This window comes from Pseudomonadota bacterium, assembly GCA_013285445.1.
Taxonomy (GTDB): domain Bacteria; phylum Pseudomonadota; class Gammaproteobacteria; order Xanthomonadales; family Wenzhouxiangellaceae; genus Wenzhouxiangella.
The window spans coordinates 974,160-1,031,493 of record CP053448.1 but is presented as its reverse complement, the minus strand read 5'-3'; the positions used below and the strand labels follow the sequence as shown (position 1 = coordinate 1,031,493).

Genomic DNA, 57,334 nt, shown 5'->3' with positions numbered 1-57,334 from the left:
GGTCGGGATCGCATCCCCGGCACCCGGCGTTTGGGTTGTCTTTACGCGCCGGCCGTGGCCGCATCCCCGACACTCTGCTATCCGACGGCACCTTCCAGGCTGATCTCGAGCAAGGCCTTGGCCTCGACCGCAAATTCCATCGGCAGCTCCTTGAAGACTTCCTTGCAGAAGCCGTCGACGATCAGAGCCACCGCATCTTCCTCACCGAGCCCGCGCGCGCGGCAGTAGAACAGCTGATCCTCACCGATGCGCGAAGTTGTTGCCTCGTGCTCGACCCGGGCGCTCGAATTCATCGATTCGATATACGGAAAGGTATGCGCACCACAAGTCTTGCCGATCAGCAAACTGTCGCACTGGGTATAGTTGCGCGCGTTCTCGGCGCGCCGGGCCATCCGCACCAGCCCGCGGTAGCTGTTGGAACTGTGGCCGGCAGAAATGCCCTTGGAGATGATCTTGCTGGTCGTATCGCGACCCAGATGAATCATCTTGGTGCCGGTATCGGCCTGCTGGAAATTGTGGGTCAGTGCGACTGAATAGAACTCACCGGCCGAACGATCGCCGCGCAGAATGCACGATGGATACTTCCAGGTGATTGCCGAACCGGTCTCGACCTGGGTCCAGGTGATCCGTGCATCGTCCTCTCGGCAGTCGCCGCGCTTGGTGACGAAGTTGTAGATACCGCCCTTGCCGTCCTCGTCACCCGGATACCAGTTCTGGACCGTCGAGTACTTGATGTGGGCCTTTTCCCTGGCGACCAGTTCCACCACAGCGGCATGCAGCTGGTTTTCATCGCGCATGGGCGCGGTGCATCCTTCCAGATAGCTGACGTGGCTGCCGGGTTCGGCAATGATGAGCGTGCGCTCGAACTGGCCGGTGTCGCGGGCGTTGATACGAAAGTAGGTCGACAGCTCCATCGGGCAGCGTGTGTCCTTGGGAATGTAGACAAACGACCCGTCCGTGAACACGGCCGAATTGAGCGCCGCGAAGTAGTTGTCTGTATGTGGCACGACCGATCCCAGATATTCGCGCACCAGGTCCGGGTGCTCCTGCACGGCTTCGGAGAAACTGCAGAAGATGACACCGGCTGCCTTGAGTTCTTTCTGGAACGTGGTTCCGACAGAAACCGAATCGAACACGGCATCGACGGCGACACCGGCCAGTCGGGCACGCTCGTGCAGCGGCACACCAAGCTTGTCGAACGTCTCGAGCAGTTTTGGATCAACCTCGTCGAGACTCTTGGGCCGGTCCTTCTGTTTCGGCGCTGAATAGTAGTGAATGGCCTGAAAGTCGATTGCCGGCAGTCTGAGCTTGGCCCAGTTCGGTCCGGTCATCTGCTGCCAGTGATGAAAAGCCCTCAGGCGCCACTGAAGCAGCCACTCCGGCTCGCCCTTCTTGGCCGAGATCATTGCGATCACGTCTTCATTGAGCCCGGCCGGCACGCGATCGGATTCGATATCAGTATAGAAGCCGGCCTTGTATCGCTGCTGGATGTAGCGCTCAACCTGTTGGGTGGTCTGATTCATGAAACCTCTCTTGCGGTCGCTGCCAGGCTCTCGGCGCGAATGGCAATACGCGGTGACTGCGGTTCGGCCAGGTCGGCCAGGCTCAGCCCGGCCAGGGCGCTTTCGACCGCCCGGCCAATGCGCTGCCAGTTGCCGCGCAGGCTGCAGTCCGACTCATGCGAGCACAGGCCAGGTTCAAGGCCGCACTCGGTCAGAGCGATCGGTCCTTCCATTGCCCTGACGATCCGGGCCACGGAGATCTCTTTCGGCCCTGCAGCCAGTCGGTACCCGCCATTGACGCCACGAACCGAGTTGACCAGGCCGGCGCGCGCCAGCGTTTTGAGCACCTTGGCAACTGTCGGCGTCTCCAGGCCGGTGCTTTCCGCCAGCCGGCTGGCCGGAAGACAGGCGTCCGGACGCCGCGCCAGCTCGGCCAGCAGCACCGTTGCATAATCGGTCAGCTTGGAAATCCGCAGCATGCGCTGCTCCGCAATCTTGCCTGCTGACATTATGCGGATCCGGTCGGGTTAAAACAAGACCATTTAGGTACCTTTTTGACCGGCACGGACTGCTACACTACGCGCATTTTCCAGACCGCAGGCCATGACACCGGACCCATACAGCTTCAACGTGTCGCTCGGTTCGGACACGGGTAGCAACGCCCCGCGCTATATCGCGCCGCCGTTCAACGCCCGTCGCATCAACGATCGCGAGACCTTGCTGCTGATGGCCGGCAGCGACCATCCGCAGCGCGTCACGCTGGAACATACTCGGCTGCTCGCGGCCTGCGACCGGCTGCGGGACGCCAGCGAACATGCCGCACACATCGTCCGGGCGCTCGGCCTGCCGGCCAGCCGCACCGGCGCCATTGAACAGGCCGTGCTGGAGCTGGCCGGGCGCGACCTGCTGATCGATCAGCAGCAGGTGCTTCAGCGCATCGGCAGCGGTCATTCGAGCGAGCATCCGGCGCCGCTCACCACGCTGTTCATTCGAACCTGCCGACGTCCCGAAATGCTCGAACGGCTGCTCACGCAGGCGGCCCGATCCGGTTTGCCCGAGACACTGAAACACCTGGTCGTCATCGACGGTGATTCACGACCCCAGGGACAGCGGGATACAGCCCGGCTGCTCGACACATTGCGCCCCGGGCTGTCACCAGCACTGATTCATCTGGCGAAAGACCGACAGCATCAGCTGATTGAACAGCTGGCCGATGATGCTGGCGTCGACGGGAGCGATCTGGGCTGGTTCCTGACCGGCGACCCGGCCGACCCGGCCCTGCCCTACGGCAGCGCGGTTAACCTGGCGCTGCTGCTCGGCGCCGGCCAGCGCATGGCCATGCTCGACGACGATGCAGTGCTCGAGGCCTACCGTTTTGATGCTGCCGATGACCGACCGGCCCTGGTCACCGAACCGGCCGGCCGGCTGCAGTTCATCGACCCGGAAGCCGACTTCAGCTCGCAGTTCCGGCCCAGCGAGCGCCATCCGATCGAAGAACATGCCCAGATACTGGGCGAATGCTGCGCGCTGCTGGTTGCAGCCGGCCGCGAACATCCCGAAGTGCTGCTCGACGGACTCGATCCACAGCTGTTGTCGGTGCTCTCGGCCGGAGCCACTGTCAAACTCACCACCAGCGGAACGCTGGGCGATCCGGGCACTTCCGGAATCGAGTGGGTCTTCGGCGAACCGCCCCGGCATCTATCGGCCCTGTGTCGGGACGAGAACGCAGGTCGCGCACTCCTGTTTGGACGGCAGCTGGCGCGCGCGCCAGAGCATCTCCAGGCAACGCCGAACTACGATCTGATGACCACGACGCTGACCGGGATCGACAACCGCGAGCTCCTGCTGCCCACCCAGGCGAAGGGGCGCAACGAGGACCTGCTCTTCGGGGCACTGGTCACCTACCTGCATCCACGCTCACTGCATGTGTCCCTTCCGCACATGCTCGTTCACCGGCGCACCAAGCCCAGGCGCTGGTGCGAGTCCGATCTCGACCGGTCCAAAGGCACCAACCGTGGCGCCTTTCTCAGCCAGCATATCCGGCGTCTCGGCTTCGCCGTCGATGCCGATGATATCGATAGCCGTGTCGGTCTGTTACGCCACGCTTTGGCCAACCTCGCCACGCTGTCGGACGCCGAGATCCGCGCCCAGCTGTGCCAGGACCTGCTGCATCTGCGCGGACAGACGGTCGAGCGCATCCGCATGACCCGGCGCAGCATGCAGCTGCCGGACTGGCTGGCCGGCTGTTTTGATCGTGTACTGGCAGCACAGGGGCAGCTGCCGGATGCGGCCGGTGATCCGCTGGCCCAAATGGCCGGCGAACTGCGCGCCTTCTGCCGCCGCTACGTCAGCGGTCTCGCGGCCTGGCAGCGCGCCTGGCACCACGCGCGCGACACGCGTCTGATCGAGCGCCTGACGCGATCGTGACCGACGAGAGACGACGTCTTGCCGAGCAATGGGCGGCCAGCCGGCTCGGCTGGCCGCGCTGGTCAAGCGAGGCGCTCGCATCCGATGCCAGCTTCCGGCGTTATTTCCGCCTCCGGCACGCCGGCCGCAGCTATCTGGTCATGGACGCGCCGCCTCAGCGCGAGGCCGTCGGTCCGTTTGTCGAGATTGCCGGCCGGCTTCGGGCCGCCGGCGTTCACGCCCCCGAAGTGCTCGCCAGCGATCCCGACACGGGCCTGGTCCTGCTCGAGGATCTCGGTCGCCGTCCCTACCATCACGCGCTCGATGAGGCCAGTGCCACACCCCTGATGCAGGCCGCCATCGACACGCTGGTGCTGATGCAGACGCACACCGACACCCGCGGCCTGCCGCACTACGACCCGGCGCTGCTGCTTGGCGAACTGGCCCTGTTTGTCGACTGGTTTCTGACCCGTCACTGGCAGGTGCAACCCACCGAACAGGAGCTCGACGGCTGGGATCACGTCTGCGCGAATCTGCTGCGCTGGGCGCTGGACCAGCCCAGGGTCTTCTGCCATCGCGATTTCATGCCGCGCAATCTGATCGTCTCCGAGCCCAACCCGGGCGTCATCGACTTTCAGGATGCAGTCATCGGACCGATCAGCTACGACCCGGTCTGCCTGTTCCGCGACGCGTTCCTGAGCTGGCCGCCGGCGCGCGTCGATTCTTGGCTGGAAAACTACCGCCGAGCTGCCCTTGCCGCCGGCCTGCCGCTGACCCCTTCTGCCGAACTGTGGCGCCGAACCTGCGACATGATGGGTGTGCAGCGCCACCTCAAGGTCATCGGCATTTTTGCCCGCATCCGCTACCGCGACGGCAAGCCCCACTACCTCGATGATCTCCCGCGCTTCATGACCTATCTGGATGCGGCGATTGCGCGCAATCCGGAACTGTCGGAGCTCGAACTTCTGCTGGCCGCCTGGAAACAGCGATGCGCGCCATGATCCTGGCCGCCGGTCGCGGCGCGCGGCTGCGGCCACTGACCGATACCCGGCCGAAGCCGCTTGTCGAGGTCGCCGGCCAAACGCTGATCGAGCGCCATGTGCAGGCGCTGGTCGCGGCCGGATTCGACCGGATTGTCATCAACCTGGGCTGGCTTGGCGAGCAGATCGTCGAGACACTTGGCAACGGTGCCGATTTCGGTGCACAGATTGCCTATTCCCGGGAGCCACCCGGCGCCCTGGAGACGGCTGGCGGAATCGTGCACGCGCTGCCGCTGCTCGGGAATGCGCCATTTGCCGTGATCAGCGCCGATATCCTGACCGACTTCGATTTCGCCCGCCTGCGCCGACCACTGCGCGCAGCCGCCCATCTGGTGCTGGTCGATAACCCCGGGCATCACCCGCGCGGTGATTTCGCGCTCGCCGGGCCGCGCGTCGTTGCCGAAAGCCATCGACCGCGCCTGACCTTCAGTGGCATTGCGGTTTTTGACCCGGCGCTGTTTGCCGGCCTGAAGCCGGGACCGCGCCCGCTGCGCCCGGTGCTGATGCGCGCCATCGCCCGCAACCAGGTCAGCGGCGAGCGATTCGGCGGGCGGTGGGCCGATATCGGCACGCCCGGGCGGTTGCACCGGGCTCAGCAGTCCTGGTCCGAATCGTCCTGAACCCGGCACATCAGGCGCCGCCAGTCGGGCAAACCCTGCTCGTTGACCAGTGCGGCCGCGACCTGCGCCAGCGGCGGCATGGCCTGGACCATCACGTGAAAGATCATGTGCTGATCGATTGCGCCGTGGATGACCTCGGCGCCGGCACCACGGGCGTAGACCGGCACGTCTTCCCCGCTGTGGGTCGCCGACCACAGACCGACGGCGGATTCCTGCCGGTAGTCGGGATCACGCGGATCGATCGTTCCGAAGTCCGGCCGTTCGCCGCCACGGTAGCCGGGGCCGTTGGCATAGCCCAGTACGGTTATCGGTCGGCCCTTGTCGTCGCGCATCAGACGCTCCTCGCGCGGCTGCGGCCCGGGCCGCTCGGCCAGACCCATGACCGGATTGCCACGCCGGCCGTAGCCGCCGAAAGTGAGCGCGTGCCCGTGGTCGGCGGTGACGATGATCAGCGTGTCGTCACCGGTCATCTCGTCGGCGACCCGCACCGCTTCGGCAAAGGCGATGGTATCGGTCAGGGCACGCCAGGCATTGTTGGCGTGATGAGCGTGGTCGATCCGGCCGCCTTCGACCACCAGCACGAAGCCGCGCTCACCGTGCCCGAGCAAGCGCAGCGCCTTGGCCGTCATCCCGGCCAGGGAGGGCTCGCCGGCAGGATCCTCGGGGCGATCGTGCTCATAGCGCATATGGCTGGACTCGAACAATCCCAGCAAGGGACCGCCCAGTTGATCGGGCAATGCGTCGAACTGCGCCCGGTTCCACACATACCGACCGCTGGCATGCCGCTCCTGCCATCGCTCGATCAGGTCGCGATCGTCACCCCGGTGCCCCCGCGCATTCGCATCTTCCGGGTCGCTTTTTCCGGTTGGCACAAAGGCCCGGCGTCCACCGCCGAGCACCACATCGATGACGCCAACCGGATACTCAACCAGCTGACGGGCGATATCCCGACAGCCACCATCACGCTGGGAAGGAGGGATGCCGCGGTCGGTCTCCCATTCACGGTCGACTGAATGAGCGTACAGCGCTGCCGTAGTCGCATGGGTGATCCGTGTCGTGGTCACGATGCCGGTGCGCAGGCCGGCATGCACGGCAAGATCGATCAGCGAGACGCGCTCGCTGCCGGCCATCGAGGCACAGTCACCGCGCCGGGCGCGCTGGTCGACCCGGATTGCGCCGGCAAAACTGCGCACGCCGGTTGCCATCGCTGTCATGGTGCCGGCCGAGTCCGGCGTCTGCCGGTCCGTGTTGAATGTGCTGGCCAGGGCGGTATACGGAAAGCGCTCGAAGTGCAGTCGGTTGCGCTCACCGGACTCGCCGCGCAGCTGTCCGGCCAGGATGCGGGCTGCAGCCACCGTCGCGAGGCTCATGCCATCACCGACAAACAGGACGAGGTTCTTTGCCGGCGCTGCGCCGGTGACCTGCCGCCGCTCGGCCACCTGCCGGGCCGCGTCGGCGTACCAGGCCTCGGGTGATTCGGCTGCCCGCACAGCGCCGGCCAGGCCAAGCACGGCCGCCACTGAGGCCAGCACACAGGTTCGACTCAATCGGCTCATGGCGCGCACTGTAACGGAAAACGATGAAGTCCGGATGTCGGATTGCGCCACGCCGGCGGGCCCTGCATAGGGTCAGATCAGCCGAATGGGACCGGATATCGAGGCAACAATTGATGTAGCAAGGGTCAGCGGCTACACTCTGCTACCTCTACGAGGGACTGCCATGACGCTGAAGATCGGAATTGTCAGGGAAACCACGACCGGCGAGCGCCGCGTGGCGCTGGATCCAGCGACGGCCGGCCGCCTGGCCGCCGGCGGTCACGAACTGCTGGTCGAAACTGGCGCAGGCACCGCTGCGGGTCACCCCGACGCGGCCTGGGCGGGCTGCCGAATCATTGACCAGGCCGAGCAGCTGGCCGGTGAATGTGACATCGTGCTGACCGTGCGGCGCCCGCCGGACAGCCTGCTGTCGAAAGCGGATTCCGGCACGCTGGTCATCGGTCAGCTCAACCCCTTCAGCCAATTCGATGCCCTGCGCCAGGTAGCCGAACGGGGGCTGTCCCTGATCTCCATGGAGCTGGTACCGCGCATCACGCGGGCACAGGCCATGGACGTATTGTCTTCCCAGGCCACCATCGCCGGCTACAAGGCGGTCATCGTCGCCGCCGACATCGCCCCGCGGCTGTTCCCGATGCTGACCACCGCCGCCGGCACCCTGAGACCGGCCAAAGCCGTGATCATCGGGGCCGGTGTCGCGGGCCTGCAGGCGATCGCCACGGCGCGCCGGCTGGGTGCCCAGGTCGAAGCCTACGACATCCGCGCCGCGGCCCGGGAACAGGTCGAGTCGCTCGGGGCCCGCATGATTGACACCGGCGTGGACGCAGAGACCGAAGGCGGTTATGCACGCGAGCTGACCGACGAAGAACGCCAGCAGCAGGCTGACGCGCTGGCTGAACATCTGGCGCGGGCCGATGTGGTGGTCTCCACGGCAGCCATTCCGGGGCGGCCGGCACCGACAATCATCACCGAAGCGATGGTCGATGCCATGCAGCCCGGCAGCGTGATCGTCGACCTGGCCGCCGAGACCGGCGGCAACTGCGAGCTGACCCGGCCTGGCGAGACCGTCGACCACGACGGCGTACTGATCAGCGGACCGCTCAATCTCCCCTCGCGTGCGCCGCTGCACGCCTCGGAAATGTATGCCCGAAACCTGTTCAACCTGCTTGGTCTGCTGATTGACGAGGGCGGCGGGCTGACGGTTGACACCGACGACGAAGTGATTGCCGGCTGTTTGCTGGCGCACGGCGGTGCGATCGTCCACGAGAAGTTCAAGTGAGGGTTCAGGGGTCAGGATTCCGGGTTTCGGGCTGCCGTCCGACGAAGTGTTCGTCCGGATGTCGGTTCGTGGGCTCCCAACACCGATTCAAATTGCGAGGAAACGCCTGATGGAAGGCTGGGTAGCGCTCTACATATTCATGCTGGCGGCATTTACCGGCGTCGAGGTCATCTCGCGCGTGCCGGCCATTCTTCACACACCCCTGATGTCGGGGTCGAATTTCATTCACGGCATCGTGCTGGTCGGCGCCATGGTCATACTGGGCATGGCCAGCACCACCGCCGAGATGGTGGTCGGTTTCATAGCCGTGTTCCTGGCAGCAGGCAACGTGGTCGGAGGCTATGTCGTGACCGAACGGATGCTCGAGATGTTCAAGGCCTCCGGGCCGCGCAACAAGGAGTGAAACGATGATACCGGGTCTCGACTTCATCGTTCCCGCCGCCTATTTCGTTGCCGCGGTGATGTTCATCTACGGCCTCAAGGCGATGAGTTCACCGGTGACCGCACGCCGCGGCATCCTGTGGTCCGGAGTGGCCATGCTGGTCGCCATCCTGGTCACCTTCCTCCACCCCAAGGTCGAGGGCAACTACGCGCTGATGATCATTGCCATCGGCATCGGTTCCGTTGCCGCGTGGTGGACCGCCCGACGCGTGGCCATGACCGACATGCCGCAGATGATCGCGCTCTACAACGGCATGGGCGGCGGTGCCGCCGCGGCGATCGCCGCGGTCGAGCTGCTCAAGGCCTTTGCCGGCCAGGTCGACATGGACCTGGCAACCATCGTGCTGGCCGTTGCCGGCGGCATTATCGGCTCGGTTGCCTTTTCGGGCTCGTTGATCGCCTTTGCCAAACTGCAGGGCTGGATGCGCAAGACCTGGCGCTTCGGGGGTCAGCAGCTGCTCAATCTGCTGGTGTTTGCTGCCACCCTGGTGCTCGGTGGTCTGCTCGTCATCCAGGGTCCCTCACCGCAGCTGCTGTTGCTGTTCTTCGCCGCCGCACTGCTGGCCGGCATCCTGATCACCGTGCCGATCGGCGGCGCCGACATGCCGGTCGTCATTTCACTCTACAACGCCCTGACCGGCCTGGCCGTCGGTTTTGAAGGCTACGTCCTCCAGAACCCGGCCATGATGATTGCCGGCACCGTGGTCGGCGCAGCCGGCGCCCTGCTGACCCAGCTGATGGCCAAGGCGATGAACCGGCCGCTGACGAACGTGCTGTTCGCCGGCTTCGGCAAGACCGACGAGGACGCGCAGGGCGGTCCGGCCTCGGGCGAGATGCGCTCGATCGATGCCACCGATGCGGCGATTCAGATGGCCTACGCCGAAAAGGTGATCATCGTGCCCGGCTACGGCATGGCGGTTGCCCAGGCGCAGCACAAGATCTGGGAACTGACCGAGCTCCTGACCAGCCGCGGCGTCAAGGTCAGTTTTGCCATTCACCCGGTGGCCGGGCGCATGCCGGGTCACATGAACGTGCTGCTGGCCGAAGCCGGTGTGCCCTACGACTTGATCTACGACCTCGAAGACATCAACGCCCAGTTCCCGACCACCGACGTGGCCCTGGTCATCGGCGCCAACGATGTCGTCAACCCGGCCGCCCGCAAGGACAGCGCCAGCCCGATCTACGGCATGCCGATTCTGGACGTCGACAGGGCGCGCAACTGTATCGTCATCAAGCGTGGCCAGGGCACCGGTTTTTCGGGCATCGAAAACCTGCTGTTTTTCGAGGACAACACCCGCATGCTCTACGGTGACGCGCAGAAAGTGGCGCAGCAACTCATCAGCGGCGTGAAAGCGCTGGGCTGATCCGAAACCGATTGCCCTTGACAAGTGTATTGGTGTTGTATAACACTAATGCCATAATCCCATCCGAGGAGATATCAGAAATGACCAGGAATTTCACCATCGTGCTGATGACTGCCCTGCTGATCGCCGGCTGCGGCCGGGACGAGGCCGAGCAGGCCCCGGCCGAAGCGCAGCAACCGCAAGACGCGGCTTCCGCATCCACTGCACTGTTTGACCGAATCGACGCCGACACCCCATTGCTGTTCGCCAACCTCCAGACGCTGCCGGAAGACCTCAGCGAAAGGCTCTGGAAGCCGATGGAGGCGTTCGCCGAAATCAACCGCACCAGCTACGAGACGATCGCCGAGGAAATCGACTCCGCGCTGGCCAGTGCCCTGATGGAGGAGATGTTTGCTATCGACAGTCGCGCAGCACTCGCGGAGCGCGGCCTGCACCCCAACGGTCACTGGGCGATGCACACAGTCTCGGTGTTTCCGTTCGTGCACTGGCAGCTCAGCGACAGCGATGCCTTTGCCGCCATGCTTGAGCGCATCGCCGAAAAAGCCTCGTCGGAAGCGGGCTGGCGCACGATCGACGACCAACGGCTGCTTTGGATTGATTTCGACGCATTCGGCGTCGCCCTGCACCACGATCAGGACTATGCCACCGCCGCGCTGGTGCCGGATAACCTCGCCCTGCTGCGGCGCGTTGCCAACCTCGATCAGCCAGCCAGCGCTTTCGATCCGGACGACCTGGCCGAGTTCGGGCGTGAACGCGGCCACACCGCATACGGCAGCGGCTTCGTCGAATTCAAGACCCTGTTCAATGTGTTGCTCGACAGCGACGACGAGATGCTGACGGCCGCCGAAGCCACCGCACCAATGGCCGAGATAGGCAATGATCCGGCCTGCCGTGCCGAGCTCGATGCACTGGCAGCGACATTCCCGCGCATCAGTTTCGGTTATACCGAAGTCAGCGCCGAGCGCATGGGCATGGACCTGATTTTCGAGACGGATGCCGCCTTTGGCCAGCGACTCTCGGCTATCGCCCAGGCCCCGGTCAGTCTGACCGGCAGAGAGAGCGGCGTGTTCGATTTCGGTCTGGCGTTCAACATGGTTGCCGCACGCGACTTTGCGCGCGAACTGGTTGCCGGCTGGGTGGAAAACCCGCCGCAGTGCAGTCTGTTCAATAACATTGCCGTCGGTGCCGAAGACTGGCAGACCGCGCTCAATCAGCCCATTCCGCCGGTGGTCACCAATCTGTACGGCCTGCGACTCGGCGTCGACAGCTTGCAGCTCGGCGAGAACGCCGTGCCGGTCGATGCCGGTGGGATCTTTACCCTGCACATGCGCAATCCGCAGATGCTGCTCGGCATGGCCCAGATGTTCTCCCCGGAACTGGCCTCGCTGCAGCTCGAACCCGGCGGCGAGCCGGTCGAGCTGCCCGCCAGTCTCCTGCAGGGCATGCCCTCGCTGTCGGCCTATGCCGCCCTGGGCAGCGATGCGCTCGGTATCGCGATCGGCGAGTCCCAGCGCAGCCAGCTGCCCAGCGCGCTCGAACCGACCGAAGGCGACAACGCGCTGATGCACTACGGACTGAACTTCGAGGGCTACTCCAAGGTCATGTCCACGCTGATGAATCGGATGGCCGAGCAGCTCCAGGAAGCCAACCCGGAATCCGACATGGTCCAGGCCGCGGACGCCATGAACATTCTGGGAGAAATCTACGAGTACTCCGGTGCCACGGTCTTTCTGACCGAACGCGGCATTGAAGTCCGCAGCATGACCCGTCTCGCGCCTCAATAGCCCGGGTGTGTTCGATCCTGGGCCTGTTTGATCTCCCCGCAGGCCGTCGCGGCCTGCGGGGCGTTGCACTTGAGGCGTCTCGCCGGCAGCGCCATCGCGGCCCGGACTGGAGTGGCATCTATGTTCACGACCGCGCCATCATCGCCCACGAGCGCCTGGCCATCGTCGATATTGAATCAGGCGCCCAACCCATCATCTCGGCTGACCGCCGACAGGTTCTGGGCGTCAACGGTGAAATCTACAATCACCGCGCCCTGCGCGCTGAATGCGGCGACTATCCCTTCCGCACCGGCTCGGACTGCGAGGTCATCGTGCCGTTGTACCGGCGCTTCGGCGCCGAATGCCTGAACCGGCTCAACGGCATCTTTGCCTTTGTACTGTACGACGAGGCCGATGATCGCTACCTGATCGCGCGCGACCCGATCGGTGTCATGCCGCTCTACTTCGGGCGCGATGACGACGGCATGCTTTGGGTCGCCTCCGAGATGAAGGCAATCGAACCCTGGTGCCGTCAGGTCGAGGTCTTTCCACCCGGTCATCTGCTCGACTCAAGCGAAGGGCATGTGCGCCGATGGTATCAGCCAGCCTGGCGCGATGCCTGCCAGGCCACCCGACCCGGCGATCCGACCGTCCTGCGCCAGCAGCTTGAAGCGGCTGTGCATCGGCAAATGATGGGTGATGTCCCTTACGGCGTGCTGCTGTCGGGCGGACTGGACTCCTCGCTGATTGCGGCCATGACCGCGCGCCACGCCGATCGTCGCGTCGAGTCCGACGATACCGAAGGGGCCTGGTGGCCCCGGCTTCATTCCTTTGCGATCGGCCTGGAGGCGTCGCCCGACCTTGCCGCCGCGCGGGTTGCAGCGGCCGCCATCGGCACCCAGCACCACGAGTTCCACTACACTGTTCAGGACGGCCTGGATGCGCTCGAAGACGTCATCTACCACATTGAAACCTGCGACGTCACGACGGTACGCGCTTCGACCCCCATGTTTCTGCTGGCACGCCGGATCAAGGCCATGGGCATCAAGATGGTGCTGTCCGGAGAGGGCGCCGACGAGATCTTCGGCGGCTATCTGTACTTTCACAAGGCGCCCTCACCGCAGGCTTTTCACGAGGAGACCGTGCGCAAGGTCGACAAGCTGCATCTGTATGACTGCCTGCGCGCCAACAAGTCGATGGCAGCCTGGGGCGTGGAGGCGCGGGTGCCATTTCTCGATCTGGCGTTCGTCGACTATGCCATGCATATCGACCCGGCTGACCGCATGCCCGGGGGGGAGCGGCCGGAAAAGGCGATCCTTCGTCAGGCCGGCGCCGGACTGCTGCCCGACGAAATCCTGTGGCGGCAGAAGGAGCAGTTTTCCGACGGAGTCGGTTATGGCTGGATCGATGCGCTCAAGGCGCACGCCGATGATCGGGTCAGCGATCGCGAGCTGGCCGAAGCACCCAGCCGCTTTCCCGTCAATCCGCCTGCGTCCAAGGAAGCCTTTCTCTATCGCCGTCTGTTCGAGCGTCAATTCCCCTCACCGGCTGCCGCCGCCACCGTGCCCGCCGGCCCCTCGGTGGCCTGCTCAACGCCGGAAGCGATGGCCTGGGACGAGCGTTTCAGCGAGATGGCCGATCCCTCCGGCCGCGCGGTTCGCGACGTGCACAGCTCCGGCTACTGACCCGACGGGCGAGCCGGCGCGATCAGCAATCGGCAATCAGTTCGCGCACCAGGGGAACGGACACGGCGCGCCGTTGGGCCAGCACGGCGCGAGCAGCGCTCGATCAGCTCACTCAGGCGGGCCGCGTTGCGGGGTGCACGGCTGAGCAGATAGTCGATCACGCCACGGCCCAACGGCACCTCGTGCTCTTCGGCCAGCTGGCGGATCAACTGGGCCAGCCCTGCCTCATCCAGCGGCGTCAGCGCCAGGCGCACGGCCTGGTCGAGCCGCGAGCGCAGGTCGGGCAGCTCGAAGCGGTCCCGACCCCGGCCGCTCATGATCAACCCGCAGCGCTCGTCGCGCCAGCGATTGAGGGCGCTGAACAGGCTGTGCTCGGCCTCGCCAACGCCGGCAACGACATCGACATCGTCAATCATGATCCAGTCCCCGCACGTGTGCGCGAGCAGTTCGACCTGATCGGGCTGGGACAGCGCAATGAAACGCGCCGACTCGCCGCGCCGACACCGCTCGGCAAAGGCCGATGCGACCAAATGCGAGCGCCCCGACCCGGCAGGGCCGCGCAGAAAATACCAGCCGGCAGACTCCAGGCCGTCGCGAAGGGTGCCAACCACGGCCCGGTTGGACCCGGCGATGAAGTTGTCAAAACTGGGGCGGCGCGGCGGCTTGAGCGCAAGAGGAAGCTGAAATCGGTTCATCGCCGACGGTTCATCGCTCAGGGTTCCCCGGCATCGTCACCTGCGCGGCGGGCGCGCGTGACGCGAACCGCACGGCCAGACCAGATCCAGACATACTGAACCAGCGTCAGGCCGACCAGCAGGCCAACCAGCCAGACCAGGCCCAGCTGTCCTTCCGGCGGTAGCGGAAACCCGGCCAGGCGCAGCAGCACAAACCACATCAGGAAGACCTGGCAGAAGGTATTGAAGCGCGACAGCTGCGTGGGTTCCGCCTCGAAGTGCTCGAATCGGGTGTAGTAAATATAGCCGCCAACGACGATGACCAGATCGCGGAACACGACCGCAACAATCAACCACCAGGGCAGTTCGCCGAGCCAGCCCAGGGTCAGATAGCCGACGACCATCAGAAACTTGTCGGCCAGGGGATCGAGAACGCCGCCCCAGCGGGTCTGCCAGCCGTAGCGACGCGCCAGCCAGCCGTCGAGCAGATCTGAAACCCCGGCAAAGACCGCCAGCCCCAGCGCCCAGTCGTAATAACCGCTCAACAACAACCAGGCCATAGGGGGCACCACGACCATGCGCCCCACAGTGAGCAGATTGGGTAAAAACCGGAGGCTCAACGCCGCAGCCGATAAACGGGCCAGTCGCCGCCGTTGCCCGTCTCAGGCACCAGCAACCCGCCCATTTCCAGAAAGACCGCCAGATTCCCGCCTGTGGTCAGCAATTGGAAATCGATGGCGCGCTGATCGGCCGCGAGCACGCGGACCTGCTCAACCACACTGAGGTTTTCGAGATAATCGAGCACCAGCGCATAGTGCACCTCGTCGACAATGCCGCTGACCCGGATGCGCTGCAGCCCGGCAGAGACCTCGGCATCATGGACTGCATAGCGCGCCGCCAGGCTGGATGCCACCCGCTCAAGCCCTGTTTCAACCAGCAATTCCAGGTCTGCAGCCGTCCGGTTCAGGCTTTGATCCTGCTCGCCGATGCGCCAGAACCAGCGTCCACGCCAGCGTGACTCATCCTGGTCCGACGGCATGCTGCGCAAATCCAGCATTGCGGTCACACCGGCCCCGTAGCGCAGCGCGCCGGCCTCGGCCGAGCCGAGGAAGCCGCCACGAACGTCCGCCAGCGTCACCTCGGCCAGATCCAGCGCGTCACCCAGTGGCAGAACGATGTCAAGCCCGAGGCGTCGGCCGTTCTCGGCAATCAGGTATTCCAGGTACGGGTCAGACAGAAAGCGGGTGCCGGCTTCGTCCTCCACGGCCACCCAGAGCAGAATGGCAGGACGCTCCTGGCCCCAACGGGGCAGGCCATGCTGCGTCAGGATTTCGCGGACTGCAGCGGGATCGAACTCGGCCCGAAGGCGCACCGTGGTCGCCAATTCACCGTCCGGAGATGGTCGTTCACGCTCGAAGCGCTGGCGTGCCAGCACCAGGGAACGAACTTCGTCGGGGCCAAGGCCCAATTGTTGTATCAGGGATTCGTCGAATCTCCCGGTCAGTCGGGCCAGAACCTCGTCCAGGGCGTCGGCGAGGTCGTTCACGGTTGCCTGCCGGTCTTCGGGCAGCACCGCCTCACCCACATACAACGTATCAGCCGGCAGGGCAATCACCGGCACGGCAAGGGCAATCAGGCCTGCGAGGATGCGAGCAATCACCGAGTCAAGATAGCACAAGCGGATGCTTCAGCTACGCTGGGCACGAAACGATTCGCGGGCCTCGTCGAATTGGCGATGCGCCTTGTCCAGGTAGGCCAGCACCTCGTCGATATAGCCGTCGGCCGATGCCGTCCAGACGCGATTGATGTACCGCTCACCGGCGGCAAAGGCGCTCATGATATCGGCATAGGCCTGCAGCCCGAAGGCATGCTGCATCGCCTCACGCGACTCGGCAAAGGCCGTCAGCTGATCCCTGAAACGGCGATCAATTTCGAAGCGGAATTGGTGCGGCGGGATCTCTGCCCGCCTGGAGACGAGCTCGTCGAGCTGCGCGCAGATATGGTCCAGTGCTGTCGACAGCGTCGACAGGCTGCCATGCACGTGACCATCGTCGCTGGCCGCGGCACGATCGCTGCGCCGCAGCAGAACCAGACCGATCACGCCCACCGCCAATACCCCGGCATACGCCGGCCACAGCACACCTTCCACGGTCAATACCGACATCATCGCGCCACCGACAAAACCGATTGCAATCAGGATCAGGCTCAGTACTTTCATGCGCCCATCCCCTGGTAGATCTTGGCCAGAGCGAAGCCGACACCGACCAGCGCCTCCCCGACGATCAATCCGGCAGCCACCGGAATGCCGACATCATCGGCAAAGCGATGACCAAGCCGCCAGTCGCTGATCACGCGAACCAGCGTGCCGATGGCATAGGTCAACACGATGGCAAAGGGCAGGTAGAAACCCAGGCCGACGGTAATGCCCAGCCCCGGGCTGGCCAAGCTGAGCAGGGCGCCCAGGCCAGCCCCGGCGAGATACTTGTCGATCGGCACATCACCGCCGAGGATGCCCGAAACCATGCTGGCCAGCGCCTGTCCCTGGGGCGCCGGCAGCTTGTCGCTGCCCAGTCCGTAGGCCTCGTGCAGAATGAAAATCAGTGACACGATCAGAATCGGGCCCAGCCAGGCGCCGAGAAACTGTCCCATCTGCTGGACCCGCGGCGTGGCCCCGACCAGATAGCCGGTCTTCAGGTCCAGCATCAGGTCGGTTGCCTGCGACATCGCCACCGCCATGGCGCCGCCGACCATGACCGCCGCGATGATCGCGGACGAATCATCCATGCCGCGGGCGATGAAGATCATCAGGGTTACACCGATCAGCGTCATGCCCGACAGCGGCGACCAGTTGGTGCGTCCGATCGCCTCCGACAGGATCACGCCGGCAATCCAGATCCACAGCGTACCGACAATGCCCATGGTGATGCCGCGCACCCACCCGGTCTCCTCGGTCGACAGCACCGCCATCGCGATCAGCAGCAGGGCCGCGCCGCCAATCGCAAAGTACAGGAGCTTGATGGGCATTTCGTCGCCGGCCAGTGCGGCCTTGCTGCGCGCGGCGTTCTGCATGCTGCGCACCGCCGAGACGATCAGCGGCAGCGCCATGATGACGCCGGCGATCGCGCCGCCAATCAGCATGCCGATGCCGACCGGTCGATACAGCAGGCCCTGAAGCAGGGCGGGATCACTGAGCGCTTCTCCGGTCTCGGGGCTGACCGGCATCAGCCCGCTGAAGTCGAGAAACGGTGCCAGAATCCAGTAGCACAGAAAACCGCCGATGATGAAGGCCACACCACCCTTGCCGGCAATATAGGCCACTCCAATGGTCAGCAGCGACAGATACCAAACACCGTTCATGTACTCCGGCATGCCGATGCGACTACCGAGGTCGAAATAGCTCTCGCCACTGAGCTGCACGATGATGTGGATGAGGGCTGCAAACAGCGCCGCACCGATCAGATACATCGCCTTGTTCATGCCCGCGCCCGGCGACTTGAGGATGGTGGCCACGGCCACGCCACCAGGATAGGTCAGGCGCTCGTAGTCGATCATCTGCTTTCTGAGCGGGATGATGAAGGCGATACCGAGAAACGCGCCGGCAATGCACCCGAAGGTCAGCAGAATCGGATCAAAGTTCGTTTCACCAAGAATGAAGAAAGCCGGCACCGAGAACATCAGGCCCGATGCCGCCCCGTTGACCGCGCTGGCGACGGTCTGGACAATGTTGTTTTCGATGATGGAGTTGCGCCCCAACATGCCGCGGAGAATGGCAAACCCCAGAATCGCGGCCAGTTCGGAACCCTCGATCGAAAACCCCAGAATCAGCGCAGCATAACCAATGCTCACAGCGATGATTGCCCCCAGGAAATAACCCACCAGGACCGACGTGACGGTCAGTTCCGGATACGGCCCGTGACGAACCACGGGCGTGGCGCTGGCGTTCAATGGCGGTCCTCCGCTGAATTGGCTTGATGCAGCACGTGCTGCTGCTGCGCCGGGCAAGCCTAGCCGATTTCCCCGGTGCGCTCAACCATGATCCGTCATAATAGCCGGCATCAAGGCTTTCCCTGAGGATCTGATGAGCAAGCATTCGGACAAGCCGCTGAGCTATCGGGATGCGGGCGTGGATATCGACGCCGGCAATGCGCTGGTCGAGCGCATCAAACCCCTGGTTGCCGCTGCCGGAAGGCGGGAGGTGATTGGCGGCCTGGGCGGCTTCGGCGGTCTGTTCCACCTTGGCGGGCGCTATCGCGATCCGGTGCTCGTGTCCGGTACCGACGGCGTCGGCACCAAACTGCTGCTGGCCCGCCAGCTCGATCGCCATGACACCATCGGCATCGACCTGGTGGCCATGTGTGTCAACGATATCCTGGTCTGCGGCGCCGAACCCCTGTTTTTCCTAGACTACTTCGCCTGTGGCCGGCTCGATGTCGATGTCGCCGAACGCGTGGTCGCCGGTATCGCCGAGGGCTGTCAGCAGGCCGGCTGTGCCCTGATCGGGGGCGAGACCGCCGAAATGCCGGGGATGTATGGCGAGGGCGAGTACGATCTGGCCGGGTTTGCCGTCGGCGGGATCGAACGTGAGGCGATCATCGACGGCAGCCGCATCGAACCGGGTTGCCTGATACTTGGACTGGCGGCCAGCGGCCCGCACAGCAACGGCTATTCGCTGATCCGCAAGGTGATCGAGCGCAGCGACGCGGCGCTCGACCAGCAGCTGGGCCCTGGCACCCTGGGTGACGCGCTGATGGCGCCGACGCGCATCTATGCCCCGTCGCTGCGACCGCTCCTCGGGCAGACCGACATACGCGGCATGGCCCACATTACCGGCGGCGGCCTGAGCGAGAACATCGTGCGCGTGCTTCCGCCAGGCCTGGGCCTGGAGCTTGATACGGGCAACTGGACGGCCCCGGCCGTGTTCGACTGGCTGCAGCACAATGGCAGTATCAGCAATGCCGAGATGCGCCGCACCTTCAACCTCGGCATTGGCTTCGTGCTGATCGTGCCGCCGGATGCTGTCGAAGCGGTGACGTCCACCCTGACCGAGCCGGCGCCGGTCATCGGACGAATCGTCCCCTGCAGCGACCAAGAGCGGGTGAAGTTTCTCTGATGTCCGACGCCGTGGAGCAGGCCGAAGAGGAGCCGGCGCGCCTGGTCGTCCTGATCTCCGGTCGCGGCAGTAACTGCCGATCGATTCTCCGGGCGATCGAACACGGTCGACTCCGGGCCCGTATCGCCGCGGTGGTGTCCGACCGGCCGCAGGCAGCCGGACTCGGGCAGGCGGCCGGCGCCGGGCTGGATACTGTCGTCTGCGACCGTCGGCGCTACCCGGATCGCGACGGATTCGAGCAGGCGCTGCTCGCTGCGATTGACGGCTTTGCGCCGGACTGGCTGGTGCTGGCCGGGTTCATGCGCGTGCTCGGTGCCGTGTTCGTCGACCGTTATGCCGGACGTCTGGTCAACATCCATCCGTCGCTACTGCCGGCCTACCGCGGCCTCGACACCCACCGGCGCGTCATCGAGGCCGGCGAGCGCGAACATGGTGCGAGCGTGCATTTCGTCATCCCCCGGCTGGACGCAGGGCCGGTCATCAGCCAGGCGCGGATTGCGGTCGGTCCTGACGACAGTCCGGATCAGCTGGCCGAGCGGCTTCTCTCTCAGGAGCATCGCCTGTATCCTGCGACGCTGGCACTTTTGCTCAATCACCGGGTCGAACTGGCCGATGGGCAGATTCACATTGACAATCACCGCTTGCATGCACCGCTGCTTCTGGGTCGCGATCTGGATGATGACGGGCATCTGCTCGATGACGGTCTACGCCACTGAGGACGCATCGCCGCCCATCCCGGCGCACACGGCAACCTACGACGTGTTGCGCAAAGGCAGCAAGATCGGGGAAGTCAATGTTCGCCTCGAGCGTCTCGACAACGGCGTGTGGTATTACCGGACGTCCACCGAGGCGACATCGTTCTGGGCGCGCTTGCTCAACCTGTCCGCCGAGGAATCGGCTCACTTTGTCTGGCGCAACGGCCGCATCGTCATGCTCACCTACCATCAGGTCCGTCGCTCCCCCGGGCGGACACGCTTTTTGCAGCAGCGGGCCGACTGGGAGGCCGGAATCACTCACGTGTCAACGCCCGATGGGGATCGCGAAATCCCGCTCGAGGACAACCTGGTCGACCCGCTCAGCCTCAGGCTGCAGCTGGCGGCTTTTCTTGCCCAACCGGACAAGCGCAACGCCACCCACACCTTCCGCCTGCTCGATCGCGACGGCATCGAGACCAAGCGTTACACCTATGACAGGCGCGATACCGTCTCCGTACCGGTCGGCTGCTTCAACGCGCTGAGGGTGCGGCGCATCGAGGACCCCGACTCGATCCGCACCAACCTGAGCTGGCATCATCCCGGTTTTGCCTGGATGCCGCTGCGCATATTGCAGCTGCGCAAAGACAAACCGCTCTACGACCTCCAGCTGCAGGCGAGTTCCCTACCGCTGACTCCAGACGACTGCTGAAACGCCACCCCGAACGAACGCCAGGCTTCAGCTTCCCCCGCCCGGGCACGGACGTATACTATTCGAGTCGATCGGCACAGCACCTGACCGGAGAACGCGTCATGACAAACAGAATCGCTGTCCTGGCCCTGATTGTTGTGGCGGTGTCCGGCTGTGCCGTCAATCCGGTCACCGGCGAGCGTGAGCTGAGCCTGTACAACGAAGCCTGGGAGCGCAGCGTCGGCGAGCAGCAGTATGCGCCGCTGCGGCAGGCCCAGGGCGGCGATTTCGTCGTCGACACCGGCGTGGTCGACTATGTCCAGCGTGTCGGTGCCCGGGTTGCCGAACACGCCGACCGTCAGCTGCCGTACGAGTTCCAGGTTCTCAACAACTCGGTCCCAAATGCCTGGGCCCTGCCCGGCGGCAAGATCTCGATCAATCGCGGCTTGCTGACCGAGCTCGGTTCTGAGGCTGAGCTGGCCGCCGTGCTGGGACACGAGGTGGTCCACGCGGCTGCGCGCCACAGCGCCCAAGCGGCTTCGCGCGCAGCCCTGGCCCAGGGCGCGGTCGTGCTCGGCGGAGTCGCGGTCGGTGCAGCGACCGAGCGCGATGACTACGCCCAGGTTGCCGTGCTGTCGGGTATGCTCGGCGCGCAGCTGATCCAGCAGCGTTATTCGCGAGACGCCGAACGCGAAGCCGACTACTACGGCATGATCTACATGCAGCGGGCCGGTTACGACCCGGCCGCGGCAGTCGAGCTGCAGGAGACATTTGTACGCCTGTCAGAGAATCGGCAGCCCGGTTTTCTGGACGGATTATTCGCATCGCATCCGCCCTCACCCGAGCGCGTCGACCGCAACCGCAGCACGCTGGCCGAGCTGGGTGCCGGTGGCCAACTCGGGCGTGCGGGATACCGCCAGGCGATGGCCCGACTCGCAGCACTTGCTCCCGCTTACAAGGCGCACGATGAAGGCCGGCTGGCGCTTGCCGAAGGTCGTGCCGACGAAGCGCTGGCGCGGGCCCGGTCTGCGCTGGAAATCGAGGACGGTGAAGCCCTGTTTCACGCTCTGCGCGGTGATGCCCTGGCGGCCCAGAACCGGAATGCGCAGGCCAGAGCGGCGTTTGATGCGGCGCTGGCATGCGACGACAGCTGGTTCTACTATCACTTGCGTCGCGGGATGCTGCATGAGCAGGCGGGCCAGCTGGCCGCAGCGCGCGATGACCTGAGCGCCAGCCTGCAGCGCCTGCCAACCGCCGATGGTCATTATCACCTGGGTAACGTCGAACGCCGCAGCGGCAACCGGCAGCAGGCCATCGAGCACTATCGCACGGCCGCCGGCTCCGACACCGAGGCCGGCCGCAAGGCCCGCGCGCAGCTGGTCGAAATGGGTGTTGTCGATCCGGCTCAATAACTCGTCCCGGCCCCGCACTCGCCCGTGAGCCGATTATCGGCCCACCATCACCGCCACGCCCAGGAAGGTCAGCACGATACCGGCCATTCGCCGCGGGCTCATTTCCTCGTCCAGAAACAGCCAGGCAAACAGCACGATGAAGGCCGCAGCGGTTTCGTTGAGAACCGCGGCAACCGAGGCCTGGGTCAACTTGTAGCCGGCCAGCCAGAGCATCATCGAAACATAGCTGCCCAGCAGGCTTCCGATCACGATGGTGAGCCACGGCTGCGACGAGCGATAGTGCATCAGGCTCCTTTTCCCGCCTCTGGTCAGGCGCAGAAACAGCAGCATACCGACTGATCCGGCCGCCAGCCGAACGCCCATGGTCCAGGTGAACGATTGGGTCTCGAGAACTGGCTTGACCATGACGATGCCAATGGCCATCAACAAGACGGCCCCCGCTCCGAAGGACACGCCGAGCTGAATGGCCTGCAGCGAGACGTCACGCCGGTTCTGGCGCCAGGTCACCAGCAGGATTCCACCGAGAACCAGCACGAAGCCGAAGTACTGCCACCACACAAGCCGTTCGCCGAGAAACCCGATCGACAGCAGAATGACGAACGGCGAATAGAGGCTGGCGACAACTCCGGTGCGTGATGCCCCCATCAGGTTCAACGCGCGCAGATACCAGGTATCGGCCACGGCAATGCCAACCACGCCCGACAGGATCACGACCAACCATTGCAATGGCGAGTAGCCCGGCCCGCCCCCGCCCTCGACCAGCAGGATCGTGGGCACCATCAGCGCGGTGGCCAGGAGATTCTTGAACAGGTTCAGCTCGAAGGCCGGCAGGGTTTCGCCGGAACGCCGGAACAGGACAACCGCCAGCGCCCAGCAGGCCGCGCAGGCCACCGAAAAGAACTCACCCACGCGAAACCACAAGCCGCCAGGGCGCCAGCAGCGCCAGGGCAATGAGCAGCTTGACGCCATAGTCACCGATCGCCAGGGTCACCCACGGCATGCCGGTTGCGTAGAAGGCCAGGGCGAAAAACACAAGCGTATCGATCAGCGAGCCGACGACGCTGGAAAACAGCGGCGGCTGCCACCAGGCGCGCCGGCGCAGCCGATCGAACAGAGCCACATCCATCAGCTGAGAAACCAGGAAGGCGGTTCCTGAGGCGAGCGCAATGCGCGCGCTCGCCAGCCAGACCGAAAACACCACGGCCAGCGCGAATCCGGCGTAAACCACGATGCGCGCGCGTTTCGGCCCGAATCGTCGATTGGTCAGATCGGTGATGAAGTAGGACAGCGGGTAGGTCAGCGCGCCCCAGGTCAGCCAGTCATTGACCGGAAACTGAACCAGGTAGTTGGCGCTGGCCACGATCACGACCATCGCGACAATCAATGCGGGCATGATCGCCAGCCTGCCTTGCACTCGAAGTGGGGCCCGTATTCTACCGCTGTGCCGATGTACCGATGTGCCTCCAGGGACTGGTGACCGGCACCACCGTTCCCGGCCGCACCAACGTTCGGCCGCGCTGCCTTGAGCGCCGGGTGATGGGTTATGCTTGGGCGGTATTCAAGCTTTCGGCACGTTGAAAATGGTCGAAGAATACCTGATCTCGGCAGCGGTGCTGGGGCTGATCGCACTTGGCGCTGTTCTGGCCTGGCGCGTGTGGCCCGGCCCGCTGGCTCGGGTAATGATCCGTTTCGAGCGTACTCGCTGTGGCCGGAAAAGCGAACGCTGCCCGATCGCAGACATCGACTGGCACGTGCTCACCGGAGGCCATGGCGAGCCGCTGATCCTGCTGCACGGCTTCAACGCCGATGCCGACCACTTCAACCGCGCTGCCCGTCATCTGACTTCCCATTTTCGCGTCATCGCGCCTGACCTGCCCGGGTTTGGCGAAACACGGGTCGGAGCAATGCCCGACTACCGCATTGAATACATGGCGGCAAAGGTGCTGGCGCTGCTCGATGCCATGCGAATCGAGCGCTTCTATGTTGGCGGCAATTCCATGGGCGGCTACCTGGCAGTGGCCGTGGCACATCAGGCGCCGGCGCGCGTACGCGGTTTGTGGCTGCTGGCTCCGGGCGGATTGCACAGCGCGCCCTATTCACCGCTGTACGAGGCGGTCTATGCCGGCCACCACAATCCGCTCGTGGTTCGCGACTTGCGGGATTTCGAGCGGCTACTCGATTACTGTTTTGTCCGTCCGCCCTACCTGCCAACCCCTCTCAAGCGCTACCTGGCCCGCCGCGCGGCGAACAGCGTCAGCCGCGCCGAGCGGGTGTTTGCCGACCTGCGCTTTCGGTCCACACCGCTCGAAGCGCTGGCCTCCGGTCTGACGGTGCCGGCACTGATCGTCTGGGGCCAGGCCGACCAGGTGCTGCACCCGCAGGGACTGAATGTACTGGCCGATCGCATGTCGCATGCGCAGACCCTGCTGCTGCCCGCGACCGGCCATCTGCCAATGCTGGAAAAACCCCGCGAAACCGCCGAGGCGTGGCTGAGCTTCGCCGAAAGCAGTGCCCGCCAACAGGTATCGCTGCAAGATGCCAGTGTGTAGTACATTGATCGGGCAAGATAGGGGGTGCCAGACCCACACGAAGGTTCGAGGGTGACATGATGAGGCGACAGGCAATTCCTGCAGAGCAGCTGCGCTGGCAGCTCAACCATCGGTTGCTGCCCGGAGAATCAACGCGCGAGATTCCTGTACTCGACGGGACGCTGGGCCAGGAAACAGCGGCCGAAGCCCTGCGCTACGGTATCGCGGCACCCGGACACAATCAGCACATCTTCGTGCGCGGTCCGCACGACAGCGGCCGCCATCGTTTGCTCAGCAGCGTGTTCAACTCGGCCCGTCCCAAACCACGCCAAACCCGGGATTACTGCTTCGTTCACAATTTCGCCAACCCCGATCGGCCACGGCTGATCATCCTCCCCCCGGGCGAGGGGCGGCCCTTTCAGAAGCAGATGCACCGGATTGCGTTGTTCATCCGCGAACGCCTGCCCGAAATTCTGGAAAACGATCCGATTCGCGGGCGCCGGGAGGCACGCCGGGAAGCGGCTGAACGCGATGTTCGGCTGCTGCTCAGACCACTTGAGAAACGCCTTGATGGAGACGGTCTGGCCCTGGTACGCAGCCAGGCCGGTCCGAACGCCCGACTGCAGATTGCCGTGAAGATCATGGGCAAGCCGGTCTCGTTGGAAGAGTTCCGCAACATGGTCGCCCGCAAGCAGGCGACCGATGATGATCGCAAGCAGATCGAAGATCGCATCAAGACCTACGAGGACGACCTGCACAAGGTCTCCCGGCAAATCCGGCAGAAGTGGCAGCAGGCGCACAAGCATATCGAGCAGATCGACATCACCGAGACCGCCCGCATTCTCGGGGAGATGACCGCCGAGATCTCGCAGCGCTTCAAGGCGCCGGGTATTGACGCTTTTCTGCGGGAAGTCATCGATGACGTGCTCGAAAAGCGTATCGGGCACGAAACAAGTCAACTGGCCGATCCGACCGTGTTGTATGCGGTCAACGTGCTTAACACCGCGCCGCGCACCGACCGGGCCCCGCTGGTCTCGGCCGGAGTCGTCGCCGCCGGCACACTGTTCGGCACTGTCGATCCAACCTGGCGCAGCGGCGGCCGCGCCGTCGCATCGTTTCACGGCATCCGGTCCGGCGCCATCATCCAGGCCGACGGCGGCTTTCTCGTGCTCGATGCCGAGGAGCTCTTCGCCAATCCGGAGGTGTTTCGTCACCTGCTGCAGATTCTGCGCACCGGTGAGGTCGAGATCATGACCCAGGATGCCGATGCCGGCCTGGCCACGCAATCCCTGCGGCCGGAGCCGGTGCCGATCGACGTCAGCATCATTCTCGTGGGTGACAATGACGCGTATCGACGGCTTGAGTCACTCAGCCCCGAGTTCAATCGCCGCTTCCGCATCCTGGCCGATCTTGCCGACACCATTGCACATGACGAGTCCGGCATCGAGCGCACCTGCCGGCTGATGTCAGCCCTGGTCCAGGAGGAGTCCATCCTTCCGCTCGGCCGACCGGCACTGACTGCCGTACTCGAATACAGCGCGCGACTGGCTGATCGGCCCGGACGCCTGACTACACGCGCGGGCCGGCTGAGCGAACTGGTCAGGGAAGCCTCCTTCCTGGCCGCGTCGGAAGATGACTCAGAGATCGGGCGCGAGCATGTCGAGCAGGCCGCCAGCCGCATACGGCAGCGCGCCGGGGTCGCCTGCCTGGAGCAGATCCAGCTCGATGTCGACACCGGACGGGTCCGCCTGCGCGGCCGTTCAAGTGCCCGCATCAACGTGGTGCCCTGTCAGCGCAACGCCGCAGAAACCCAGGCCCTGCCGGTTTGCGTCAGCGCGATCATCAAGCGCCATTCAGCACCAGAGGTCTCGCTGCTGCTGGATACGAAGCCTCAGCCGGATCTTGCCGCCCCGTGGCTGCTTGTCGCACTGGCCGAGTTGCTCCACTTCGACCGCCTGAGACCCATCCAGGCCACGCTTCAGGCGACCGGCCTGACCGAGACCAGTGATCTGCCGTCCACCCTGCTGGGGCAAGCCTGCTGTCTGATCGCGACCCTCGCCGAAATCCCGCTACGCCAGGATCTGGCCGTAATCGGCAGTCTCGATGCACACGGGCAGCCCGAGCCGGTCGCTTTCGTGAACGAGCGCATCGAGGGGTTTTTCGAAGCGTGCCAACTGACCGCACTCAATGGACAGCAGGGCACGATCATCCCGGCCGCCAATGCCGACGTTCTCAATCTGGACCGGCGCATCATCAAAGCCTGCACCAACGACCAGTTCCACATCTATCGAGCCAATAGCGTTAGCGACGTCCTCGAACTGCTGACCGACAAACCCGCCGGCAAGTGGAAAAACGGGGCCTTTCCAGACGATTCGGTGTTGGGACTGGCGCGGGCGAATATCGACTGATTTATTCGCCCCGAAGCGCGCGGTTACGCTCGCGTGGAGAATCGTTCAAGCCAGTCGCGACCGGCACGGATGCCCATTTTGGCCATTGAGCGCTGGAGACGTCTGATCATGGGAGCCGGATCGGCCGGGCCCGGCTGAATACGGGCACGATCGAAATCGATTACATACCAGCAGCCGATCCTGTCGCGCAGCAGGTTGTGTGCGTTGAGGTCGGCGTGCACCACGCCGGCACTGAACAGACGCGCCAGCGTGTCGGCCAGTGACCGCCAGTCCGCGGCAGTCAGCCCGGCACCCGCTTCGGCCAGACTGCGGGCGTCTGGAATCAGTGCCGTCAACAGCCCGGCACGGTAGGTCACTCCGGCGCGTTCGCAGCTGGCCATTAGCGGCCGCGGCACCGGCAGGCCCAGTTCCCTGAGCCGCCGCATGACGCGCCACTCTCGCAGGCTCCGGCTGCGTTCGTAGCCAAGGAAGACGTACCGATCCCGGCTGATGCGCGCGGCCTGCCCGCCCCGGCAATAGCGGCGCAACACCGCCGGACCGGCCTCGGTCGCAACCGCCAGCGCCTGGCCTCTGCCGCCCAAGGTTCCCAGCACCGCATTGCGCTGCCGCCAGAACCGGGGTTGCAGCCAGTCCGGACTGACCACGTCGACCGCCTGCGGGTCGTATAGAATGACGGTGTCGGCCGATCTGAAGCTGGCCTCGTGCTTCTCCCTTGGGTGTCTGTCATCCATCGCTACGTGCTGCCGTGATCCAATCCGCACCGCCTGAGTCACTGTGTCTGCTGCGCCTGTCGGCGCTGGGCGATGTATGCAACATGGTGCCCGTGGTGCGGGCCTTTCAGCACGCCTGGCCGAACCTCTCAGTGACCTGGATTATCGGTAAACCGGAGCATCGGCTGGTTGCCGACTTGCCGGGCGTTGAGTTCATTGTATTCGACAAGACCGCCGGTCGTGCCGGCATCGCCATGCTGAGGCGCCGCCTGGCCGGACGCCGCTTCGACGTGCTGGTGCACGCACAGGTGTCGCTGCGCGCCAACCTGCTGTCAATGATCGTGCGCGCCCGCCGCCGTGTCGGGTTTGACCGGCTCCGGTCCAGGGAAGGGCATGGGCTGGTCGTCGGGGAGCGTATCGCAGCGGTGCCGTTTCAGCATCAGGCCCTGGCCTTTCTCGAGTTTGCGCGCCATTTCGGGTTGCCAGCCGAGGGCATCGACCGGCGACCGCCGATCCCTGATGATGCTGTCGAATTCGCTCAGCGCCACCAGCCCGACCCGCATCGAGCCGTCCTGATCAGCCCGGCCTCGAGCCATCGGCTGCGCAACTGGCATGCGCGCGGATACGCCGAGGTGGCTGACTGGATTATTGCAACGACCGGTCGGCCCGTTATTCTGGTTGGCGGGCCAAGCGATGCCGAGCGACGTCTGGGTTGCGACATCGAGCGACAGATGCGCCACCGGCCGCTCAATCTCATCGGTCAGGACACGCTCAAGCAGGCCCTGGCGATGCTCGACCGGGCGGCCTGCCTGATCACGCCTGATGCCGGACCGGCGCACTTCGCGGCCGCGCTGGGACGACCAGTCATCGGTCTGTATGCGGCCACCTGGAGCCGACGCTCCGGTCCATTCGGCAGCCTTGAGCATTGCGTCGATCGCTTTCCCGAAGCGGCACGAGAGTTTGCCGGGAAACCGCCGGAAGCGCTGCCTTGGGGCAAGCGGCTCGAATACCCGGGCGTCATGGACCTGATCGATGCCGGCTCGGTCATTGAACGGGTCGAACACCTGCTGTCAGGCGGCCAGACTGCCGCCGGTGCGGCCAGTCAGCGGTAGTCCTGGTAGGACTTCTCCTCGACAATGGCCGAACCCAGCGTCAGATTGATCTGCTTCTTGATGGCGGCGCGGTCGTCGTTGCGGAAATAGACCGACCGGGCGAGCTCGACGAAGCGATCGCCGAAACGCTGCCGGCGCTCCTCGTCACGGATGTCGTCCTCGATGGCCCACAAGGCCTCGTTGATACGGCGCAGCTGATCGCGCAGATCCGCGATCTGTTCGTTCTCCAGGCCGGATTCGTTCCAGACCCGGCTGAGCTGCTCGTGCTCACACCGAACGTTGGCGCGCTTGCCGGGATCGTCAATCCGCTCAAGCTTGATCTCGAGGATGGTGAGCTTGTCGAGCAGCTCGCCGGGCGAAACGGGAATCAGCAGTTCCATGCGTCGTCCTTGGCCGTCATGGCGCAGCATTCAGTGAGACAAAAAGAAAACCGCAAGGAGCCAAGGTAAATGAACCCGCGCTCATTCCAGTGCTCTGCGTTCCCGGCGCTCTTTGCGCTTGGTTGCTTCTGGAAAACGTCAGCTGCCCGGTGGTCCGGGCAGCTGCCGGGTTTCGATCAGGACTCGCCCTGGTCTTCCTTGAGCGCTTTCATGCTCAGGCGGATGCGACCCTGCTTGTCGACCTCCAGCACCTTGACCCTGACCCGGTCACCTTCCTTGAGCTCGTCGGTAACGTTTTCGACTCGCTTGTCGGAGATCTGCGAGATATGCACCAGACCGTCCTTGCCGGGCAGAATGGTCACGAAAGCACCGAAATTCATGATCTTGGTAACCGTACCCTCGTAGATCGCGCCGACTTCAACATCAGCGGTAATCTGCTCGATACGCTTGCGCGCATCATCGGCGGCGGCCTGGTTGACCGAGGCAATCGTAACCGTGCCGTCGTCCTGGATGTCGATCGTCGTGCCGGTCTCCTCGGTGATCTGGCGGATGGTGGTACCACCCTTGCCAATCACGTCGCGGATCTTGTCCGGATGGACCTTCATGGTAAACAGCCGCGGGGCATACTCGCTCATTTCCTCGCGCGGATGGTCGATGACCTGGTTCATCTGCTCGAGAATGTGGGCGCGGCCGGCATTGGCCTGCTTGAGCGCAACTTCCATGATCTCCCGGGTAATACCGGTGATCTTGATGTCCATCTGCAGCGCGGTCACGCCGTTGGCCGAACCGGCCACCTTGAAGTCCATGTCGCCCAGGTGATCCTCGTCGCCCAGGATATCGGTGAGTACGGCAAAACGGTCGCCGTCCTTGATCAGGCCCATGGCGATGCCTGCCACCGGCGCCTTGACCGGCACACCCGCGTCCATCATGGCCAGCGAGGAGCCGCAGACGGTGGCCATCGAACTCGAACCGTTGGACTCGGTGATTTCCGAGACGATGCGCAGCACGTAGGGAAATTCCTCACCCTTGGGCACCACGGCGGCAAGCGCGCGCTTGGCCAGCTTGCCGTGGCCGATCTCGCGACGCTTCGGCCCGAGCATGAAGCTGGTCTCTCCAACGCAGAACGGCGGGAAATTGTAGTGGAGCATGAACTGCTCCTTGTACTCACCCTCGATCGCGTCGATGATCTGCGCATCGCGGCCGGTACCGAGCGTGACCACGCACATCGCCTGGGTCTCGCCGCGGGTAAAAATAGCCGAACCGTGAGTGCGCGGAAAGACACCGACCGACATATCCAGCGGGCGAACCGTGGTCAGGTCGCGGCCGTCGATGCGTGGCTTGCCGTCGAGGATCTGGTCGCGCACGTACTTCTTCTCGAGCGCGGCAAATTCGTCCTTGACCTCATCCTCACCCGGAGCGTTCTCGTCACTTTCCGGGCACAGCTTCTCGATCACGCTCGCGCGCAGTTCACTGATGGCCTCGCGACGAATCATCTTGTCGGTATTTTCGTAAGCCTTGGCCAGACCCTCGGAAGCCAGTTCCGCAACCTTCTCATCCAGGCCGGCCGGACGCTCGGCCGCCTGCCAGTCCCACTTGGGCTTGCCGGCCACTTCAACCAGTTCGTTGATGGCGTTGATCGCCACCTGCATCTGCTCGTGACCGAAGGTGACCGCACCAAGCATCTGCTCTTCGGACAGCTGATCGGCTTCGGATTCGACCATGAGCACGGCCTCGGACGTGCCGGCAACGACCAGGTCCAGGCGCGACTCGTCGAGCTGCGTGGCGGTGGGATTGATCACGTACTCACCATCGACGAAACCGACGCGGGCGCCGCCAATCGGGCCCTGGAAGGGCACGCCGGCGAGCGACAGCGCGGCCGAGGCGCCGATCATGGCCGGAATGTCGGCGTCGACTTCAGGGTTCGACGACATCACCGTGGCGATGACCTGGGTTTCGTTCATGAAGCCCTTCGGAAACAGCGGTCGAATCGGCCGGTCGATCAGGCGCGAGGTCAGGGTTTCCTTCTCGGTCGGACGCCCCTCGCGTTTGAAAAAACCGCCGGGAATGCGGCCGGCGGAATAGAATTTTTCCTGGTAATTGACGGTCAGGGGGAAAAACGCCTGACCCGGCTTGGCCTCCTTGCGGGCCACGGCAGTGACCAGGACCACGGTGTCGGCCATCGTGACCAGCACCGCACCGTCGGCCTGGCGCGCCACATGCCCGGTTTCGAGCGTGACGTCATGCTCGCCGAATTTGAATGTCTTGCTGAATTTCCTCACTTCACTCACTCCACTTTGCACTTGCAATAAAAAACACCCCGGAACAGCCAGTGAGCCGCCGGGGTTTCAGTATCAATCGGATAATCGGCTTCTTAACGGCGCAGGCCAAGCCGCTCGATCAGGTCGCGATAACGCTGGATGTCCTTCTTCCTGACGTAATCGAGCAGTGAACGACGCTGATTGACCAGCTTGAGCAGTCCCCGGCGGGAGTGATGGTCCTTCTTGTGTTTCTCGAAGTGCCCGGTCAGATGCTGAATGCGTGCGGTCAGCAACGCCACCTGCACCTCCGGTGAACCCGTATCACCCTCGTCGAGCTGGTACTCCTTGACGACCTGGCTCTTTTCTTGTGCGCTCAGAGACATCGGTTAATTTACTCCTCGAACGTTGCAACGGGCGACCGGGCTTTTCCAGAAAACCCACTGAGGGATACCCCAGACCGGGCTTTGTGCAAAAGCCCCAGCCGCCAGACTTTACCAAGCAGAGCATTATAACCGCTTGAATCGAAGTGGGGCAACAGGTTTGGACCTCGGAATCCGGACTCCGGCGTCGGACGTTGCACCCCGACCCGTCGAGGGTGCGACCGCGACCTGCGAATCCGGCGCCACCAAAATGTAGGTCGGGGCCGCGTCCCCGACGGACGGGGTTCGAGGTCGGAAGGTGTGGCGGGATGACCGCCCATCCGCCGGAACCGGCGCCGGTGGCCGGCCCAAGGCCGACCCATGCGGGTATCAACCAGCCAAGCAGCGAACCAGCCAACGGACCAACAGGCTACAATGGAGCGCTTTGACCGCCTGGAGTGCCCATGCCCCGCCTGGACAGCCACGTCAACCGCAAGGACGCGGACTTCCTCACCCGCGCCGAGCATCACCGCCAGCTCGCCGCCGATCTGCGCGAAAAGCTGGCGCAGACGGCGCTGGGCGGGCCGGAGCGCTCGCGCGAGAAACACGAGGCCCGCGGCAAGCTGCTCGCCCGCGAGCGCATCCGCACGCTGCTCGACCCCGGCAGCCCGTTCCTCGAGATCGGCGCGCTGGCGGCCAACGGCATGTACAAGGATGAGGCGCCCTCGGCAGGCGTCGTGGCCGGGATCGGGCGGATCAACAGCGTCGAATGCATGGTCGTGGCCAACGACGCCACGGTCAAGGGCGGCTCCTACCTGCCAATGACGGTCAAGAAGCACTTGCGCGCGCAGGACATTGCGCTGGAAAACCACCTGCCCTGCATCTACCTGGTCGATTCCGGCGGCGCCTTCCTGCCGCTGCAAGACGAGGTCTTTCCCGACCGCGACCATTTCGGACGCATCTTCTACAACCAGGCCCGGCTGTCGGCGAAGAACATCCCGCAGATCGCGGTGGTGATGGGCTCGTGCACGGCCGGCGGTGCCTACGTGCCGGCGATGTGCGACGAGGCCATCATCGTCAGGGAACAGGGCACGATCTTTCTCGGCGGCCCGCCGCTGGTCAAGGCCGCAACCGGCGAGGAAGTGGATGCCGAGACGCTCGGCGGCGCCGACGTGCACACCCGCCTGTCGGGCGTCGCCGACCACTTCGCCGAAAACGACCTGCATGCCCTGGCCATCGCCCGCGACCTGGTGGCCGACCTCAACCGGCCCGCGCCGGCGTTCGGCACGGCCCGAGAGCCGATCGAGCCGGCCTGGCCGGTCGAGGACATCTACGGCATCCTGCCAGACGATACGCGCTACCCCTATGAGGTGCGCGAGATCATTGCCCGCGTCGTCGACGGTTCCGAGTTTTCCGAATTCAAGGCCCGCTACGGCAACACCCTGGTCTGCGGCTTCGCCCACATTCATGGCTACAAGGTCGGTATTGTGGCCAACAATGGCATTCTCTTTTCCGAGTCAGCCCAGAAGGGCGCGCACTTCATCCAGCTGTGTAATCAGCGCAACATTCCGCTGGTGTTCCTGCAGAACATCACCGGCTTCATGGTCGGCAAGAAATATGAACAATCCGGTATCGCCAAGGACGGTGCCAAGATGGTGACCGCCGTGGCCTGCTCGCATGTGCCCAAGTTCACGGTCATCATCGGCGGGTCGTTCGGCGCGGGCAACTACGCCATGTGCGGCCGTGCCTACCAGCCCCGATTCCTGTGGATCTGGCCGAATGCAAGGGTATCGGTCATGGGCGGCGAACAGGCCGCCGGCGTGCTCGCCACGGTGCGGCGTGACGCCCTGGAAGCCCGCGGCGAAGCATGGCCGGAAGACGAGGAGGAAAAGTTCAAAATGCCGATCCGAGACCAGTATGAAACCCAGGGGCACCCTTACTACGCCACGGCGCGACTCTGGGATGACGGCATCATCGATCCGGTCGACACCCGCCGCGTCCTGGGTCTGGCGATCGCGGCTTCAGCCAACGCGCCGATCGAACGCGAACGCTTCGGCGTATTCCGCATGTAATGAGACAGGAGACGGTTTACGGAAAACCTGGCCGAAGCCTCCCCGTAAACCGTAAACCGTAAACCGCATTCCTACTGCTATGACTGAACTACTGAATCTCGATATCGACGATCGCGGCGTCGCCACGGTAACGCTCAGCCGGCCCGAGGTGCACAACGCCTTCAACGCCGAGCTGGTGGCCGAGCTCTCGGCAGCCTTCGACAGAACCGTCAACGAGAATGCGCGGGTGATGGTCCTCACCGGCGAGGGCACGAGCTTTTCGGCCGGCGCCGATCTGAACTGGATGCGGGCCATGGTCAGGGCCTCCGAGTCAGAAAACCGCGATGACGCCAGGCGCCTGGCGGCCATGCTCAGAAAACTCGACCAATTGCCTTGCCCCACCATTGCGCGCGTCAACGGCCATGCCTTCGGCGGCGCCGTCGGGCTGATTGCCTGCTGCGACCTGGCCGTTGCAGTCGATACAGCGAAGTTCGGGCTCACGGAGGTGAGACTGGGCCTGGCACCAGCCACCATTGCACCGTTCGTGATTGCATGCATCGGCATCAATCAGGCGCGCCACTACATGCTCACCGGCGATCGCATCGACGCCGAGCGCGCCATGCATATCGGTCTGGTCGGCGACATCGTTGCCGAAAGCCAGCTCGACGACCACATCAGCGGCCGGATCAGGCAGCTGCTGGCCGGCGGGCCACATGCCCAGGCCCACTGCAAGGAATTGATCCACACCATCGCCAGCGGCCGCCATGACCCGGTTGAAACCGATCACCGCGCCGCCGAGCTGATCGCTGCTCTGCGCGTCTCGCGCGAAGGCCAGGAAGGCCTCAACGCCTTCCTCGAAAAGCGCAAGCCCTCGTGGGTTGCGGGCGATTCCTGAAAACCATGAACCACGGAAAACACGGAATGACACGGATTGAAAGAGAAAGGAAACTGATCCCCTTGCGAACTTGCAGGGGCGCGATTTGCAGCGCGGATGCACCAGCAGCCCGATCTCTCTTCCGTGTTTTTCCGTGCTATTGCGTGGTTCCAATATTCAAATGACCATGTTCAAGACCGTTCTGATTGCCAACAGAGGCGAGATCGCCTGCCGCATCATCGCCACCTGCCGCCGCCTGGGCGTGGAAACGGTGGCCGTCTATTCCGATGCTGACGCCAGTGCCCGCCACGTGCGCCTGGCCGACCGCGCCGTCCACGTCGGGGCGGCGCCGGCGCGCGAGTCCTACCTCGACATCGACCGCATCATCGAGGCGGCCCGCGCCACGGGCGCCGAGGCGATCCACCCCGGCTACGGCTTTCTGGCCGAAAACGCCGGCTTCGCCCGGGCCGTGCGCAATGCCGGCCTGATCCTGATCGGACCCGCGCCGGAAACGATGGAACTGATGGGCTCGAAGGCAGCGGCCAAGGCGCGAATGGAAACCGCCAATGTGCCGCTGATCCCCGGCTACCACGGCGACGACCAGGCCGACGACGCGTTGATGAAGGAGGCCGGGCGCGTCGGCTTCCCGCTGATGCTGAAAGCGGCGGCCGGCGGCGGCGGCAAGGGCATGCGCGTGGTCCGTTCGAAAGAGGACTTCCTGGAGGCACTGAAGTCCGCGCGGCGCGAGGCATCCGGCGCCTTTGGCGACGAACGCATGATCCTGGAGCGCTACCTTGAGCGTCCACGGCATATTGAGGCCCAGATCTTTGCCGACGGCCACGGGACCACGGTCCACCTGTTCGAGCGCGACTGCTCCAGCCAGCGCAGGCACCAGAAAATAATCGAAGAGGCGCCTGCGCCCAACCTGGACCAGCGCATCCGGCAAGACCTGCTGGCCGCCGCCGTCAGGGCGGCCAAAGCGGTCGACTACGTCGGCGCCGGTACCGTTGAGTTCATGGTCGAAGACGAGGCGTTTTACTTCCTGGAAATGAACACTCGATTGCAGGTCGAGCACCCGGTCACCGAATTGACTACCGGCCTGGATCTGGTCGAGTGGCAGTTGCGCATCGCCGCTGGTGAAGCGCTCCCGTTGAGGCAGGACGAAATCCGCGCCAGCGGCCATGCCATGGAAGCGCGCATCTACGCCGAGGATCCCGATCAGGGCTTCGTGCCGTCGACCGGGCGTATTGACGCGCTGGTGCTGCCTGAAAGCGACCGGGTGCGCATCGATTCGGGCGTAATTTCCGGTGACCAGGTCAGCATGCATTACGACCCGATGATCGCCAAGCTGGTCGTTCATGACAGCACGCGCGAGGCCTGCCTGGCCCGACTCAACCAGGCCCTGGCGACCTGTTTCGTCGCTGGTCCCGCCACCAATCTCGGCTTCCTGCAGGCCCTGGCCGGCTCCGGGGTCTTTACCGAGGCTGCGATCGACACGGGCATGCTCGATCGCGACCTGGCGGCGATCCTGGATGCCGGCAAACCCCCGCTGGAGGTGCTTGCCGCAGCAGCCGGTCGCTGGCTGCTCATGCAGGAGGCGGCTGCAGGCGGTCTGACGCCCTGGGACATCCGCGACAGCTGGCGGCTCGGCGAGCCGGTCAGACGATCCCTGGACATCGAGTGTGCCGGAAGCCGCGTGATCCTCGAGGCCAGCGGCTGTCTGGGCGACTACGACCTGCAGATCAACGATGAAACTCACCCGATGCGCATGCAGAGGCTCAGCGAGAGCGAGTTCAGCCTGACCCTTGGTGGCCGGGGCCGCCGTCTGCAGATCCATGCCGCCGGCGAGCATCGCCTGGAAGTCTGCCTCGATCGCCGCCGCTGGCCCGTTGTCCGCCACGCCCGGTTCGAGGCCGTGGTCGAAGGCGGTGCCGGCGACGGGCGACTGCTTGCCCCTATGCCGGGCAAGATCCTCGAGATTCGCGCCACGACCGGCCAGTCGGTTGCCGAGGGCGAGACCCTGCTGATCATGGAAGCGATGAAGATGGAGCTGGCCATCAAGGCCCCTGTTGATGGCACGATCACCGAACTCGCCGTAGGCCTGGACGAAATCGTCGAGGCCGATGCCATGCTGCTGGTCGTCGAGCCCAGCTGAAGCGCTTGTCGCTGCCCGGTTACCCGGGACTCATCATTCCGGCCTCATGCAGAGTCCCGGAGGTATTTGCCGGCCAGGCCCGGTTGTGAAGGTATGTGAGTCTAGGCCGAGCCATCGCGGCGCCGCGGGCGGTCACGTCAGGTGCTCCTTGCGGGCTTGCCCGCGGGCGCCGAAGATCTGCAGGCTATGACGACTCCAGGAAGGCCAGGCGGGTGAAATTGACCGGGTCGGATTCGCTGACCAGGATATTGTCCTCGATGCGGATGCCGCCGAACGGCGCCAGCGCCGCCACCGCCGACCAGTCGACGCGGTCGGCATACCGACTTGCACGCAGCCGTTCCAGCAGGCTGGGTATAAAGTACAAACCCGGTTCGATGGTCAGCACATTGCCCGGCACCAGCACTCGCGTCAGCCGCAGCATCGGCCAGACATCCGGCGGCGGCAGCGGCTGTCCGCCTTCATCGACCTGGCCGGCCACATCGTGGACCTGTACGCCGAGAAAGTGTCCCAGCCCGTGTGGCAGGAAAGATGCGCTGACCCCGGTCTCGACCTGATCGGCAGCGGCCATGTTCACGATGCCGGCATCCTGGAGTATCGAGGCGACTCCGAGATGGGCTTGACGATGCAGGTCGACAAAGGACACACCAGGTCGTGCCGCGGCGCACAGGCGCTGCTGCAGATCGTCCATGGCATCGATCAGCGCCCGGAAGTCGCCGCTGTCGAACGCCGATCGGGTACGCGTGATGTCGGCGGCGTAGCCATGACAGTCGGCACCGGCATCAATCAGGAAGCTGTGTCGCTCGGTCGGCGTACCTGCGTCCCGATACTGGTAGTGCAGTACGGCTGCATGTTCATTGAGCGCGACAATGCTGTTGTAGGGCAGCATGTCCTGGTCCTGACCCACAGCGGCCAGATAAGCCAGGTGGATACCCAGCTCGGACTGAGCGCGATCGAACGCGGCTGCCGCAGCACGGTGTCCGGCAACGGCCCGGCGATTGGCTTGCGCGATACATTCACGTTCCCAGGCCGTCTTGCGGGTGCGTGCCTGGTCAAGGCGCCACAGCAATTCGGGCGGATTGAGATCAGCGCCACCCAGCACATTGTCTAGCGCATTCCCGTCACCGATCGCGGCCAGCGTCCGCCGGCCGGCGAAACACGCATGCCAGTCCTCCGGCGCATTGACGATCTCGATATCCAGCGCCTCACTCCACCAGTCAGGCGGGACCGTCGGAGGCAAATGCCAGAAATCGTCCGGCTGACAGTACCACAGCCTCGGCTTGCAGCCTGGACGCAGCTCAAGCAGGCTGTCTGCAGCCAGCGGCTGCGGCACCCAGGCCACGAATGGCGGATGCGCCCGAAATGGCGGCGGCTGATCGTCGAACAGCCGGTTTTGAGGGCGACCGGAGTGAATCAGCAGACCGTCGTATCCGAGCTCGGCCAGCATGGCGTCGAGCTCACGACTGCGTTGCTCGATATGACGGCCATAGAGCAAGGCGTCCGGACTGGGCATGGCAACGTACCTCTTGGGTTAGACTTCGTCTCTTGTCATTCTAGCGCGTCAACGCCATTTCTCCGATCAATGAGCATTCAGATTTTCAACACGCTCACGCGGCGCAAGGAAAAGTTTGTCCCGCTCGATCCAGGCCGGGTCACGCTTTATGCCTGCGGGCCCACGGTCTACAGCTACGCCCATATCGGCAACGCCCGGCCGGCGGTGATTTTCGACCTGCTGCACCGGGTGCTCGAGCGGCGCTTCGAACGAGTTGTCTACGCTCGCAACATTACCGATGTCGACGACAAGATCAACGCCGCGGCCGCGGCCGAGGATGTGCCCATCGAGGTCATTACCCGGCGTTATGCGGCCATCTATCACAAGGACATGGCCGCGCTCGGCGTGCGCCGACCCAGCGTCGAGCCGCGCGCAACCGAGCACATCGACGCCATCGTCACCATGATCGAACGGCTGATCGAACGGGGCTGCGCCTACGCTGCCGAAGGGCATGTGCTGTTTAATATCGAACAGTTCCCCGACTACGGCCGCCTGTCGAAACGCGACCGGCGCGAACTGATCGCCGGCGCACGGGTCGAGGTGGCACCTTACAAGAGGCACCCGGGTGATTTCGTGCTCTGGAAACCTTCCGACGATACCCTGCCGGGCTGGGACAGCCCGTGGGGGCGGGGTCGGCCGGGCTGGCATATCGAATGCTCGGCGATGAGCGCGGCGCATCTCGGGGAGACCATCGATATTCATGCTGGCGGGCAGGATCTGGTCTTTCCCCATCATGAAAACGAGATCGCTCAAAGCCGCTGTGCTCACGGCACCGAAACATTTGCGCGCTACTGGATGCACAATGGTTTTGTGACCGTCGACAAGCGCAAAATGTCGAAATCACTCGGCAATACGCTCATTGTCCACGAGCTGCTGAAGCAGTGGCCCGGCGAGGTGCTGCGCTATGTCCTGCTTTCGGCACACTATCGCCAGCCTCTGGACTGGTCCGGGCAGGCGCTTGAGCAGGCCCGCGCCACGCTGGATCGGCTCTACGGCGTACTGCGCGATCATCCGCCGTCACCGGCTGCTGCCGAGCCCGAGCCCGGGCTGGTTGAAGCGCTCGAGGACGATCTCAATACCCCAACGGCACTGGCCGTCATCAACACCCTGGCGCGCCGTCTGGCAAGCGAGGAGGCCGGAGAAGCGCGCGCACGGCTTTCGCAGCGCCTGCAGGCATCAGCCGGTCTGCTCGGTCTGCTCCAGTCCAAGCCCGCGGACTGGTTCCAGCAGCAGCGTGCTGTCGCGCAGGTCGATTCCGTCGAGATCGAGCGCCGGATTGCCGAACGCGCAGCCGCCCGCAAGGCGCGCGACTTCGAACGCGCCGACCGCATTCGTGATCAGCTTGCGGCGCAGGGCATTGAACTTGAAGATGGCCCGGAAGGCACGCAATGGAAGGTCCTGAACCGATGAGCATTGAAGCGGCCCAGTCCGAAATCATCGAGGAGTTCAGTCTGTTCGACGACTGGATGGACCGCTATCAGTATCTGATCGACCTGGGCCGCAAGCTGCCGCCACTCGCCCCTGGGGAAATGACCGACGACAAGCTGCTCGACGGCTGCCAGTCGCGCGTCTGGCTGCTCTCCGAGGGCGACGCGAACCGGCTGGTTTTTCGCGCCAATTCCGATGCCGCCATTGTCTCCGGGCTGATTGCCCTGGTGCTGCGGGTCTACTCGGCACGCAGCGCACGCGACATCGTCGAGGCCGAGCCGCGATTCATCAATGAGATCGGGCTGAGCGAGCACCTCTCTCCGACTCGCGCCAACGGACTCAACGCAATGCTGGGCGAGATCCGGCGTCGGGCGCAGGTGATGATCGAACAAAGCGCCTGAGCGCCCGATCCGAGTGGCCCTGGCAGAGCTGCCCGGGCCACCCGGGGTGCGGGCGATCAGCGGTCGCTGCGCTCCAGCACGACCAGTTCGACGCGGCGATTGCGCTCGCGGTTGCGCTCGGAGGTGTTGGGCACCTTCGGCCGATCTTCCCCATACCCGCGCACCACCAGCCGGTCAGCGCCAACGCCGTGTTGGACCAGGTAGTCGCGCACGGCCTGAGCCCGCCGCTCGGACAGGCCCTGGTTGTAGGCTTCCGGGCCGAGATCACAGGTGTGGCCGGCCACCTCGACACGCGTGAGCGCCTCGTGCAGATTCATCAGCGCCACTGCCTCGTTGAGCTCGGCGACTGCTGAGGGTTGCAGCCGCGCCGAGTCCAGCTCGAAGGTCACCATGGCGCTGAATTCGAACAGCACTTCCGGTTCAGGTTCGGGTTCGGGTTCGGGTGCAGGCGCTGGCTCAGGTGCAGGCGCTGGCGGTGTCGGCTCGGGCCGGGGCGGTGGCGCCGGTGGCGCCGGATCCGGACCAAGGCGCACGTTCAGACCCAGATGCAGCATCAGATCGGTCAGACCGCCGGAGGTACCGAAGGTATCGCGGTCATTGTCGTAGCGATATTCGGCTTCCAGCCGCATGAACGCCCGATGCCCAAACGGATGGTACAGGCCGACGCCAAACGTACCAAAGATATCGCGCCCATCATCGAGGTAGCTGTCGTGCTCCTGAAGACCGGTGCCGAACATCACGTAGGGGCTCGTCCCTTTCGGGTCGGCGAAGTGATAGCGCCCGATCAGCCCGTAGGAAAACAGGTCGAAGTCGCGGCTGGTGCCTGCCGGGGCCGACAGGAATGACGGCTCATAGCGGTCCAGTCTCAGATCCAGGCTCAGGCGAGGCAGGAAGAAGCGGCCGATATTGATTCCGTAAACGATATCCGAACTCTCGGTCAGACGATCGCGATCCAGATCAACGTAGCCAAGCGAACCGCCAAGGTACCAGCGATCGTCATGAACACCGGAACCGGTTTGGGCCAGCGCAGAGCCGGCGATGGCCAGGCTCAGCAAAACGGTCAAAACGCGAAACAATCTCATGGCAGCGCTCCCGATGCGTGAGAAGGAAAGGAGTTACAACGGCTAAAGCTTACCAGATTCGTGTCGCCACAAGAGTGACGGAATCACGAAACGGCCCAGACTGCAGGGGCGGTCTCAGCGGCTGTCACGCATCTGCTTCTGCTTCAGTTCCCAGCGCTCCTGGGCATCCAGACACAGCGTGGCGATCGGGCGCGCCTCCAGGCGGGCCAGACCGATTTCCTCGCCGGTCTCCTCGCAGTATCCGTAGCTGCCGTCCTCGACCCGCGCCAGCGCCTGATCGATCTTGCCGAGCAGCTTGCGATAGCGATCGCGGGTTCTAAGCTCGAGGCTGTTTTCGGTTTCGCGGCTGGCACGTTCGGCCTCATCGCCGACATCACGGACCTCGCCACGCAGGTTATTGATCGTCTCCTGGGACTCCTCGATCAGGTCATTGCGCCATGTGAGCAGCTTGCGACGGAAATACTCCAGATGCTCGGGGCACATGTACGTCTCGTCTTCGGACGGCTTGTAGTCCTCGGGAATTTCGACAATCTTGCTCTTGCTGGGCATCGAGCGAACGCCTCAATATAGTGGTTGTTGCAAAACCCGCAATTATATATCCTACCCGGGACCATCAGGCAAGCCCATGCAGACTTTACTCATTGCGCTGATTCGCGCCTACCGTTACCTGCTCTCGCCCTGGATCGGCGGCCAGTGCCGCTTCGAGCCCACCTGCTCGGTCTATGCCATCCAGGCGCTTGAGCTTTACGGGCCCTGGCGCGGCAGCTGGCTGGCGCTTAGACGGCTGCTGCGCTGCCATCCGCTGTGCCCCGGCGGCCCGGATCCGGTTCCCGGTCACGAAGATCACAGGCCTTCGACAACAGGCCGGCACGGTCAATATTAACCCGGCAGGCATGTAGATCACATTCAGGGCTTCAAGCAGGGTCCGAATCAAGGCGTCGCTCGCCGGCAATGGTGGTTCCATTGGCAAGAGTGAGAACGCAGAGTCGGGCCCTGCTTGAAGCCCCTCACCGATTAAATTTAAATGACAGGCCGCAGCGTGACTTGCGGCAGACTGCGTTATCGAAACTTGCTGTAGGAATGCTACAGCGGCGTTTCGCTGCCTTGCTGCCGAAAGCCAAACTGCGGCTGAATGCGATCTACATACCTGCCGGGTTAATACTAACCGGGCAGGCGCCGGACGTCAGCGCCCAGCTGCCGGAGCTTTTCCTCGATGTTTTCGTAACCCCGGTCGATATGGTAGACGCGATCGATCACGGTCTTTCCGCGCGCCACCAGCCCGGCCAGCACCAGGCTCGCCGATGCGCGCAGGTCCGTGGCCATCAGCGGCGCACCGGTCAGTGCTTCAACACCGCGGATCACCACCGTATTGCCCTCGAGCCGGATGTCGGCGCCGAGGCGCTGCAGCTCCAGGACATGCATGAACCGGTTCTCGAAGACGGTTTCGCGCACCACACCGGTGCCTTCGGCGATCGTATTGAGCGCCGTGAACTGGGCCTGCATGTCGGTCGGAAAACCCGGATAGGGGGCCGTTGTGACGTTGACCGCCCGCGGCCGTCGCCCTCTCATGTCGAGCTCGATCCAGGCCTCGCCGGTGGTGATGTGACCACCGGCCAGCTCGAGCTTGTCAAGCACGGCATCCAAGGTGTCGGGGCGGGCGTTGAGGGTGCGCACCCGCCCCCCGGTCATCGCCGCTGCAGTCAGAAACGTCCCGGCCTCGATCCGGTCAGGCAGAACGGTGTAGTCGTAACCCGCCAGGTGGTCGCGTCCGTCGATCGTGATGGTGTTCGTGCCGTGACCGTCAATCCCGGCTCCCATGCTGATCAAACACTCAGCCAGGTCCGATACTTCAGGCTCCTGGGCGGCGTTTTCGATGACGGTCGTGCCGCGCGCCAGGGTCGCGGCCATCATGATGTTCTCGGTGCCGGTCACGGTGGCGGTATCGAGCACCACACGGCCGCCGGTGAGCCGATCGGCTCGCGCAACGATGTAGCCGGACTCGACGCAGATTTCCGCGCCCAGGGCAGTCAGCCCCTTGAGGTGCAGATCAACCGGTCGGGCCCCGATCGCGCAGCCGCCCGGCAGCGAAACCTGTGCCCGACCGCGTCGAGCCAGCAGTGGTCCGAGCACAAGGATCGAGGCGCGCATGGTCTTGACCAGGTCATAGGGTGCCACGACGCTGCCCAGCTGTCCGGCGTCCAGCTCGACGCTGAGGCGATCGCCCAGAGAGATGCTGGTCCCCATCTGGCCGAGCAGCTCCATGGTGGTGGTGACATCCTTGAGGTGCGGCACGCCGCGCAGCGTGCAGACCTCATCGGTCAGCAGGGATGCCATCAGGATTGGCAAAACGGCGTTCTTGGCGCCGGAGATCTCAACGCTTCCGCTGAGCTCCCGGCCACCTGTCACTTCGATTCTGGCCATCAGCCGTCCTGATGACGGGCCTCGTCCGGGCTCTTCAGATCAAGGCTCAACGCGTGAATCTCGCGACCCAGCTCCGGTCCGATTGCGGCATGCACCAGACGGTGCCGTTCGATCCGGGATCGACCGGCAAACTCGTCTGCGACGATACGGGCCACGTAGTGCACCTGATCAGGAGTATCGACCTTGACCTGCGCGCCAGGTATTGCCTGTAGAATACGCTGTTCGATTGCTGTGACGTCCATGGGCTTTCAGGCCGTGAGTGGGGGCCGGCAAACCAGCGTCCAAGCCGGTCGCGCTAGTGTAACCGATTGCCCGATCAACCTAACTACCAACCCATACAATTCGACTGCATGACCCTGTCCATCGCTTTGCTGCAACTGGCCGCGGGCTTTGTGCTCCTGATCTGGGCGGCCGACCGCCTGGTGACCGGCGCATCGGCCCTGGCGCGTAATATTGGCGTGCCGACACTGATTGTCGGTCTGACAATTGTCGGCTTCGGCACCTCGGCGCCGGAAATGCTGGTTTCGGCAATGGCATCGCTGAGCGGCAATCCCTCGCTGGCCGTCGGCAACGCGATCGGATCGAATATTGCCAATATCGGCCTCATTCTCGGCCTGACCGCCATCATCTACCCCCTGCAGGTCGAGAGCATCACGCTGCGCCGCGAAATCCCCGTGCTCAGCACCATCATGCTGCTGACGCTGCTGCTGATGTGGGATCTGGAATTGACCCGCTTTGACGGCATCGTCCTGCTGGGCGGGCTGCTCGCGCTGGTCGGCGGCATGGTCGTTCTGGCGATACGAACCAACGGTCATGACCCCCTGACCGAAACCCTGGCCGAGGAGGTACCGCAGGACATGGCGACCGGTCCGGCGCTGGCGTGGACCGGCATCGGTCTGCTTGTTCTGCCGCTGAGCGCCCACATCCTGGTCAAGGGTGCGGTCACGCTGGCCCTGATTGCCGGCGTGTCCGAGGCGGTGATCGGACTGACGGTGGTTGCGCTGGGCACCAGCCTGCCGGAGCTGGCCGCGGCAACTGCCTGCGCCATCAAGAAGGAAGACGACCTGGCCATCGGCAACATCCTTGGCTCGAACATGTTCAATCTGCTCGGCGTGCTGGGCATCGCCGCCGTGTTGCATCCAATGCAGATCGAGTCCGTGCTGCTCCACCGCGACACTAGCGCCATGTTCCTGATTTCCCTCGTTCTGTTCCTTTTTGTCTGGCGCCGGCACGGCCCCGGCCAGATTGCACGACCGGCCGCTTTGTTGTTGTTTGCCAGCTATATCGGATACCAGGCACTGGTGATCTTCGATGCACTGCTGGCCTGAGCGCCAGCCCGTTCAGGGAACCGCCCGGATATCTTGCGCATGCAACAGTAGGAGTAGAATCGGCCCAATGAACATTGATCCGAAACGACTGCTGGAAACGGCCGCGGAGGTTCTGCAGACCGAGGCGCGCGCCATCCAGGCGCTGGCCGGTCGCATCGATGATGCCCTGGTCGACGCCTGCCGTCGCATTCTGGCTTGTCCTGGACACCTGATCGTGACCGGCATCGGCAAATCCGGCCATATCGGGCACAAGCTGGCGGCAACGCTCGCGTCTACAGGCACTCCCGCGTTCTTTGTTCATCCGGCCGAGGCCAGTCACGGCGACCTTGGCATGATTCGCGCGGATGACCTGGTACTGGCGCTGTCGAATTCCGGCGAGACCGAGGAGCTGTTGCGGCTGCTGCCGGGCATCAAGAGACTGGGGGTCGGCCTGATTGCCATGACCGGACAGCCCGAGTCCACCCTGGCACAGCACAGCGACGTGCACCTGGACACCAGCGTCGACCGCGAAGCCTGCCCGCTGGGTCTTGCGCCAACCGCGTCAACCTCTGCCCAGCTCGCTCTGGGCGATGCGCTGGCGATTGCCCTGCTCGACGCGCGGGGATTCACCGCGGAAGACTTTGCCCGTTCGCACCCGGCCGGGATTTTGGGCCGGCGCCTGCTGCTGCGCATCAGCGATATCATGCATACTGGCGAACATTTGCCCACCATCACCGCCGACGCCAGTGTTGCTGAGGCGATCATGCAGATGACGCGCAGCCGGCTGGGCATGTGCGCGGTGGTCGATGACGGCAGTACCCTGATGGGCATTGTCACCGACGGTGACTTGCGTCGTCACGTCGACCAGCTTGGGGACATCCGCCACACGCCTGTCGAGCGCATCATGACGCCCGATCCGCGCACCATTGGCCCGGACGAGCTGGCCGCGGCCGCCGTCGAGCTGATGCAGCATCACCGCATCCAGGGCGTTCTGGTGACTGACACGAACGGCCGACTGGTCGGCGCGCTGAACTTTCAGGACCTGCTGCAGGCCGGCGTCGTATGAGCCGCGAAGACCTGCTCCAGCGGGCACGCAATATCCGCCTGGCGGTCTTCGATGTCGATGGCGTACTGACCGACGGCCGACTGTACCTGTCCGACAGTGGCGAACAGATCAAGGCATTCCATACACGCGACGGCCTGGGGCTGAAGGCACTCATGAACCAGGCGATCGAGGTGGCCGTGATCACGGCCCGCGAATCGCAGGTTGTCGTCCGGCGCGTTCGAGAGCTGGGCATTCCACATCTCATTCAGGGATGTGACGACAAGGCCGAAGCGCTTCAGCAGATGCTCGATTCGACGGGGCTGTCGGCGGAAGTGGCATGCTTTACCGGCGATGACCTCGTCGACTGGCCAGCCATGCGCCAGTGCGCCCTGCGCTTTGCCCCGGCCGATGCCAGCCCCTGGATCCGCGCCCGGGTCGACCTGGTCACGGCTCAGCCAGGCGGCCGTGGCGCGGTCCGTGAAATCTGCGAGCTGCTGCTCGAGGCCCGCGGCGCGCTGGGCGACTGGCAGCGCAGCTACGAGTGAGCGGACGCATCCTGATCATCGCGGCGTTGGCGCTGGCCATTGCACTGGCAGTTCGCTGGTGGCTGCCGGTTGGCGAAGCACCCCATCCCGCGCTGACGGCGCCGGACACCCGCTTCGATTACACGCTCGAGGAGTTTCATGCCCGCTTCCGCGATGACCGGGGTCAGGTCGAGCTGCTGCTGTCGGGGCCGAGACTGGAACATGTATCGACCGAGCGCGTTGGCTATCTGCACTTGCCGCGTTTCCACATCGAACCGGAAAACGCCAATTGGCGAGGCCGGGCCGACATCGGGCGCGTGCTGCGCGACAGCGAAGTTGTCGAGCTCGAACACAACGTTGAACTGCGCCACCATGACCCGCGTGGCGAAATCCGCATCCAGACCGACCACCTGCGCTATGAGCGCGGTACGCGTACAATCACTTCCCGAGGTCCGGTCGAGGTGCATCAGAGCGGATCCTGGCTGCGTGCAGGTGGTCTGACCATACAACTCGATACCAACGTCATAGAGCTGACCCGTCATGTTAAAGGTGAAATCCAGCCTGCTGTCCTGTCTGGCAGCGATGATGACGATGGCCCTGGCGGCGGCTGAACTGCCGCAAAGCCAGACCATCAGCATCGACGCCGACAGCGGCGTTCAGGAAATCGATCGCGGCACCACCCGTCTGGAAGGCAATGTGCGAATCGCTCGCGGAGATCTGCTCGTGCAGGCCGACCGGGGTCAGGCCCATCATCCCGACGGCAACTACGAGCGCATCGAACTGTTTGGAGAGCCGGCCACCTGGCAGGCGCGAACCGAAGACGGTGGCGAGGCCAAAGGACATGCCGACCAGCTGATCTACGATCTGCTTGCCAATCGCATCATCATGACCGGCGACGCCTATATTCGCGATGCACGCGGCACGTTCTCGGGCCAGCGCCTGGTCTACGACCTGGACAGCCAGCGGACCGAAGGCGAGGGGGGGATCCAGATGATCATCGAGCCGGACGCGATTGATCCGGCACCGGCCAACGACGCTGAACAGGCTGGCCCTGACCGACCGGCGGCCGACAAGCCGGCTGAAACCGACCCGCCACCGGGCTGATCCCGTGCTTGTTGCCGAACAGCTGGCCAAGCGCTATCGCGGCCGGGCCGTGGTTCACGGCGTATCCCTGGCCGTCGAGACCGGCGAAGTGGTCGGTCTGCTGGGCCCCAATGGCGCCGGCAAGACCACCTGCTTCTACATGGTGGTCGGGCTGGTAGCACCGAACGATGGCCAGATCATTCTCGACGGCAAGGACATCACCCGCGCCAGCATGCACCAGCGCGCCCGCCTCGGGCTGGGCTATCTGCCTCAGGAAGCATCGATCTTCCGGCGGCTCTCCGTGGCCGACAACATCATGGCTGTGCTGGAGCTGCGAGCCGACCTGAACCGGCAGCAGCGGCGCCAGGCATTGGCCCAGCTGATGGATGACTTCAGTGTTGACCATCTCGCAGGCCAGTCCGGGATCAGCCTGTCGGGGGGTGAGCGGCGGCGCGTTGAAATCGCTCGCGCTCTGGCCGCCGACCCCAAGGTCATCCTTCTCGACGAACCGTTTGCCGGCGTCGATCCGATCTCGGTCGGTGAAATCCAGCGCATCGTGCAGCAGCTCACCGAGCGCAATATCGGCGTCCTGATCACCGACCACAACGTGCGCGAGACACTCGGCATCTGTGACCGCGCCTACATCATCAGCGAGGGCCGTGTGCTGACACACGGCAGCCCGGCGGAGGTCATGGCCGACGAAACGGTGCGCAACGTCTACCTCGGCCGCGAGTTTTCGCTTTAGGCCACCCCCCCTGCCACGGACGGTTGTCGTCTGGCCCGTGTTCTGCACGTCAAGTAGAATGACGGTCATGAAAACCGGCGCCCGTCTTCAGCTCAAGCTCGGCCAGAAACTCAAGCTGGCCCCGCAGTTGCGCCAGGCCATTGCGCTGCTCCAGCTCAACCGGATCGAGCTGCGTCAGCATATTCGTGAGGCGCTGGACACCAATCCACTGCTCGAGCGGGCCGATGATTCGTCGCTCGAAGCGCCCGAGGACCGTGACAGCACGGAGACGGACGTCGAGGTCGAACTGACCGAAGACTACGGTTTCGACGATCTGCCGGATGGGTACTCAGTGACCGGTCCGGCGCCCAACTACGACGAGTTCATCAGCGACCGGGCCGATGAATCACTGCAGCAGCATCTGCTGTGGCAGGTCAACCTGGCGCACTTCTCGCCGACCGACGAGGCCATTGCCCGGGCGATCGTGTACGCCCTCGACGAGGAGGGCTATTTGCGCGATGATCTAGCCACACTGCGGGCCTCACTGGCACCGGAATACCTGGTCGGGGCTGATGAGGTCGCCGCCGTGATCGAGCGCGTCCAGCACTTCGAGCCGGTCGGCGTGGCCAGCCGCAGCGTTGGCGAATGCCTGCTCGTGCAGCTGCGCACAATGCCCTCCGGTACGCCGTCGCTGGGACTGGCCTGCCATCTGGTCGAGCACTATCTCGATGAGCTCGGCCGTCAGGACATGACGGCATTGACACGAGCCACCGGCGTCGAGCAAAGCGAAATACAGGCTGCGCTGGAGGTCATTCGCCGCTGCAATCCGCATCCATGCTCACGCTTCAGCCGCGATGACGAGCACTACATCGTGCCGGATGTCTTCATTCACCCGTCGGAGAACGGCTGGCAGGTCAGCCTCAACCCCGACAACGAACCCGGTCTGCGACTCAACGACATGTACGTGCGGCTGACGCGTAAAAGCCAGGGCGAAGACAAGAAGTACCTGAATGAACGACTTCAGGAGGCCCGCTGGCTGATCAGCGGGCTCGAAATGCGCAATCAGACGCTGCTGTCGGTCACGCACGCTATCGTCGAGGCCCAGCATGCGTTCTTCAGCGAGGGGGAAACCGCCATGCGACCGCTGCTGCAGCGACAGGTTGCCGAACGTGTCGGCGTACACGAATCGACGGTCTCGCGTGCAACCACCGGCAAGTATGCCCACACTCCGCGCGGCACGTTCGAGCTCAAGCATTTTTTCTCGGTCGGCATCGATACCAGCGACGGTCGCCAGGTCGCCGCAACAGCCGTCAAGGCACGCTTGCGCAAGCTGATCGGCGGCGAGGATGCCAGTCGACCCCTGTCCGACCAGGCCCTGGCCGATCAACTGGCCGACTCCGGGATCATGCTCGCGCGTCGGACGGTCGCCAAGTACCGGGAGCAGCTCGGCATTCCCGGATCGGCTCAGCGCCGGCGCGCGGCGCAGCTGCAATCGGCTTGACGACCAACCGCACGCGCTGGCTGCATTGGTATAAGATGGGATATACCCTGATCAGTTCTGGCCAGGCCGGAGCGGGCCTCGCCAAGGCCAATGAAGCCTGAACATCTGCGACAAGTGCCGATTCATCTGCTGCGCTTTCTCACACAACGGCGGCGCGTTCCGACAACCGGTCAAGGCCGCGGCCCGGGCGGGCCGGCACAACACATCGAGCATACCCACTGTTGCCGCCCCGCAAGATGTTCCGCGACCCGCCGGCCGTGCCATAATTGATCAGTCGTTCCCTGAAAGCCCGTGCAAACAGGAGCAATATGATGCAGCTCGAAATCACCGGACAAAACATTGAGATCACCCAGGCACTGCGCGCCTATGTGGCCGAGAAGACCGACCGGCTCGAGCGTCATTTCGACCATCTGATCGCGGCCCACTTCGTCTTGCATCTCGAAAAGCTCGAGCATACCGCCGAAGGCACGATTCACGTCGGTGGGCGAACCAACCCGATCCACGCCGATGCAGTCGCCGACGACATGTACGCGGCGATTGATGCCCTGATCGACAAACTCGACCGCCAGGTCCGTCGCCACAAGGGAAAGGTGACTGATCATCACCGCCACGCCGGATCGGCCCAGCTCGGCTAGTCTGCACGTTTCCAGCGCCAACGGGGTTCTGCCATGCAACTCGCTGATGTCCTCGCGTCTGACCGGATTGCCGTGGACGTTTCGGTGTCGAGCAAGAAGTCTCTGCTTGAAAAGGCCGCTGAGATGCTGGCCGCGACGAGCGCCAGCGCCGACGCCCGGGAGATCTTTGACAGTCTGTGCCAGCGCGAGCGGCTGGGGTCGACCGGCCTGGGGCATGGCGTCGCCATACCGCATGGCCGGGTGGCGGGCCAGGAATCGGTTGCCGCGGCACTGATCCGCCTGAAGCGGGCCATCGACTTCGACGCCCCGGACCAGAAGAACGTGGATCTGTTCTTTGCGCTGGCCGTGCCCAGCCAGTGCACCGACGCCCACTTGCAGCTGTTGGCCGAAATCGCCGAGCGCCTCGGTTGCGAGGATCAGCGCCGTCGGCTGCGCGAGGCCGATCAGCCCGAGCAGTTGCTGCGCATCCTCTCCCTCGACGCCGCGGATGCCAACGAAACATGACGCCCGCCCGCGTGACGCCGGCCGAGCTCTATGAGCAGTTTTCCGACCGCCTAGAGCTGCGCTGGATCAACGGCAAGTCCGAAGCGGACCGGCGTGAGCTGGTAGCGACCGGCTTCCGGTCGCGCCCCTCACTGGTCGGGTTTCTCAATCTGATTCATTCAACCCGAATCCAGGTCATCGGGCGCGAGGAATACGACTGGTTGGAGAGCCTGGACTCGCGCACCCGCTGGGAGTCCCTGGCGCGAATCATGGACGCCAGGCCAGCGGCCATCATCGTGGCCAACGGACTGGAAGTGGCCGATGATCTGCTCAAGCAGGCGGCCGAAACCGGCACGCCGCTGCTGACCTCGACCCAGCCCGACTGGGAGCTGGTCAGTTTTCTCGAGTACCAAGTCTCCCGGCGGCTGGCGCGCCGCGAAACACTGCATGGCGTGTTCATGGAGATCTTCACGATTGGCGTCCTGATCACCGGTGAAGCCGGCACCGGGAAGAGCGAGCTGGCGCTCGAGTTGCTGACCCGTGGTCACCGGCTGATCGCAGACGATGCGCCCGAGTTCACGCAGCTCACGCCCGACATCGTCGAAGGCTCCTGCCCGCCGGTGCTCAAGGAATGTCTGGAGGTTCGCGGACTGGGCATTCTCAACATCCGCCGCATGTTCGGCGATGCCGCGATCAAGGCGAGCAAGTATCTGCGCCTGATCATTCACCTGCACTTGCCGCGACCCGGCGACGAGGACGGCGACCGGCTGCACGGCGACGACAGCCAGCGCCAGGTGCTCGATCTGAAGATCCCGCAGATCAACCTCCCGGTTCTGGCCGGACGCAACATGGCCGTGATCGCCGAGGCAGCGGTTCGTGACTTCATGCTGCGCATGAAAGGCTTCGATGCGGCCGCCGAGTTCGTCGAACGTCACGGCCGGCTGCTGTCGGACAAGTCATGAACAACGCCCCGCCGGTCTCTCTGGTCATCGTCAGCGGGTTGTCGGGCAGCGGCAAGACCGTCGCCCTGCATGCCCTGGAGGATCTCGGCTATTACTGTGTCGACAACCTGCCAGGTGGCCTTCTGCCCGACCTGGCCAGGGAAGTGCGGGGTCGGCCTGAGCGCTATCCACGGGTGGCCATTGGCGTCGATGCTCGCAGCGGCCCGGAGGGCCTGTCCCGGCTCCCCGGGCTGCTGGAGTCACTGCCCGGCGATCCGGCCTTCCAGCTCCTGTTCCTGGATACCGACACGCGCGTACTGCTGCGTCGGTTCAGCGAAACACGCCGTCGTCATCCCCTGAGCGACCTGGGCGGTCTGGAGGCGGCCATCGAGGCCGAGCGCCAGTTGCTCGACCCCATACGCGCACGCGCCGACTGGACCATCGACACATCCGACTGCAATATTCATCAGCTGCGCCGTCAAGTCTGGCGCGCCATCGGCGTGGCCGAAAACCAGTCGGCTCAGTCGGTTGTACTGGAATCCTTCGGATACAAGCACGGCGTACCCGGAGACGTTGACCTCGTGTTCGACACCCGCTGTCTGCCCAACCCGCACTGGCAACCCGGGCTGCGCGCCCATACCGGCATCGAACCACAAGTCCGGACTTACCTGGAATCACACGAGATTGTCGGGGCATTCTGCACTGACGTGCTGACTTTTGTGCGTCGGTGGCTGCCGGCGCTGGCCGAAGACCAGCGCAGCCTGGTGACCGTAGCTTTCGGCTGCACCGGGGGCCAGCATCGCTCGGTCTACGTGGTCGACCGGATGGCACGGGCCCTGCGCGCGGATGGCCTGCGGGTCTTGACCAGCCACCGCGAGCTCGAACAGTGACCGGTCTGATTCTGGTCACCCACGATGGACTCGGCGAGGCCGTCCGGCGCGAGGCTGAACATATACTCGGCCGGCCTCTGACCCTGACCAGCGTCGCGATCAGTTACCGGGCCAATATCGGGCAGGCGCTGGACCAGGTGCGCACCGCGATTGCCCTGGGGGCCGACAGCGACGGTGCACTGGTCATCACCGATCTGCCGGGTGCCACGCCGCACAACCTGGCGGTTGAAGCCGCCAGCGACACCCGTACCCGCGTCGTATCCGGGCTGAACCTGCCCATGCTGCTCAAGGCCGTCAATCATGCAGCCCGCGCTCCCGATGCTCTGGCAGAGCTGGTCAGCACTGGCGGGCACCAGGGCATCACGGTCTCGTGACGCGCGTGCCGCTCAAGCTGATCAATCGGCTGGGCCTGCACGCGCGCGCCGCCAGCAAGCTGGTGCAGGCGGCCTCAGCGTACCGCAGCCAGCTGTGGCTGGAACACAAGGGCCGGCGGGTCAACGCCAAGTCGATCATGGGCGTGCTGCTGCTGGCCGCCCCCTGCGGCAGCGACCTGACGCTCGAGGCCAGCGGACCTGACGAGACCGAGGCGGCAAACGCCATCGCCCGCCTGGTCGCCGAACGCTTCGGAGAAGACGAATGAGCCTGGCACTGACCGGAATCGGCGTGACCAGCGGCATCGCGCTGGGCAAGGTCCACCGGCTGACGCCAGGCGAGTTGTCGCTGCCCGAGTACTATCTGAACGCCGATGCTGTTGAGGGCGAAACCGAGCGTCTTCGGCGAGCCGCCAGCCGCGGTCAGCGCTTCCTGACCAGCGTCAGCGAGCGCATTGGGGAAAGCGGCAACGAAACCGCGCGCGAGCTGCTCCAGGCCCATCGACTGATCTTGCGTGACCCGATGTTGATTGAGGCCAGCTGCGAACGGATCGAACAGGATCGCATCAACGCCGAATGGGCGCTGGCCCAGCAAAGCGAACAGCTGCAAGACGCGTTCCGAAGACTCGATGACGACTACCTGGCGCAGCGGCGCGAGGATCTGGAGCAGGTCGTTCAGCTGATCCAGCGCGAGCTGGCAGACCAGCCTGCCGCCGTTTTGGGCAGCCAGATTCCGCATCGGCTCGAGGACACCGTGCTGGTGGCGGTGGAACTCAGCCCGGCCGACCTGACCATTCTCAGCCAGCGCCGGGTGGCCGGCCTGATCACCGAACACGGCGGGCCCTGGTCGCATGTCGCGATTCTCGCGCGCAGCCTGGAAATACCCATGGTCGTCGGCGTCCATCATGCCATCGAACTGCTTGAGGAAGGCGAATCGGTGGTGCTCGACGGCCACTACGGCGCCGTGCTCGTCAACCCGGATGACAGCCTGGAGCGCCACTACGCCGAGAAACAGGCCGCCAGCCAGCGCCACCGCGTCGAGCTGCGCCAATACCTGTCGCGGCCTTGCAGGACGATCGACAAACAGAAGTTCGAGATACTGGGCAACGCCGAGCTGCCGATCGAGTTCGAGCGCTGCGTCGACGCCGGCGTGTCGGGCATCGGACTCATGCGCACCGAGTACCTGTTTCTCGACGAGCAGATGCCTGACGAGCAGGCCCAGTTCCGCGCCTATCGCAAGGCAGTGCAGATACTCGACGGGCGGCCGGTCACCATCCGGACGCTTGATGCCGGCGGTGACAAACTGCCATCAGCGCTGGCACTGACACGCGGTCCGAATCCGGCGCTCGGTCTGCGCGGACTGCGCCTTTCACTGTCGGTGACCGACCTGTTCTGCCAGCAACTGCGCGCGATCCTGCGCGCCTCGACCGAAGGACCCGTGCGCATTCTGCTGCCCATGCTGACCAGCGTCGATGAGGTGGCCCAGGCCCGGCAGCTGATCGCTCAGTGCCGTGAGTCGCTGCGCAACGAGGGCCTCAATCTGGACCCTGACCTGCCGATCGGCGGCATGATCGAAACACCAGCAGCGGCGCTGAACGCCGAGGAAATGGCCGCGGAACTCGATTTTCTGTCGATCGGCACCAATGACCTGATCCAGTACGTGCTTGCAATAGACCGCCAGGATGAACTGGTCAGCCATCTCTACGACCCGACCCAGCCAGGCGTCATCGAATTGCTCGAGCGCATCACCGCGGCCGGACGGCGGCATGAACGTCCGGTGACGGTCTGTGGCGAGCTGGCCGGAGACGAGCGCGCCGCCCGCCTGCTGCTTGGCCTGGGTCTGCGTCAGTTCAGCATGCCACCGGCACGTGTGGCCGCGGTCAAGAAAAGCCTGATCGAAGCGGACTCAAGGGCCTGCCGGGACATCGTCACCCGCTTTCGTGCCGATGCGGCCTGGCGCCGCTCGCACCGCCTGCTCGAGGAACTGGCCGAGCACGGGGGCAAATCCTGACGTGCGCGTTGCCTATCTGACCGAAGAAGCGCCTCTTGACGCGGCGCAGATCGCGACCGGGAACCAGGTCCGCGACATGACCCTGGAGCAGACGATCACCGGCCACGGCATGCAGGTCATCCGGCGCTGGAACGCGGACTGGACCACCGAAACACTGGCCGCTGCGATTGATGACTGCCGGCCCGATGCCCTCCTGCTTGGCTACTGGCGCCTGCTTGAACTGCTGCCTGAGAACCTCGACTACCCGATCGCCGTCGATTGCGTCGCACCGCGCCCGCTGGAGGACCACTTTGCCGAACCTTGCGGCACGGAATCGTTCATCCAGCGTTACGGCAAGGCCCTGCAGCGCGCGGATCTGATCATGGTGGGCAACTCGCGCCAGCGCTTGATGATTGCCGGATGGATGCTCGCCAACGGCGACGATCTGCGTTCACAGGTGCCGGTTGCTGTCGTGTCGCTGGCTGCCACGCCCTCGCCTGCGCCGCGGGAGGATCACCAGCTACCGCTGGTCCTTGCGACCGGCGGCAGGGATTGGCCGTGGCGCAACAGCCAGCGTTGGCTGCGCACGCTGCTCGATTGCGGGCTCGGCGGCCGGATGGAACTGCACTGTATCGGGCCTTCAGGCATCGATCATCCAGGCGTTCACGCGCAACCGCTGATGCCCTGGGCTCAGTGGCAAACGTATCTGGCCACTCGCGCGCATGTCGGCATCGAGCTGGCCGAGGCCAACCTCGAACGCGAGCTCAGCCAGTCCTTTCGGTCGACGGCGTTTCTCGGTGCCGGCCTGCCGCTGATTCTCAACGACTTTCTGCCGCTGGCCGATCTTGTCCGCCGCTATGACGCTGGCTGGGTGGTGGCGTCGCCTACGGCTGCCCGGGCAGCCCTAAGCCAGGCAGTCGAATCCCCGCAGGTGTGGCGCCAGAAGGCCACTGGTGCCTGGCGCCTGGCGCGCGAGGCACTGGACCCGCGGGCCAGCGCCAAGCCCCTGCTTGATTGGCTGGAGCATCCGCGGCGGCGCATTCGGCAAACAGTCCCGCGCAAGCCCGACCCTGCACCGACGGCCTCGGCCCTGCCGCGGCGCCGCAATGCACTGGGACGGGTCGGCCGCATCGTGCTGGCCCCGTTCAGGCGTCGGCTGAACGGCAACGGTGTCGTGGTCATTTCACGCGCCGATCTGTTCCCGACCGATCACGGCGCCGCCGTCAAGATCATCGAAACCGCACGCGGCCTGGCCCGGCAGGGTCGACCGGTTGCCATCGTGACGGCCGAGCGTGACCACTATCTGGAGGTCTCTCCGGATGGGGTGATTCGCCGACCGCTGCCGCGATGGTTGCGGCTACTGGCACTCCCGCGCCGCGTCAGCCACTTGCTGCACCGGTTGCGTGGCATGCCCAGCAGCAACGCCTTCCTGTACTGGCCACTGTACGACCCGGGCTACGCCCTGCGCGCAGCCTGGGTCGGGCGACAGATCGACGCCGGACAGATCCTCGCCGAGTTTCCGGCGTACGCCCACAGCGCCCGCCTGTGTCGAATGCTCAATGGCAGCAGCGCGGTGATGGTCGAGCACAACGTCGAATATCAGCGCCTGCGCGAACAGATCAGTGATCTCGGCGAGGCGTGCTACCAGCGCTTCCGGCGCATCGAGCTGAAACTGGCCAACAGCATGGACGCGGTGGTCTGCGTGTCAGAGCGGGATCGTCGCACGCTGATCGATGCCGGCCTCGAATCGACCCGGGTAATCACCATCCCCCACGGTGTGGATCTGACTGGGTTCGAGCATGCCGAACCGATCGATGTCCGGGCCGGCTTCGAGCTCGACCCGACCCGGCCGATCCTGGTCTATCACGGGACGTTCTCCTATGAACCGAATC

General features: G+C 64.5%; 55 protein-coding genes (1 of these 55 running past the window's edge). 36 read left to right on the top strand and 19 right to left on the bottom strand.

The genetic code is table 11. The annotated features are described in order from the left end of the window. Positions 1-77 precede the first annotated feature (77 nt). Both sufB and HND55_04750 read right to left on the bottom strand, forming a co-directional pair. On the bottom strand, positions 78-1,523 hold the full coding sequence (gene sufB / locus HND55_04755) for a Fe-S cluster assembly protein SufB (GenBank protein QKK02028.1): 1,446 nt from the start codon (positions 1,521-1,523) through the stop codon (positions 78-80). Then, a complete protein-coding gene (locus HND55_04750; GenBank protein QKK03991.1) occupies positions 1,520-1,981 on the bottom strand; it encodes an SUF system Fe-S cluster assembly regulator in 462 nt (153 codons plus the stop codon). The genes sufB and HND55_04750 overlap by 4 nt, the downstream gene beginning before the upstream one ends. A gap of 124 nt (positions 1,982-2,105) precedes the next feature. On the opposite strand from HND55_04750, the gene HND55_04745 reads away from it, so the two are divergent. The 3 genes from HND55_04745 to HND55_04735 are packed head-to-tail and all read left to right on the top strand — an operon-like array spanning position 2,106 to position 5,568. Beyond that, positions 2,106-3,929, top strand: a complete 1,824-nt coding sequence (locus HND55_04745; protein QKK02027.1) for a hypothetical protein — start codon at positions 2,106-2,108, stop codon at positions 3,927-3,929. After that, on the top strand, positions 3,923-4,909 hold the full coding sequence (locus HND55_04740; protein ID QKK03990.1) for a phosphotransferase: 987 nt from the start codon (positions 3,923-3,925) through the stop codon (positions 4,907-4,909). The genes HND55_04745 and HND55_04740 overlap by 7 nt, the downstream gene beginning before the upstream one ends. Continuing rightward, positions 4,897-5,568, top strand: a complete 672-nt coding sequence (locus tag HND55_04735) for a nucleotidyltransferase family protein (GenBank protein QKK02026.1) — start codon at positions 4,897-4,899, stop codon at positions 5,566-5,568. The genes HND55_04740 and HND55_04735 overlap by 13 nt, the downstream gene beginning before the upstream one ends. Here HND55_04735 and HND55_04730 read toward each other — a convergent pair. Beyond that, positions 5,541-7,124 (bottom strand): alkaline phosphatase, encoded by a 1,584-nt coding sequence (locus tag HND55_04730; GenBank protein QKK02025.1) that lies wholly within the window; start codon positions 7,122-7,124, stop codon positions 5,541-5,543. The genes HND55_04735 and HND55_04730 overlap by 28 nt on opposite strands. 163 nt (positions 7,125-7,287) lie before the next feature. Between HND55_04730 and HND55_04725 the strand changes: the two genes are divergently transcribed. From HND55_04725 to asnB, 5 genes are all read left to right on the top strand, one after another. Continuing rightward, positions 7,288-8,400, top strand: a complete 1,113-nt coding sequence (locus tag HND55_04725) for an NAD(P) transhydrogenase subunit alpha (protein ID QKK02024.1) — start codon at positions 7,288-7,290, stop codon at positions 8,398-8,400. Positions 8,401-8,458: 58 nt separating this feature from the next. Next, entirely contained in the window at positions 8,459-8,803 is a 345-nt protein-coding gene (locus tag HND55_04720; protein QKK02023.1) for an NAD(P) transhydrogenase subunit alpha, read from the top strand. Positions 8,804-8,807: 4 nt separating this feature from the next. Beyond that, a complete protein-coding gene (locus tag HND55_04715) occupies positions 8,808-10,205 on the top strand; it encodes an NAD(P)(+) transhydrogenase (Re/Si-specific) subunit beta (protein QKK02022.1) in 1,398 nt (465 codons plus the stop codon). An 80-nt stretch (positions 10,206-10,285) separates the two neighbouring features. Continuing rightward, positions 10,286-11,989: a hypothetical protein gene (locus HND55_04710; GenBank protein QKK02021.1), complete on the top strand. Its 1,704-nt coding sequence runs from the start codon at positions 10,286-10,288 to the stop codon at positions 11,987-11,989. 5 nt (positions 11,990-11,994) lie between these two features. After that, entirely contained in the window at positions 11,995-13,653 is a 1,659-nt protein-coding gene (gene asnB / locus HND55_04705) for an asparagine synthase B (GenBank protein QKK02020.1), read from the top strand. On the opposite strand, the gene HND55_04700 is transcribed toward asnB, so the two are convergent. Genes HND55_04700 through HND55_04680 form a run of 5 tightly spaced genes read right to left on the bottom strand, consistent with a single transcriptional unit; the run spans position 13,647 to position 18,272 of the window. Beyond that, complete coding sequence (locus tag HND55_04700; GenBank protein ID QKK02019.1) at positions 13,647-14,348, bottom strand: hypothetical protein; 702 nt, start codon at positions 14,346-14,348, stop codon at positions 13,647-13,649. The genes asnB and HND55_04700 overlap by 7 nt on opposite strands. Positions 14,349-14,365: 17 nt before the next feature. After that, positions 14,366-14,947, bottom strand: coding sequence for a CDP-alcohol phosphatidyltransferase family protein (locus HND55_04695; protein QKK02018.1), 582 nt, complete (start codon positions 14,945-14,947; stop codon positions 14,366-14,368). Continuing rightward, entirely contained in the window at positions 14,944-16,005 is a 1,062-nt protein-coding gene (locus tag HND55_04690; protein QKK02017.1) for a DUF2066 domain-containing protein, read from the bottom strand. The genes HND55_04695 and HND55_04690 overlap by 4 nt, the downstream gene beginning before the upstream one ends. A 9-nt stretch (positions 16,006-16,014) precedes the next feature. Next, a complete protein-coding gene (locus tag HND55_04685; GenBank protein QKK02016.1) occupies positions 16,015-16,545 on the bottom strand; it encodes a hypothetical protein in 531 nt (176 codons plus the stop codon). Then, complete coding sequence (locus HND55_04680; GenBank protein ID QKK02015.1) at positions 16,542-18,272, bottom strand: oligopeptide transporter OPT family protein; 1,731 nt, start codon at positions 18,270-18,272, stop codon at positions 16,542-16,544. Before HND55_04680 ends, HND55_04685 begins: the two co-directional genes overlap by 4 nt. 133 nt (positions 18,273-18,405) lie before the next feature. Here HND55_04680 and HND55_04675 point away from each other — a divergent pair, with 133 nt between their 5' ends. The 4 genes from HND55_04675 to HND55_04660 all read left to right on the top strand — a co-directional run bounded on the left by HND55_04675 (position 18,406) and on the right by HND55_04660 (position 22,232). Continuing rightward, entirely contained in the window at positions 18,406-19,437 is a 1,032-nt protein-coding gene (locus HND55_04675) for a phosphoribosylformylglycinamidine cyclo-ligase (GenBank protein ID QKK02014.1), read from the top strand. Continuing rightward, positions 19,437-20,153: a phosphoribosylglycinamide formyltransferase gene (locus HND55_04670; GenBank protein QKK02013.1), complete on the top strand. Its 717-nt coding sequence runs from the start codon at positions 19,437-19,439 to the stop codon at positions 20,151-20,153. Before HND55_04675 ends, HND55_04670 begins: the two co-directional genes overlap by 1 nt. Then, positions 20,113-20,841, top strand: coding sequence for a DUF3108 domain-containing protein (locus tag HND55_04665; GenBank protein ID QKK02012.1), 729 nt, complete (start codon positions 20,113-20,115; stop codon positions 20,839-20,841). Before HND55_04670 ends, HND55_04665 begins: the two co-directional genes overlap by 41 nt. A gap of 101 nt (positions 20,842-20,942) precedes the next feature. Next, positions 20,943-22,232 carry a M48 family metalloprotease gene (locus HND55_04660; GenBank protein ID QKK02011.1) on the top strand — a complete coding sequence of 430 codons (1,290 nt, stop codon included), beginning with the start codon at positions 20,943-20,945 and terminating at the stop codon, positions 22,230-22,232. A 33-nt stretch (positions 22,233-22,265) separates the two neighbouring features. Here the strand turns inward: HND55_04660 and HND55_04655 are convergent, their stop codons facing one another. Both HND55_04655 and HND55_04650 read right to left on the bottom strand, forming a co-directional pair. Beyond that, entirely contained in the window at positions 22,266-23,153 is an 888-nt protein-coding gene (locus HND55_04655; protein ID QKK02010.1) for a DMT family transporter, read from the bottom strand. Beyond that, positions 23,134-23,625, bottom strand: coding sequence for a queuosine precursor transporter (locus tag HND55_04650; protein ID QKK02009.1), 492 nt, complete (start codon positions 23,623-23,625; stop codon positions 23,134-23,136). Before HND55_04650 ends, HND55_04655 begins: the two co-directional genes overlap by 20 nt. Positions 23,626-23,812: 187 nt before the next feature. Between HND55_04650 and HND55_04645 the strand changes: the two genes are divergently transcribed. Beyond that, the gene (locus tag HND55_04645; protein QKK02008.1) at positions 23,813-24,781 is read left to right on the top strand and encodes an alpha/beta fold hydrolase; all 969 of its coding nucleotides are present in this window, start codon (positions 23,813-23,815) and stop codon (positions 24,779-24,781) included. A 56-nt stretch (positions 24,782-24,837) separates the two neighbouring features. Then, entirely contained in the window at positions 24,838-27,168 is a 2,331-nt protein-coding gene (locus tag HND55_04640) for an AAA family ATPase (GenBank protein QKK02007.1), read from the top strand. A 23-nt stretch (positions 27,169-27,191) separates the two neighbouring features. Here HND55_04640 and HND55_04635 read toward each other — a convergent pair whose 3' ends face one another. Further along, entirely contained in the window at positions 27,192-27,899 is a 708-nt protein-coding gene (locus tag HND55_04635; protein ID QKK02006.1) for a 3-deoxy-D-manno-octulosonic acid kinase, read from the bottom strand. Positions 27,900-27,982: 83 nt separating this feature from the next. Between HND55_04635 and HND55_04630 the strand changes: the two genes are divergently transcribed. After that, positions 27,983-28,990 carry a glycosyltransferase family 9 protein gene (locus HND55_04630; GenBank protein QKK03989.1) on the top strand — a complete coding sequence of 336 codons (1,008 nt, stop codon included), beginning with the start codon at positions 27,983-27,985 and terminating at the stop codon, positions 28,988-28,990. Here HND55_04630 and HND55_04625 read toward each other — a convergent pair. From HND55_04625 to rpsO, 3 genes are all read right to left on the bottom strand, one after another. Beyond that, entirely contained in the window at positions 28,981-29,370 is a 390-nt protein-coding gene (locus HND55_04625) for a hypothetical protein (protein QKK02005.1), read from the bottom strand. The two genes, HND55_04630 and HND55_04625, sit on opposite strands and share 10 nt — an antisense overlap. Before the next feature lie 176 nt (positions 29,371-29,546). Beyond that, on the bottom strand, positions 29,547-31,649 hold the full coding sequence (pnp, locus tag HND55_04620) for a polyribonucleotide nucleotidyltransferase (GenBank protein ID QKK03988.1): 2,103 nt from the start codon (positions 31,647-31,649) through the stop codon (positions 29,547-29,549). Between the two features lie 92 nt (positions 31,650-31,741). After that, complete coding sequence (rpsO, locus tag HND55_04615; protein QKK02004.1) at positions 31,742-32,011, bottom strand: 30S ribosomal protein S15; 270 nt, start codon at positions 32,009-32,011, stop codon at positions 31,742-31,744. Between the two features lie 440 nt (positions 32,012-32,451). Here rpsO and HND55_04610 point away from each other — a divergent pair, with 440 nt between their 5' ends. From HND55_04610 to HND55_04600, 3 genes are all read left to right on the top strand, one after another. Continuing rightward, complete coding sequence (locus tag HND55_04610) at positions 32,452-34,059, top strand: methylcrotonoyl-CoA carboxylase (protein ID QKK02003.1); 1,608 nt, start codon at positions 32,452-32,454, stop codon at positions 34,057-34,059. A gap of 79 nt (positions 34,060-34,138) precedes the next feature. Next, entirely contained in the window at positions 34,139-34,933 is a 795-nt protein-coding gene (locus tag HND55_04605) for an enoyl-CoA hydratase/isomerase family protein (GenBank protein QKK02002.1), read from the top strand. A gap of 166 nt (positions 34,934-35,099) precedes the next feature. Further along, positions 35,100-37,067, top strand: coding sequence for an ATP-grasp domain-containing protein (locus HND55_04600; protein ID QKK03987.1), 1,968 nt, complete (start codon positions 35,100-35,102; stop codon positions 37,065-37,067). Between the two features lie 184 nt (positions 37,068-37,251). Here HND55_04600 and pepQ read toward each other — a convergent pair whose 3' ends face one another. After that, positions 37,252-38,577 carry a Xaa-Pro dipeptidase gene (gene pepQ, locus HND55_04595; GenBank protein QKK02001.1) on the bottom strand — a complete coding sequence of 442 codons (1,326 nt, stop codon included), beginning with the start codon at positions 38,575-38,577 and terminating at the stop codon, positions 37,252-37,254. A gap of 69 nt (positions 38,578-38,646) precedes the next feature. Between pepQ and HND55_04590 the strand changes: the two genes are divergently transcribed. Beyond that, on the top strand, positions 38,647-40,026 hold the full coding sequence (locus HND55_04590; GenBank protein ID QKK02000.1) for a cysteine--tRNA ligase: 1,380 nt from the start codon (positions 38,647-38,649) through the stop codon (positions 40,024-40,026). After that, positions 40,023-40,445 carry a SufE family protein gene (locus HND55_04585; protein QKK01999.1) on the top strand — a complete coding sequence of 141 codons (423 nt, stop codon included), beginning with the start codon at positions 40,023-40,025 and terminating at the stop codon, positions 40,443-40,445. The genes HND55_04590 and HND55_04585 overlap by 4 nt, the downstream gene beginning before the upstream one ends. A gap of 56 nt (positions 40,446-40,501) precedes the next feature. Here the strand turns inward: HND55_04585 and HND55_04580 are convergent, their stop codons facing one another. Beyond that, on the bottom strand, positions 40,502-41,527 hold the full coding sequence (locus tag HND55_04580; GenBank protein QKK01998.1) for an OmpA family protein: 1,026 nt from the start codon (positions 41,525-41,527) through the stop codon (positions 40,502-40,504). A 114-nt stretch (positions 41,528-41,641) separates the two neighbouring features. Beyond that, positions 41,642-42,010, bottom strand: a complete 369-nt coding sequence (gene dksA / locus HND55_04575) for an RNA polymerase-binding protein DksA (protein ID QKK03986.1) — start codon at positions 42,008-42,010, stop codon at positions 41,642-41,644. Positions 42,011-42,152: 142 nt separating this feature from the next. Here dksA and yidD point away from each other — a divergent pair, with 142 nt between their 5' ends. Continuing rightward, positions 42,153-42,410 (top strand): membrane protein insertion efficiency factor YidD, encoded by a 258-nt coding sequence (gene yidD, locus HND55_04570; protein QKK01997.1) that lies wholly within the window; start codon positions 42,153-42,155, stop codon positions 42,408-42,410. Positions 42,411-42,688: 278 nt separating this feature from the next. Here the strand turns inward: yidD and murA are convergent, their stop codons facing one another. Together murA and HND55_04560 are read right to left on the bottom strand one after the other, a co-directional pair. Further along, a complete protein-coding gene (gene murA, locus HND55_04565; protein QKK01996.1) occupies positions 42,689-43,948 on the bottom strand; it encodes a UDP-N-acetylglucosamine 1-carboxyvinyltransferase in 1,260 nt (419 codons plus the stop codon). Continuing rightward, positions 43,948-44,190: a BolA family transcriptional regulator gene (locus tag HND55_04560; GenBank protein QKK01995.1), complete on the bottom strand. Its 243-nt coding sequence runs from the start codon at positions 44,188-44,190 to the stop codon at positions 43,948-43,950. Before HND55_04560 ends, murA begins: the two co-directional genes overlap by 1 nt. A 108-nt stretch (positions 44,191-44,298) precedes the next feature. Between HND55_04560 and HND55_04555 the strand changes: the two genes are divergently transcribed. From HND55_04555 to HND55_04485, 15 genes are all read left to right on the top strand, one after another. Further along, positions 44,299-45,276, top strand: coding sequence for a calcium/sodium antiporter (locus HND55_04555; protein QKK01994.1), 978 nt, complete (start codon positions 44,299-44,301; stop codon positions 45,274-45,276). Further along, the gene (locus tag HND55_04550) at positions 45,260-46,321 is read left to right on the top strand and encodes a KpsF/GutQ family sugar-phosphate isomerase (GenBank protein QKK01993.1); all 1,062 of its coding nucleotides are present in this window, start codon (positions 45,260-45,262) and stop codon (positions 46,319-46,321) included. Before HND55_04555 ends, HND55_04550 begins: the two co-directional genes overlap by 17 nt. Then, the gene (locus HND55_04545; GenBank protein ID QKK01992.1) at positions 46,318-46,845 is read left to right on the top strand and encodes an HAD family hydrolase; all 528 of its coding nucleotides are present in this window, start codon (positions 46,318-46,320) and stop codon (positions 46,843-46,845) included. The genes HND55_04550 and HND55_04545 overlap by 4 nt, the downstream gene beginning before the upstream one ends. Continuing rightward, positions 46,842-47,435 (top strand): LPS export ABC transporter periplasmic protein LptC, encoded by a 594-nt coding sequence (gene lptC, locus HND55_04540; GenBank protein QKK01991.1) that lies wholly within the window; start codon positions 46,842-46,844, stop codon positions 47,433-47,435. Before HND55_04545 ends, lptC begins: the two co-directional genes overlap by 4 nt. Further along, the gene (gene lptA / locus HND55_04535) at positions 47,416-47,928 is read left to right on the top strand and encodes a lipopolysaccharide transport periplasmic protein LptA (protein QKK01990.1); all 513 of its coding nucleotides are present in this window, start codon (positions 47,416-47,418) and stop codon (positions 47,926-47,928) included. The genes lptC and lptA overlap by 20 nt, the downstream gene beginning before the upstream one ends. 4 nt (positions 47,929-47,932) lie before the next feature. Further along, positions 47,933-48,652 (top strand): LPS export ABC transporter ATP-binding protein, encoded by a 720-nt coding sequence (lptB, locus tag HND55_04530; protein ID QKK01989.1) that lies wholly within the window; start codon positions 47,933-47,935, stop codon positions 48,650-48,652. 67 nt (positions 48,653-48,719) lie between these two features. Beyond that, positions 48,720-50,132 (top strand): RNA polymerase factor sigma-54, encoded by a 1,413-nt coding sequence (locus HND55_04525; protein ID QKK01988.1) that lies wholly within the window; start codon positions 48,720-48,722, stop codon positions 50,130-50,132. A 311-nt stretch (positions 50,133-50,443) separates the two neighbouring features. Next, positions 50,444-50,767 carry a ribosome-associated translation inhibitor RaiA gene (gene raiA, locus HND55_04520; protein ID QKK03985.1) on the top strand — a complete coding sequence of 108 codons (324 nt, stop codon included), beginning with the start codon at positions 50,444-50,446 and terminating at the stop codon, positions 50,765-50,767. Positions 50,768-50,800: 33 nt separating this feature from the next. Continuing rightward, positions 50,801-51,271: a PTS sugar transporter subunit IIA gene (locus HND55_04515; GenBank protein ID QKK01987.1), complete on the top strand. Its 471-nt coding sequence runs from the start codon at positions 50,801-50,803 to the stop codon at positions 51,269-51,271. Continuing rightward, positions 51,268-52,212, top strand: coding sequence for an HPr(Ser) kinase/phosphatase (hprK, locus tag HND55_04510; protein QKK01986.1), 945 nt, complete (start codon positions 51,268-51,270; stop codon positions 52,210-52,212). Before HND55_04515 ends, hprK begins: the two co-directional genes overlap by 4 nt. Then, positions 52,209-53,081: an RNase adapter RapZ gene (gene rapZ / locus HND55_04505; GenBank protein ID QKK01985.1), complete on the top strand. Its 873-nt coding sequence runs from the start codon at positions 52,209-52,211 to the stop codon at positions 53,079-53,081. Before hprK ends, rapZ begins: the two co-directional genes overlap by 4 nt. After that, the gene (locus tag HND55_04500; GenBank protein ID QKK01984.1) at positions 53,078-53,455 is read left to right on the top strand and encodes a PTS fructose transporter subunit IIA; all 378 of its coding nucleotides are present in this window, start codon (positions 53,078-53,080) and stop codon (positions 53,453-53,455) included. The genes rapZ and HND55_04500 overlap by 4 nt, the downstream gene beginning before the upstream one ends. Beyond that, positions 53,452-53,721 carry an HPr family phosphocarrier protein gene (locus HND55_04495; protein ID QKK01983.1) on the top strand — a complete coding sequence of 90 codons (270 nt, stop codon included), beginning with the start codon at positions 53,452-53,454 and terminating at the stop codon, positions 53,719-53,721. Before HND55_04500 ends, HND55_04495 begins: the two co-directional genes overlap by 4 nt. Next, complete coding sequence (ptsP, locus tag HND55_04490) at positions 53,718-55,463, top strand: phosphoenolpyruvate--protein phosphotransferase (GenBank protein QKK01982.1); 1,746 nt, start codon at positions 53,718-53,720, stop codon at positions 55,461-55,463. Before HND55_04495 ends, ptsP begins: the two co-directional genes overlap by 4 nt. A gap of 1 nt (position 55,464) precedes the next feature. Beyond that, positions 55,465-57,334, top strand: partial view of a glycosyltransferase family 4 protein gene (locus HND55_04485; protein ID QKK01981.1) — the 5' portion only. It continues 494 nt past the right edge of the window; 1,870 of the gene's 2,364 nt are visible here — the first part of the coding sequence; its start codon is at positions 55,465-55,467; its stop codon lies off the right edge, out of view.

Coding starts and splice junctions, on each gene's coding strand:
- sufB (QKK02028.1), bottom strand. CDS start 1,523: ATGAATCAGACCACCCAACAGGTTGAGCGCTACATCCAGCAGCGATAC.
- HND55_04750 (QKK03991.1), bottom strand. CDS start 1,981: ATGCTGCGGATTTCCAAGCTGACCGATTATGCAACGGTGCTGCTGGCC.
- HND55_04745 (QKK02027.1), top strand. CDS start 2,106: ATGACACCGGACCCATACAGCTTCAACGTGTCGCTCGGTTCGGACACG.
- HND55_04735 (QKK02026.1), top strand. CDS start 4,897: ATGCGCGCCATGATCCTGGCCGCCGGTCGCGGCGCGCGGCTGCGGCCA.
- HND55_04730 (QKK02025.1), bottom strand. CDS start 7,124: ATGAGCCGATTGAGTCGAACCTGTGTGCTGGCCTCAGTGGCGGCCGTG.
- HND55_04725 (QKK02024.1), top strand. CDS start 7,288: ATGACGCTGAAGATCGGAATTGTCAGGGAAACCACGACCGGCGAGCGC.
- HND55_04720 (QKK02023.1), top strand. CDS start 8,459: ATGTCGGTTCGTGGGCTCCCAACACCGATTCAAATTGCGAGGAAACGC.
- HND55_04715 (QKK02022.1), top strand. CDS start 8,808: ATGATACCGGGTCTCGACTTCATCGTTCCCGCCGCCTATTTCGTTGCC.
- HND55_04710 (QKK02021.1), top strand. CDS start 10,286: ATGACCAGGAATTTCACCATCGTGCTGATGACTGCCCTGCTGATCGCC.
- HND55_04700 (QKK02019.1), bottom strand. CDS start 14,348: ATGAACCGATTTCAGCTTCCTCTTGCGCTCAAGCCGCCGCGCCGCCCC.
- HND55_04685 (QKK02016.1), bottom strand. CDS start 16,545: ATGAAAGTACTGAGCCTGATCCTGATTGCAATCGGTTTTGTCGGTGGC.
- HND55_04675 (QKK02014.1), top strand. CDS start 18,406: ATGAGCAAGCATTCGGACAAGCCGCTGAGCTATCGGGATGCGGGCGTG.
- HND55_04670 (QKK02013.1), top strand. CDS start 19,437: ATGTCCGACGCCGTGGAGCAGGCCGAAGAGGAGCCGGCGCGCCTGGTC.
- HND55_04665 (QKK02012.1), top strand. CDS start 20,113: ATGATGACGGGCATCTGCTCGATGACGGTCTACGCCACTGAGGACGCA.
- HND55_04660 (QKK02011.1), top strand. CDS start 20,943: ATGACAAACAGAATCGCTGTCCTGGCCCTGATTGTTGTGGCGGTGTCC.
- HND55_04650 (QKK02009.1), bottom strand. CDS start 23,625: ATGCCCGCATTGATTGTCGCGATGGTCGTGATCGTGGCCAGCGCCAAC.
- HND55_04645 (QKK02008.1), top strand. CDS start 23,813: ATGGTCGAAGAATACCTGATCTCGGCAGCGGTGCTGGGGCTGATCGCA.
- HND55_04640 (QKK02007.1), top strand. CDS start 24,838: ATGATGAGGCGACAGGCAATTCCTGCAGAGCAGCTGCGCTGGCAGCTC.
- HND55_04635 (QKK02006.1), bottom strand. CDS start 27,899: ATGGATGACAGACACCCAAGGGAGAAGCACGAGGCCAGCTTCAGATCG.
- HND55_04630 (QKK03989.1), top strand. CDS start 27,983: ATGGTGCCCGTGGTGCGGGCCTTTCAGCACGCCTGGCCGAACCTCTCA.
- HND55_04625 (QKK02005.1), bottom strand. CDS start 29,370: ATGGAACTGCTGATTCCCGTTTCGCCCGGCGAGCTGCTCGACAAGCTC.
- rpsO (QKK02004.1), bottom strand. CDS start 32,011: ATGTCTCTGAGCGCACAAGAAAAGAGCCAGGTCGTCAAGGAGTACCAG.
- HND55_04610 (QKK02003.1), top strand. CDS start 32,452: ATGCCCCGCCTGGACAGCCACGTCAACCGCAAGGACGCGGACTTCCTC.
- HND55_04605 (QKK02002.1), top strand. CDS start 34,139: ATGACTGAACTACTGAATCTCGATATCGACGATCGCGGCGTCGCCACG.
- HND55_04600 (QKK03987.1), top strand. CDS start 35,100: ATGTTCAAGACCGTTCTGATTGCCAACAGAGGCGAGATCGCCTGCCGC.
- pepQ (QKK02001.1), bottom strand. CDS start 38,577: ATGCCCAGTCCGGACGCCTTGCTCTATGGCCGTCATATCGAGCAACGC.
- HND55_04590 (QKK02000.1), top strand. CDS start 38,647: ATGAGCATTCAGATTTTCAACACGCTCACGCGGCGCAAGGAAAAGTTT.
- HND55_04585 (QKK01999.1), top strand. CDS start 40,023: ATGAGCATTGAAGCGGCCCAGTCCGAAATCATCGAGGAGTTCAGTCTG.
- HND55_04580 (QKK01998.1), bottom strand. CDS start 41,527: ATGAGATTGTTTCGCGTTTTGACCGTTTTGCTGAGCCTGGCCATCGCC.
- dksA (QKK03986.1), bottom strand. CDS start 42,010: ATGTGCCCCGAGCATCTGGAGTATTTCCGTCGCAAGCTGCTCACATGG.
- yidD (QKK01997.1), top strand. CDS start 42,153: ATGCAGACTTTACTCATTGCGCTGATTCGCGCCTACCGTTACCTGCTC.
- murA (QKK01996.1), bottom strand. CDS start 43,948: ATGGCCAGAATCGAAGTGACAGGTGGCCGGGAGCTCAGCGGAAGCGTT.
- HND55_04560 (QKK01995.1), bottom strand. CDS start 44,190: ATGGACGTCACAGCAATCGAACAGCGTATTCTACAGGCAATACCTGGC.
- HND55_04555 (QKK01994.1), top strand. CDS start 44,299: ATGACCCTGTCCATCGCTTTGCTGCAACTGGCCGCGGGCTTTGTGCTC.
- HND55_04550 (QKK01993.1), top strand. CDS start 45,260: ATGCACTGCTGGCCTGAGCGCCAGCCCGTTCAGGGAACCGCCCGGATA.
- HND55_04545 (QKK01992.1), top strand. CDS start 46,318: ATGAGCCGCGAAGACCTGCTCCAGCGGGCACGCAATATCCGCCTGGCG.
- lptA (QKK01990.1), top strand. CDS start 47,416: ATGGCCCTGGCGGCGGCTGAACTGCCGCAAAGCCAGACCATCAGCATC.
- HND55_04525 (QKK01988.1), top strand. CDS start 48,720: ATGAAAACCGGCGCCCGTCTTCAGCTCAAGCTCGGCCAGAAACTCAAG.
- raiA (QKK03985.1), top strand. CDS start 50,444: ATGCAGCTCGAAATCACCGGACAAAACATTGAGATCACCCAGGCACTG.
- HND55_04515 (QKK01987.1), top strand. CDS start 50,801: ATGCAACTCGCTGATGTCCTCGCGTCTGACCGGATTGCCGTGGACGTT.
- hprK (QKK01986.1), top strand. CDS start 51,268: ATGACGCCCGCCCGCGTGACGCCGGCCGAGCTCTATGAGCAGTTTTCC.
- rapZ (QKK01985.1), top strand. CDS start 52,209: ATGAACAACGCCCCGCCGGTCTCTCTGGTCATCGTCAGCGGGTTGTCG.
- ptsP (QKK01982.1), top strand. CDS start 53,718: ATGAGCCTGGCACTGACCGGAATCGGCGTGACCAGCGGCATCGCGCTG.